Here is a 54,780-nt window from a genome sequence, read left to right as displayed (position 1 = left end):
AGATCGCGCGGGTCGCGATGCATCCGGGCTCGGTGCAGGGCTTCGGCCGACTCGGCCGCGACGAGGTGCCGACGTTCCTGTTGCCGGCCAATCCGGTGAGCGCGCTCGTCACCTTCGAGGTCATGGTGCGGCCGTTGATCCGGATCGCGCTGGGCAAGCGGCAGCCGATGCGACGGGTGATCACCGCACGGACGATCGGGCCGATCGTGTCCGTCGCGGGTCGCAAGGGATATCTGCGTGGCCAGTTGATGCGCGACGAGAAGTCGGGGGAGTACCTGGTGCAGGTGCTCGGGGCGTCGCCGACCGGATCGTCGCATCTGCTGGCAGAGCTCGCCGACGCGAACTGCCTGATCATCGTCGAGCCCGACGTCGAGGAGTTGGGCACGGGCGACGAGGTCGAGGTCGCCTTCCTCGCTCAGCGCGGATGAGTGCGTTCGGGGTGCGTCGATTCTGTGTGATTGGCGCGTGTGCGCGAGCCGGTCACACCACGACGTTCACCGAATAGACTCACTGGCGTGTTCAGATGGTTGAGCGGTGTTCCGGCCAGTCCCGGGTGGCCGGCGACGTTGGGACCATTGCTTTCTCGTGGTGGAGCGGTGACCGTGCGTCCGGTGCGGGTTCGTGATGCCAAGAGTTGGAGCGACCTTCGCATCCGCAACCAGAACTCGCTGCTGCCGTGGGAGCCGACCGGCGTCGGCAGTTGGGCCGACCGGCATCAGCCGGCGTCGTGGCCGCCGCTGTACGCGATTCTCAAGTCCGAGGCCAAGCGCGGAACCATCCTGCCGTTCGTCATCGAACTCGACGGCGCATACGTCGGCCAGCTCACCGTCGGGAACATCCAACGTGGGGCCGTGCGGACCGCGTGGATCGGGTACTGGATCGACCAGGCGCACTTCGGTCAGGGAATCGCCACTGCCGCAGTCGCTTTGGGCGTCGACCATTGCTTCGGTCCGGTGGGGTTACATCGCCTCGAGGCTACGGTTCAGCCGTCGAACGGCGCGTCGCAGGCGGTGCTGACCAAACTCGGATTCCGGCATGAAGGTCTCCTCGAACGCTATATGGACGTCAACAAGCGTTGGCGCGACCACAACCTGTTCGCCCTGACTGCCGAGGAGGTTCCCGAAGGCGCGGTCGAGCGACTGGTGCGGTCGGGCCGGGCGAACTTCTTGCAGGGCTAGTTCTGGTTGTTTGTCTGGGCGACCTGTCCTTCTGCGTAGGGTTGCGGCATGGCTGAGTCATCGCATAGCGCATCGGAGTTGCTCGAGATCGTGGTGCGCGGACACGCGCGCGACAGTTACCCGCCCGAGCGCGCGCTGCTCTCGCTCAGCATCGACTTCTCGGGCTCGAACCGCGAGGCGGTGTACACCGACGCGGTCGGGGTGCAGGGGCGGATCGTCGAGTCGCTGAACTCGCTCGAGGAACGGAATGCGGTGTCGACGTGGCACAGCGAGTCGGTGCACGTGTGGTCGTATCGACCGGTCGATGCCAAGGGCAAGCCACGAGAACTGCTGTACGTCACGAAGATTCGCGTGACGACCGAGTTCGTCGACTTCGACGAGCTCAATGCGTTCATCGACGCGTGGGCGACGGTCGAGGGGGTCGACGTCGGCGGCGTGCGCTGGGATGTCACCCGCGAGGGGCGAGCCGAGCATGAGAGGGAACTTCGACGTCGCGCGGTCGACGACGCGGTGGCGAAGGCGCAGGCCTACGCCGACGCGGTGGGTCGGGGCGAGGTGCGGGCTGTTCAGCTCGCCGACCCGGACATGCTGTCGAGTGGATCCGAACGGATGGCTCGGGTGACATTCGCGGGCGCGCCCGCTGACGCACCGACGTTGGAGTTGCGGCCCGAGGACATCGATATCGACGTCTCGGTGGACGCGCGCTTCGTCGCGAGCTAGTGGCCGTTTGCGAACCCGGGCACCGCGCGAAGTCGCTGAGAAAGCCATATGAATCACTCCAATCTCGCGGGGGCTCGGCGCGTCTGCGCAGTTCGCGCAATGGTCGCACCTAGATTATTGGGTGGTCCGGTGTAACCAGAGTGATTGAAGGGAGAGGTCGAATGCCGAACTCCGTGCTGTGGGTCTGCCTCGTCGTGGTGTGGCTCTTCGTCCTCGTTCCCATGGTCATCAAGGGCCGACCTCAGATGCGCAAGTCGACCGAAGCCGCGCGCATGACGCGCCTCCTTCATCGCGGCGGCACCAAGACCCCCACGTCGACTGCTCGACGCTCGGCGGGCGCGCATCCGCACGACCCGTCGTGGACGTCGCGGCGGTCGTCGCGTTCCACAAGCAGCTCTGCGACAGCGGTTCTCGACAAGACCGAGTCCGACGAAGAGGTGTCGACCGAATCCGACGCCGACGACGCTCCGCCGTCACAGAAGAAGACCAGCACCAAGCGCGCAACGGGAGCGAAGGTGCAGGCGCCCAAAGCGGATTCGGACGTCGAGGCGGATCTCGACGCTGATGATCTCGACGCCGACGCCGACGACGTTGAGTCGGGTGACGACAACGTCACGCTCACAGGCGAACTCGTCGATGCTGACGAGACTGAGGCTGACGAGGTCGACGACTCCGCGGACGCTTCGGATGTTGTCGACGCCGAGGTCGAGGATGCTGAGGCTGAGAGCGCTGAGACCGAAGATGCTGAGCTCGAGGATGATTCGGACGTCGAGGACGTCGAGGACGAAGCCGAATACGACGACGATCTCGAATACGACGACGACCTCGACGATGAGTACGAGGACGACGAGTACGAGGACGATTACGACGTAGAAGACGACGGCTCGGACGACGACTACTACGTTGAAGACGAGTACGAGGACGACGAGTACGACGTCGAGGATGAGTACGAAGCAGACGACGTAGACGCTGAGGACGACTACCTCGACGAGGTCGACGGCTACGAGAACCCTGTGCCGCGCGACAAGCGTTCCGCCGCAGCACAAGCCGAGCCCACGACCGTCGTCGACCGCGGACGCACCCGCGATGCACGACGTTCGGGTACGTCATTTGACGAGCGGGACAGGAAGATTCGCTACCGCGAGCGTCAGCGTGTGGCCATCGCGCTGCTGACGTTCGTGGTCATTTCGATCGCGCTCGGAGCGTTCCTGGGGCTCATCGGTTGGATCGCTACCGGGATCACCGCCGTGATGCTCTTTGCTTACCTGGCATACCTGCGTAGCGCGGTCCGCAACGAGCAGCGGCTACGCGCGCAGCGGGCGGCCCGTGTGGCGCGGCAGCGTCGCCAGGACGAGGAGCGTCGACGTCGCGAGATGGCTGCGCCGCAGTTCGTCCCGGTGGTCGAGCCCGCGCCTCAGATGCGCAGGCCCGGCGGAGCTGTCGTCGTCGAAATCGACGACGAGGACCCGATTTTCGATCACATCCCGCCGTTCCAGCGGCGTCGTGTCATGCGTGAGGACGAGGACTTCCGTCGGGCTGCTGCCGGCTGACGGTGATCGCCTCCGGGTGGTTTTTGATCCACTTGCTTGCGTCCGTGGCAGCGTGGCAAAGCGCAACGCGCTCACCGACATACGTCACCGGAGCACCGACAACCGGTATGTAGCCGAGCATTCCGAGAAGCTTGGGCGGGCCGGGGCGACGATCGAGTTCGTCGTTGACCTTGCGCAGGATCTGAGCCACCTCCCAGAGCCCACCGATCACCGACCATCCGCGACGCTTCTTTCCTGACGACGTGTCGTCGAAAGGATCGGTGTTCGACGCGGCGTCGGAACTCAGTTCTCGATCGCTGAGTACCGAAGCAAGCAGTCGCACTTGATCATTGCGATCGGTGACCCCGTACTCACGTGCGATGGCGACGAGCACGATGGCCTGATTGGCGTAGCCGAGCGCGCTGGTGAGCGGCAGAGCTTTGGCCCATGCGCCGAAGACGCCGGGGTAGGAGACGGCAATGGTGTTGAGGGCGCCGATTCGGTTGACCCACCACTTGGCGCGATCCTTGAGCGACAGCTCCGACCAGCCATGCGTGCCCGGCCAATCGGCTACGTCGAACCCGTGGGCGACGATGTGTCGGAGCTTGTCGAGGCGAGAACGATCCTCGGAGTCGTCGTCGAACGTGCTTGCCTTGATTCCCAGCGGATCCGACGACGCGAGTGCGTCGAGGATCGGGTTGATGATGGCGACCGCGCGGTCGAGGGCGGTTGCGAGCTCTTTATCGGACATTGTGGCCACGTGCCGAGCGTATCGGAGCGGCGTCGACGTCCGGCTTGTCGCCACGACGACGAGGCGTTTGTGATCACGCGCGAGATGGCTGCTAGAGTGACCTACGGCTGATCACGCAGTGGTCACCCGGGGCTATGGCGCAGTTGGTAGCGCGACTCGTTCGCATCGAGTAGGTCGGGAGTTCGATTCTCCCTAGCTCCACTACCACGAGACCCCCTCTCGCCTGCGATGGAGCAGGAGCGAGGGGGTTTCGTCGTATCGGCGTCAGGAGCCGGAAGGCACAGCGAGGGCACATGCTTCCAGCGCCTGTGCCCGCTGGCGGTCCAGCGCGTCGGCGACGACTGGTCGTCCGGGAACAGATCGGCGTAGGTGTCCAGGGTCATCGCGGCCGACGCGTGCCCGAGCATGGTCTGCACCGCCTTCACGTTCGCACCCGCCGAAATCGCTAGTGACGCGGCCCTGTGCCGCAGATCGTGCGGCGAGACCTGCGGGAAACTCGTCGTCGCTCGACCCTCCTTGTCGAGCTTGCATAGGCGCTCGATTGCCTTCTCGCAGCGCGGCACGACTGCGTGGCCGGGTGCAGTCTGGTCGGACCTGGTGCTCGAACGGACCGGTCTGTCGATGGACGCCACCGGCAAATCGCTCGGCGCGACCGTCATGGTGGACAAGCACAAGGACGCCGAGATTCCGGGGCCGAAGTCGTTCGACATGGTGCCGGTCGAAATCCCGGCCGACTGGATGCCGAACGTGAGTGACCCGCGCCAGCTGCGGACACTCGTCGCGGTGCCCACCGACAGCCCGCACACGTCGGTCGCACCGATGGAAGACCGCGCCACTGCCCGCCAACAGCACGCCGACACCGTGGCGACGTGGCCGCACCAGCAGCACACCGAGACCGGCAGAGTCCCGGACGCGAGACCGCGCGCAAGTGGGCGAAGGAGAACGGGGTCTCGCTGGGCAACGACGTGCTCGCCGATCTCGTTCGCACAGTCAAGAAGGAGATCGAGGAACCGTGACGAACTGTCCAGACTGTCCGGACAGCTGTCCCGGACAGCGGACAGCCCCACTCCCGGCAGACTGTCCGTCCTGTCCGCACCCCTTGGGGCGGACGGACAGGACAGTCGGACAGGGCCGGTCAGGAAGCAGAGGACACCAGAAGAGGAAGACAACCTGACCAAGGAAGACGAACGAATCGAACGGGCCGTGACAGCGGGGCGACGGGAGCTGCTGCGAACCAGCGTGATGAAGCGGCAGGAGCTGCGGCGCGCGCTGAACAAGCGTGCCGACGTCGCCGACGTGCTTGTCGAGGCAGGGATCGCGAACGAGGAACCGGCGATGCACGGGTCCTGGCGGCTAGTGCTGACCGGGACCGCCCAGAAGCCCGACGAGAAGGTGGGGCTGGTGGCGACCCGGTAGCGGGGATCTACCACGCGTACGGGGACACCATAGGGGTGTGCTGTACCGGCTCACCGACGAACTGCTGCACGCCCGTTCAGGCGACGACGCGGTGGACTATGACCGAGCCTTCACCCCACACCCGCGCAGCGCTTGCTCGACTCATGGAGCTGCAGCAGCGCGACCGTTACGCCGTGGCGACGGCAACCCTGCCGCGGCCGCAGAAGGTTCGCGGGGCAACCGCGTGAGTGCGGATGGCCTCCCGCTGCCCGCCAGGGTCTGTCAGTTTGACGGAAGCCAAGCGAGACGGTCGGACGGGTACTCCGGAACGGGGGAGGTCAGCGCTGTGACAGTCATTGAGTCGAGAACCCATCCGCAAGGTACGGGGTCCCTCCCTCCGGCTCAGACGGGGGCGGAAGTTTGACCAGACGCTATCCAGATGAACCACGCTGCTTCGTTTGCGGCGCGAACCCACTGTGCTGCGATATTCCGGTTTACGAACGATTTCGCTAGAAGATCGACCACTTCCGAGGTATCTGGTATGAACAGCAGCACATACCGAGCCTCAGTGGGATCGTAAGAGCTGCTGGATGGATCGAGTCGTTCCGCAGCGGAGCTGATCTTACTCCCAAGGTAATCGTTCAGGTATCCATTCAGGTGATTTAGGTCCTCAATCGCTCCTTGATAATTCGCCAGGATTCGTAGCGAAGTTCGAAGGTGATTGCTTGCGGAGTTAAGGTCGGAGTAAGTCATGGGAACTTCTTTCCCTTTCGGATAACTTCATTCTGCGGACTTTTTAAAGACAATCGGCGTCTCGCGGTGTGCCTGGATCAACGCTGCGGCCAAGGCGACGACTGATCGCGCTTCTTCCGCGCTCGGTGGGCGCGGGTTTGGCTCGCCGTGTCGATCGGGGTTTGGCCACAACAGTTCCAGCGCACCGACGACAGGTGTGACCGGGTGATCCTTATCTTTGCCGGGAAGACTCCCGCGCCACTTATTGCCGTTGTTGCCACGCAACGTGCCGAGAACATCGCCGAGCGTCGGTTTCGCCTTATTTGGCACTACGGCCGGACACAACAGCGCCTCAACGGCTTTGATCGCGTGGTCCCAAGCGTCGGACGGGTCACCGCTACGCCCATAAGCGTTCGACCACGCCTCACGCAGTTGGTTGCTTGCCTCGTCACTCGGAGACGTCGCGGCCTGGACAGTCTCACTCAGCTCCTCGCTCGCGCGCCGCTCAAGCCCTGTGCTGTCTTCGTTCACCTTCCACACCGAGCCCCCTGACGTCAGAGCCTCCTGCAGTATGAAAGATCGTGTGTAACCGCCAAGATGCAACCTACAGTCGACAAGATCCAAGAATTTGTCGCGATCCTTCTTAACGACATATAGCAAGTGGGTCGACACGTCCCCGTTATGCCAGCTTTCACTAACGGCGACGCGCAGCAAGTTCGCCATCTTATTCTGCAGTCCGTTGACCCATCGCCCGTCGCGGTCTTTGCTTGCGTCCACGTACCACCTTGCGAGCGGAGCGACCAAATGGTTGGGAACTCCCTCGTAAGGGCCGTCCGGCTGAAGCCCTTCCGTTCGCTGGGACAGAGGTTGCCACGTCGTCATGTGATGGATAGTAGCCGCGGCGTCAGACACTCCGGTGCCGTCACCCGAACGCAGTAATCTTCCGGTGTCTCCCCGCGACCTGGTTTCCTGGGGGTGTAGCGCCCCACGCAGCGGTCACGCCAGCGCCCAAGTTTCGGCCCGTCGTGTGGTTCCGTGCACCGGAGTTGAATGCGACACCGGCCTTCGTGGTCCGTGACCTTTCACGACGCCCGTTGAACCGCCTGCTCTGCGGGCATCTCATCGCGCGGTGTCCCCGCGCATTCAACGAAGGAATCTCTCATGGACAAGTGGCTGAACCAACGCGCAGAGCTGCTGCGCTCGGCCAAGAGTCTGATCGACGCCCGTAAGTCGGCCGACCAGGCACTCAGCGCCGACGACCGCGCACACCTCAAGTCGGTCGAGGACCAGATCGGCGAACTGGATCGCAAGATCGACGCCGCCCGCAAGGACGCACAGCTTGCGGCGAAGTTCGCCGAGGTCCGCCCCAGTGGCGGGATCGAAATGACGGACGGCTCGCAGGGCGACGATTCCGCGCTCGGCGATCAGTCCGACTTCTTCTCGCGTCGCGCCGCCAAGTCGATGGCCAACCGGCTCGCGAAGAAGGCGGTCAAGGACGGCGGAGTCGACGGCGAGAAGGCGGTTATCGCGCACCTGTCGGACCCGGTGGACAAGTACCTGTTGCAGGACGTCTTGACCGTTTCGCGGTTCCTCGCGAACGAGTTGACCTAAGGCCTGTACCAGGAACTCGAAAACGAGGTCCTGAATGGTGACAGAACCGCCGACGCACACCTGCACGGCATCCTGTCGACTTCGGGCGTGCTCACCGAGGCGAGGCGAGGCGTTCGCAACCGACATTCTGACCACGGGTTCGCAACGGCATCACCAAGCTCGAACTGCGGGGACACGTCCCGAACGCGGTGGTGTTGCGACCCGAGGACTGGGCGAAGGTCGAACTCGCGCAGACCAACGGCTCCGGCGAGTTCCCTACTCGCTGCCAGCCCGGTTGACCTTGCGGCACAGCGGCTTTGGGGTGTGCAGGTCGTGCTGTCGACCACCAAAAGGGTCGAGGCAACAGTGGGTTTTGAATCTCAAGGCTCGCACCCGATATGGCGCGAAGCACGTGGTTGCGATACCGCGGGCAAGTATCCTCCGAGGTCATGAAACGCCTGCCAGCCGTCCTCTCCGCCGCGACCCTCATGTTTGCGGTCGCCGCGTGCGCCACCCCGGCGGAGGATAAGACCGTCACATCGTCGTCATCGTCGACGCCGAGCATCTCCGCGGCCCCGAGTACGCCTGTTGCGACCACGACCACGACCACCACCGACGTAGCGCCGCCACCCGACACTGCCGCCCCCGAAATCGTCCCGGAGACCATCGTCCCGGAGACCGAAGCACCAGCCGCAACTGGGAACGATCTCCCTCCTGAATGGGATAAGGACGGCGACGGACTGATCGACACCGACGCGCCTGTCGGGGACACCGACGAAGCGATGTGTAACGACCCCAACCTCGCCGAATGGGCTGCGACCAGCCCGACATGCCAGTGACGCGGTGAAGCTTGACGTAAGTACTTGGAGCGGATGCCATCTCGGCATTCAGGAGTGCTTAGCCTGCGCCCCTGCGCTCACCGCCCCTAGCGCCGTCATCGCGGTGTCGGCGATGTTCAAGAGGTCTTGCGTCGAGCCGCCGTCGCGCGCGCATCCCGACATTCCGCGAAGAACGGCGACGAGGAACTCCGCGAACTGATTGCTGTTGACCGTGTCCGCGAGGTCTCCGTCGCGCATGCCCTGGTCGAGTCGGGCCTGTAGACGCGCCCGCAAGGCTTCCCGCTGTGCACCCAGGCGCGGTTCGGTGAGCATCAGGCAGCCGGGCGGTGTCGTGGGGCCGGTGTGCGCGTGCGCGGTGTCGTCGAGTACTCGGGCGATCGCCTGCTCGACGGTCGGCAGCGCGGTTGCGTCGTCGACCGCTGCGATTGCGCGGTCGAAGTAGAGCGCCGACGCCTCGTCGAACAGGTGCTGTTTGTCGCCGAAGGCCGCGTAGAGGCTCGGTGCCGTGATGCCCATGGCGGCGGTGAGCCGCGCGATCGAGGAGCCGTCGTACCCCGAACGCCAGAACTCCTCGACGGCCGCCAGCAGGGCGGCGTCGCGATCGAAACTTCGAGGTCGGCCAGCCACGGGCCAACAATAACATAGTGACCGTTACAGAATGTGTTACGGTGGCTGAGTCAATAAGCTAGCGATCGATACAGAATGGAATCATCATGAACATCGAGGGTGCGGTTGTGCTCGTCACCGGCGCAAACAGGGGAATCGGAGCGGCGTTCGTCGAACAACTCAAGCACCGCGGGGCGTCGAAGATCTACGCGGCGGCTCGCGACGCCGGCACCATCCACGCGGACGGCGTCGAGGCGATCTCGCTCGATGTCACCAATCCCGACGACATCGCCGCTGCTGCCGCGACGGCGACCGACGTCGATCTGCTGATCAACAATGCGGGTATCTCCACGGGAACCCCGCTGGTGTCCGGGGACGAGGCGGCGATCCGTCGCGAGATGGACACCAACTTCTACGGGCCGCTGCTTCTGACCCGTGCTTTCGCGCCGATCCTCGAGTCGAATGGTGGGGGAGCAATCCTCAACGTCGTGTCTGCGTTGTCGTGGTTTACCGCACCCGGCGCCGGCGCGTACGCCGCGTCGAAAGCAGCGGCGTGGATGCTCACCGACAGCACCCGACTCGAGTTGGCCGCGCAGGGTACGCAGGTCACGGCCGTCCACATGGGTTTGGTCGACACCGACATGTCGCAGGGCATGGACGCACCCAAGCTTTCACCCGCCGAACTGGCGAATGCCGGGCTCGACGCCATCGAGTCGGGGGAGCAGGAAGTATTGGCGGATGACTGGGCGAAGCTTGTGAAGTCCGGCCTCACGCTCGAGCCGAAGCAACGCTACGAGCAACTCTTCGGCGCAACGGGTGCGTAATTGGCAGACGAAGCTCCCGAGCGGGTAAGACGGAATCGTCCGCTCCGAGAGGTGATCGTCATGAGCCATGACATCCTGTCCGACGCCGAGATCGCAGCACTGACTACGCAGCAGCGTCGGGATCTGATTGCCCGTCTGTCCCGGCCGCTCGACGGGATAGCGCCGAGTCCGGTTGTGCGCAGCAGGATTCGGCGTGTGCGCATCGGCGTGATGGCGATCGGCGCGACTGCGCTCATCCCGTGGATCGTCTTTCTCGGGCTAACCCTGCCGGTCGACTACGTCGCCCACAACTGGTCGGTCACCTGGATTGGCTTCGACGTTCTGCTCGTCACCATGATGACCGCGACGGCGGTGCTGGCGTTCCTGCGTCGCCAACTGCTGGTCCTCGCGGGATTCACCACCGGAATCCTGCTCATCTGCGACGCCTGGTTCGACATCATGACCGCGGCCCCGGGCGACCGGTGGGTCTCGCTACTCACCGCGTTCCTCGCCGAACTGCCCCTCGCTGCGCTGCTGATTCTGGGCACCACGCGGATCATCCGCCTCAACGCCGTACGCCAGTGGCAGATGGAACCCCATGCGCCGCTGTGGGATCTACGGATGGCGCTCGGCTGAGCGGTGCTCCTACCGGTCTGGGTCGACGACGAGCTCCACCTCGACCTCGTCGCCCGCGCCTCGTCCCGTCTTCTTCCGCGTTTCGGCATTGAACGACACGAGATAGCGCCCACCCATCACGCCGATGGTGGTGCGGTAGGTGTAATCACCGTCGATGGTGACGATGACGGGCACGCGCTTCCCACGACCGAAGGCGAGCACGACGTCCTCGTCGACGACGATCCCGACGTTCTTGCCGCCCGTGGCTTCGAGCACGGTACGGAAGGTGGTCATGGCGCTCCTCGGGGTCGCTGGGTGAACCCGATGATAGGTTGGATGGAACTAGACTGTCCAGTACTCCGACGATTGGCTGACGCACGATGAGCGAGGAACTCGACGAGCCGACGCCGGGACGGACCGAGCGCAAACGCCAGGCGATTCTCGACGCCGCGACGGAACTCTTCCTGCGGAACGGTTTTCGCGGAACGAGCATGGACGAGGTGGCGACGCGGGCGGGTGTGTCGAAGCAAACCGTCTACAAGCAGTTCACCGACAAGGAGCGTCTGTTCCGGGACATCGTGGAAGGTGTGGCGTCGAACTCCGAGGCGGTGATATCCACGCTCACATCGGCATTCGGCGATTCGGCCGCGACATCGTCGAGAGCGCTCGAGATGCGGCTCCGCAAGGTCGCGCTCGTCTATCTCGACGCGGTGCTGAACCCGCGGGTGCTATCTCTGCGTCGACTGATCATCGCCGAAGCGGACGCCTTTCCCGACCTCGCCCGCAGCTACTACGACTACGGGCCGGGGCAGGGCGTTGAAGTCGTGGCGCAATGTCTGCAGCCGTATATCGACGCAGGGCTGCTCGTCGTCAACGAGAGTCGTCTTGCTGCAGCGCATTTCGCCTATCTGGCGCTTGGGCCCGCGCTGGATCGAGCCCAGTTCATGCCCGACGACCTGCCCGATAGCGCTGAGCGTCAACGACTTTCCGCCGCGGCGGCAGCAGCATTCGTCGCCGCCTATGGCGCCTGAGCTTACGCGCGGCATGCCTCGTGACAACACGCTTGCGTCGTTCTATACTACTTAGAGGTTGTACAACTAATAAGTGGTGAAGATGAAAAGTGAGTGGTGATGACAGCTCAACTGGGCGACACTTTTGCTGCCCTCGCCGACCCGACTCGGCTGGCCATCGTCGAAACGTTGACCAGGGGCGACGCGACGATCAACGAGCTCACCGATCAGTCGACGCTCACGCAGCAGTCGATCTCCAAGCACGTCAAGGTGCTCGAAGACGCCGGCCTCGTGACACGGACGCGAATCGGCACGTCACGTCCGTGCCATCTGGAAGTCCATCGACTCGACGCCGCCCAGCAATGGCTCGCAGGCCGTCGCGACGAGTGGATCGCCCGACACGACAGGCTCTCCGAGCACTTGTCGTCCATCGTCGAACAGGGAAAAGGTCATGGCTGACGACACTTTCACAGTGCGGCGCATCTACCGTGCCCCAAGGGAACTCGTCTTCGCGTGCATGACCGAGCCCGAACACCTCACTCACTTCTGGGGTCCGACGGGGACGTCGACGCCGCTGGAGGGAATCGTCGTCGAACTGCGCCCAGGTGGTGCTTTCGAAACGACGATGGTCAACGACACCGACGGCTCGGAGTACCGGATGCGCGCTGAGTACACCGACGTGGAGGCACCGCGGTTCTTGGCTTGGCGTGAAGTGGACTCAGGGGTGCTCACGTCGGTGACGTTCGTCGACCTCGGCGACGGCACAACAGAAGTCGTCACCCATCAGCGAGGTTTGCCACCGGAATATCGCACATCAGAAGCGAGGGCCGGTTGGCAGACGGCGCTCGAACGTGGCGTCATCTACGTCGAAGACCTTGCCCGACAACCGAAGGAACCCTCATGAACATCTCGACCACAGACCTTCAGGCGCTTGTCGGCCCGCAACTGTCCGCGTTGGCTGATCTCCTCGACGATGGCGCGCAGTCGCTGGGCGGCGGCGCCGCTCTTGCCGACGCCGAAACACTGTGCGCGGGATGGAGTGTGCGGCACGTCGTGGCACATATGACGATGGCGGCACGCTACGACGGTCCCGCCTTCATGGCGGAGCTGTCGGCGGTGGATGGCGACTTCGACAGGCTGTCGCAGACAATCGCGCACCGTGACGCGCGCCGACCGTTCAGTGAACTACTCGACGACCTGCGTAGCGACACCCTGGCCGAGTGGGCGCCACCCGGAGGTGGAGCCGCAGGCGCGCTGACTCACGCGGTGATCCACTCTGCCGACATCACCGTTCCGAATACGTTGCCGCGCAGCTCGTCTGACGAAGCGACGTTGATAGTCCTCAACGCGCTCGCGGCCGGAATCGCTAGTCAACAGTTCGGGGTAGACGTCGGTGATCGCACGCTTCGTGCCACCGATCTTGCATGGTCGGTCGGTGACGGCAGCGAGGTGGTGTCGCGTCCCGCGAGCGAATTTGTGGCACTACTCGCCGGACGCTCGGTGGGTGGTCTCGACCTCAGGAGCTGATGAAGCGTTGCGTATGCGGCTCAGCCGATTCTGGTCACGGCCAGGTGTCGAGGTAGGCGCGATAGGTGCCGACCGGAAGGGTTGCGTCGTAGGTCATTTCGCCCGAGGGTGAGAACTCCGAGATGTGCGGGGCGGTACCCCAGCTCCCGAAGGTATATCCGTCGGCCAATGCTTGTGCATTGCCGGTGGCGGCTGTGGCCAGGCCTGCGGGATGTGCCTGGCGCCGAACGAGAGTCGCGGTGCGTCGCGTGGGATCGAGTCGAATCCACTTGATGCTGGAGTCGCCGAGTTGGGTGGCAACGTTGATGTTGTTGTCGAACAGTCGAATTGTGTGGGGATCGGCGTACTCGACGTCGTGTTGGCCGAAGAAGTCTGTTCCGGGCCCCATGCGCAAGCTCGAGTGCTTTCCGCCGACGCTCCAGAGGATCTGACCGGTACGAGCGTCGATGTTGTAGGCGGCGTTCAGGTTTCGGAAAGAGATGAGCAGGTTTCCGGCCGGGTCGAGCACTATCGAGTTCATGTGGAACGGATCGAAGGTGGCTGCGCCGCCGAGCCCGGTATATCGGGCTGCCGACGCCGTGAGCGGAATATGTTGTAGTGCAGACCATTCGGTCAGTGTCCGGCCACTGGCGACGTCGACAATCGAGGCGACGCAATCGAGGAGCGTCCCGTGCTTGGGGCCACCGACGGACGTGAGGTCGGCGCTGACCTGGTGGTATGACGTGATCAGTGCGCGACCGTCAGGTGTGAGCCGGAATTCGTGGACATCGGAGCCGAGTCCCGCTGGGGTGATCTTCTTGATGATGTGGCCACGGGTGTCGGCGATGACGTCGACTCCCGCACCGTGACCACCTTGGCCGGAGCCTTCCCACCACGTGAGCACCTTGCGTCCCTGATAGGTCTGCGTGCGGAAGTTCGAGATACTGCCGCCCTGGGCGACGGTGTATCGCCACACGACCCGACCCGTCTTGTCCACGATCACGGCGGATTGGTCGGTGTTGCCGAGTCCGCGTGGAACGACTGGTAGCGGTACCGCTGCGGCCCACCCCGTTGTGTAGAAGATGTATCCCGAAGGTCCGCCGGGCTTGTTGACGTTCACCGTGTAGGTCGGGGTGCCGATCGGGTTGGTCGGAAGGCGAGGAGCCGCTTGCGCAGTTGCGGCACACGTGACGGCCGAACCCAGTCCAAGAATGGCTGCGGTGAGTATGGCCAAAAGACGCGGCGTCGAGCGCTTACGCATGTGAGGGTCCCTCGGTAGATCGATGCGAACTCAACGATCTTCGGGCGTTCGTGTGCCGATGACAAGCTCTCACGCGGGGTGATTTGAAACTGTGGTCCCGTCGTGTCCGGTTCGCGGAGAAGGGATTTGGGTCAAGCGCGCATAACGTACATGCCGCGTACCCCGTGTAGGAGCAAACTCACCCGACGCCGGCTGCACGGAGGCCAGCGGCAACACCTGCCGCCAGCAAGATCACCACGATCAGCGGTGCCTTGAGCAGTGCGGCCACCACCCCGGCGGCAACTCCCGCCGGCCGCGCCCATCCCGACAGGTCTTGCCCGGCGTAGAGGGCGCCTGTCGCGGCGACCGCAACAAGGAGAACCAGCGCGGCACGGTCGATCAGCGCGCGCACCCTGTCCGACACTGTGATTCGTGAGCGGAGCAGGGGGCCGGCCAACCGCAGGGCATAGGTACCCGCGGCCAGTACTGCGACGCCGATGAACAGTTGCGTCCCGTGCGTCACGACGCACGCTCAGCGGTATGGAGTGCACTCTCGGCGTAACGAGGCGCACTGTCGGCACGAGGAAGCGCACTGTCGGCGGGATGGAGCGCACGCTCGGCAGTATCCAGCGCGCGGTCGGCGCCGCGGCGGGGGAGCGGTACACCAGCCAGGAGTCCGGCGAGGGCGAGTAGGACCGGGACGCCCGCGGGGACGTAAGGCGTTGTGGCAACGGCGATCACGGCGCCCAGAGCCAGCGACGCGCCGAGCGTGCCGCGCTCGGAACGTTGTGCGCGCAGTGCCGAAATCGCCAGTGCGGCCAAGAGTGCGGGGAACGCGGCGTCGAGTCCAAGTGTCTCGGGGCTCGAGATGATCTGCCCCGCAGCGGAACCCACGGCTGATCCCGCCGGCCACGAGACGAGTACACCGATGCCGCACCACAGAAAGGCTGCACGCGCACGCTCAGCGTCGGGTGCGGCGGCGGTCAGCGCAGCCGTCTCGTCGTTCACCATGTGAGCTCCGACAAGTCGGCGCATGCCCGAGCCGAGGTACGGCCCGACGGACAAGCCGTAGCCGAGGTTGCGGGTATTGACGAGCAGGCCGGCCAGAGCGCCGACGATGGGCAGTCCGCCGGTGGCGATGATGCCGACGAAGACGAACTCGCTCGAACCGGCCATCACCACGCAGGCGATGGTCAGGATCTGCCACCAACTCAACCCTGCGCTGTGACCCGCGACGCCGTACGAGCATCCGATGACGAACACCGACATCGCCATCACTGCGACGCTGCGCAGCGTGTCGTAGCCGAGTGTTTCCCATGACGAACGCATGACCACTATGATGAACATATGGGTACTGTTCGTCAAGATGAACACCCGGACGATTCGTCGAACGATCACCTCGGTGGCGCCGCTGGTCGGCCCGAGGCTGTGTCGACGGCGTCGGGTCCCACCGCGGTGATCGCGGCGGCGCTCAAGCGGGAGCGGGCTCGCGTCGGCCTGTCGATCGGCGAACTCGCACGGCGTGCGGGCATCGGGAAATCGACGTTGTCGCAGCTAGAGCAAGGTCTTGGCAACCCGAGCATCGAGACCGTCTGGGCGCTGAGTGAGGCGCTCGGCCTGACCTTCTCCGACCTCGTCGACACCCCGCCGCGCCGGGTGGAGGTGATCAGGTTCGGTGACGGACCGGCGATTCCGTCAGCGACAGCCGAGTACATCTCGACGCTATTGTCCGCGGCCTCGCCGTCGTCGCGACGCGACATATTCTTGCTGCGCGCCGAGCCGGGGGAGCCGAAGGTGTCTCGCCCGCACGCGCGCGGCGTCGTCGAACATGTCGTTCTGTGCGCGGGGAAGGCGCTGGTCGGTCCTCTCGATGATCCGGTGGAACTGCTGCCCGGCGACTTCATCTCCTATCCCGGCGATGCCGACCACGTCTTCGACGCGCTCGAGTCCGGCACATTCGCGGTGCTGGTCAGCGAAGCTTTCTGACATTTCCGCCGCAACCACTTCGGAGCGCAAACGTGACCGCGCTCACCATGATTCGCTCACTCGGACGACCTCGCGTACGGTGTACATATTGGCGTGCACAGACATAGCCAACGCGTCGTAGATCGCAATTCTCGCGGCGGGTCCCCCACATAGCCCGGGGTCGACCACCGCTCTTTGACTTCATACGGCGAAACGACTTCGCGCACCCGCGATTTCGCCACCACAGCACAGGCCACCGTGGTCCGCAGTGCTGATGAGCACGTAGAGAGACCTTTTACATGACTACATTTGCCGAGCTCGGCGTACCTGCCGAGATCGTGAAAGTCCTTGCCGCGGATGGAAAATCCGAGGCTTTCCCCATCCAGACCGACACCCTTCCCGCCACGCTCGACGGCGGCGACGTCCTCGGGCGCGGCCGTACGGGTTCCGGTAAGACACTTGCGTTTTCGATTCCGCTGGTCGCCGGACTAGCCGAGCTCGACGTCGACCGCGTCCCCGGCGCACCCACCGGCCTCATCCTCGCGCCGACGCGTGAGCTGGCCACACAGATCGCCACCGCGGTCGAGCCGCTGGCGAAGGCCGTCGGCCTGACCGTGACCACGATCTTCGGTGGCGTCAAGCAGGCTCGTCAGGAGCAGGCGCTCGGACGCGGCGTCGACATCGTCGTCGCATGCCCCGGACGACTCGAAGATCTGATGCAACAGCGCATCGTTCGTCTCGACAACGTCGAGATCACCGTCATCGACGAGGCCGACCACATGGCCGACCTGGGCTTCCTTCCCGGAGTGACCCGAATCCTGGCCGCGACACCTGCCGACGGACAGCGGATGCTCTTCTCGGCCACCCTCGACCGCGGTGTCGACAAGCTGGCCAAGCGCTTCCTCGACAATCCGACGATGCACTCGGTCGACGAGGCCACATCGCCCGTCGAGGCCATGACGCACCACGTCTTCGAGATCGAGCACGCCGACAAGAACGCCATGGTCGCCGAGCTCGCATCGGGAACGGGACGTCGAATCCTCTTCACACGCACCAAGCATCAGGCGCGCAAGCTCGCCAAGAAGCTCACCTCCGATGGCATCCCCGCCGTCGACCTGCACGGCAATCTGTCTCAGCCGCAACGTGATCGGAACCTGAAGGCGTTCGGCGAGGGCGGTGTGCGCGTGCTCGTGGCCACCGACGTCGCCGCGCGCGGTGTGCACGTCGATGCCATCGAGCTCGTCGTCCATGTCGACCCGCCCGCCGAGCACAAGGCGTACCTCCACCGCTCCGGCCGCACCGCACGTGCGGGCAACGCGGGCGACGTCGTCACGCTGTGCCTGCCGGACCAGCGTCGCGACGTTGCCGGCCTGCTCGGCAAGGCTGCGATCAAGGTCAAGCCGGTTCGGGTGCGCCCGAGCTCGGCGGAGGTCGACGCTCTCGTCGGCGCACGCGCCGAGCGAGTCGAGCCGACACCGGAGCCCGCCCGCCCGGCCGGACAGTCCCGTCAGGGAGCCGGCGGTGGACGTGGTCGCGGAGGGGCCAACGGTGCACGACGCCGCAGCGGCGGACCTCGTGACGGACGCGGTGCGCAGAGCTCGCGCGGCTCCGGCCAGCGTGGCTCCGCGCAGGGCGGTTCGGGTCAGCGCAGTTCCGGACAGCGCAGTTCCGGACAGGGCGGCTCGAGCCAGCGCGGCTCAGGCCAGGCGCGCGGCGGACAGTCGCGCGGTCAGCAGAACGCGCAGAGTCGTGGACAGCAGCGCGGCGGCGGTCGCGTCAGGCATCAAGCGGCGCGAACCGCTTGACAAGATGGGTAGCGAGCCATGGACTGGGACCCCAGGCCATGGCTCGTCCTGTCAGTAGCGCACGTATCGGCGACATGCGGCCGTAGCCGATCAGCACGCCCGCAGCCGGTTTGACGCTCACATAGAGATCAGGGTCGACATGCTCGTCGGGGTTGATCTCGAGATGTCCGTCGGTGAACTGGTAGACAAAGCGTTCGTCGGTTCCGCGGAACCGGATTTCGAATGTGGCGTCGGGTGGCGATGATTCTCCGAGGTGATCGATCCAGCACGGCAACAGCTGGTGCCTGCCCCGTGCGACCAGCGGTGCGACGCCCGGGTCGAGTTCCCAGTGGGCGCCGATCGCCCGTGCGATGTCGTGGCCGTGGACGGTCATCTTGCCGATCAGAATGCCCAGTGCGGAGTCGGCACGGACCCCACGACAGTCACCCTCGACGGCCATGACGGGCACCCGCGCACCGAAGTGGCCGACAAGGTCGAGTAGTTCGTCGAGTTCGTCGACGAGTCTCTGTGCGAGCTTGTGTACGTCCCTGGTGGGCAGATTCGCGATCTGTTTCGCGTAGATGTCCTTGAGATCAGACGGGCGGCTCGGCCACGCCGTGGCGCCACATGCCAGTTCGAGGTAGCGGGAGGGCTCGCTGGCGACGTGTCCGACGCACTCCGCGATGGTCCACTTCGACCGCCTGCCCAGCGACACGTCTGGATTGTCGATGTTGCACACGAGGTCGACGAAATTCTGAGCTGTCGCTCGTGCGGCGTCGATATAGGCAAAGCGTGAAAGCGTGTTGTTCATCCCCAGGCCACCCCCGTCGCGGGATGACGATACTCGCGAGCGCATGTCTATGCGATGCTCAGGCGGTGTCATTCGAACGTAGGAAACCGAATTGTGACATTGCGTCGATTCAGATACCGGCGGCACTCAAAATTGCGGAGCGTACAGCGGCAAAACAGTCGTCGGCTTCCGACTCTGGCCCGAGCCCGATGTGACAGGTGTTGCCCAGCGGCCCGGCGTCGCCGAAGCCGGACACCGTGAACCCGCGTTCGGCAGGATCGGTCGACAACGCGTCCGTCGGCGATAGCGTGGCCTGCGCAAATGGCACTGACGTCACGACGACCCCCTTACTCGACCCGACCACCTCGACGATCAGATGCGCGGGCGTCAGCACGACGAGAGTCCCGAAATCGGTGTCCTCGGTGTCAGGCTCGAAGCTCTGTGGCGCCAGCGGACCCGGCTTCACCGACTGCGAACTGCGCGTCACCCACGCGGGGGACTGATCGTCAAGTTCTAGTCCCTCGTCCTTGACGTACTCGCGGAGTCCGAGGCGCATTTCCGTCGCGAGCAGTGGCAGGTTGGCCTCGGTCGTCGTGCGGTTGTATTCGGCGTGTTGAGTCGGCTTCGAAGGGCTCATGCCCGCAAATCTACCGATCAGCGCCCGGCCCGGACGAGCGTTGCGCGCGACCCCCGCGTCGGTCTGCGCTTCGATCCCCGGGTCGGTCTCGGCAACAGGCCGGCTTCGAGGTCGGCCAACAACGAGGCGACGGTCTCGCCGGAGTCGGTCTTGTTGGTACCGATGAAGCCCGACGGCCCGCGCTTGATCCAGCCGGTCACGTACATGCCCGGCACGCGACGACCTTCGTCGACGACGCGTCCTTCGTCGTGCGGGATCACTGCGCGCGCGGCGTCGAAGGGAAGTCCCGGGACGGGCTGACCGCGGTACCCGACCGAGGTGAGAATCAGTCCGGCGGGAAGCGTCTTCGTTGTGGAAAGGCCCGTTCGTTGCGAGTTTGCGACGACGAGCCCATCGGCGGCCCCCGACCCGTCGACCGACACCGCCTGCGGTGTGTGGTTGAACGCGAGTCGGATGTGGCGACCGGAGACGGGCTCGTCGGTCGCCAGTTCTGCCAGGAGTTCGAGCTTGGCCCGTGCCACCGGGTCGAGGTCGTCGTAGGAGACGTCCGCGAAGTCGGAGACATCGGTGACCACTCGCACACCGTTGTCGACGAGGCCGACGAGTTCGGGCATTGTGAAGGCGGCATGCTCCGGACCTCGACGCCCGAGCACGGTGACCTGCTCGATCGACGACGACGCAAGCGCGGCAAGTGCACGAGGCGCGATCGACGTCTCGGCCAGGCGGCCCGCACCTCCGACGAGGATGCGCGCGACGTCGAGCGCGACGTTGCCATTTCCGACCACGACCGCACCGCGGTGCGACAGGTCGGGATCGAGCGAGACGAAGTCGGGATGGCCGTTGTACCAACCGACGAACGACGTGGCCGATCCGACGCCGGGAGCGTCGATCTTCTCGATCTCGAGGCGACGATCCGTCGGCGCACCTCCCGCCCAGATCACGGCGTGATGCCGTGCGCGCAGGTCGTCGAGCGTGATGTCGCGGCCGACCTCGGTGTCGAGAAGGATCTCGACTCGGGGATTGCGGGCGACGTCGTCGAACAGGTCGATGACCTGTCGGGTTCGGGTGTGATCCGGGGCGACGCCGAAGCGCGCGAGGCCGAAGGGGCGTCGGAGGCGTTCGTAGATCGTCACCGACACCGAGCGGTGGCGGAGCAGATCGTCGGCCGCATACATCGCCGACGGCCCCGATCCGACGATGCCCACGGACACGGGCTCTTCGATGCCGAGTGCCCGCGGGTGCTCGATCGGTGCGAGTGGAAGTCGCTGCACGGGGTCGACGGGGAACCGTGCGTCGGTGAGACCGAGCTGTCCGTCGGCGGCGTAGGCGAGCGCGTTGATGTCGGTAAAACGCCCCTGCCCCAACGGGATTCGATGAGAAGGAACGATCGCCCCGACCGGGCACGCACTGACACATGCCCCGCAGTCGACGCAGGTCGTCGGATCGATGTAGAGCATCTCCGACGTCGCGAAGTCCGGCTCGTCCGGTGTCGGGTGGATGCAGTTGACGGGGCACGCGTAGACGCACGAGGCGTCGCCGCAGCACGACTGGGTCACGACATGTGGCATGTGTTGGGCCCGTTACTCTTTCGGTGGCAGAAGCGAAGTGATCGGGTTCAGGCCGCGGTGTAGGTCGGCTCGCTGCGGAACCGCGACGAGCGGCCCGAGATGCCGAGGGCTCGCCACATCGCGCGCGAGGCCGGATTCATCAGGCCGCACTGCTCGGCGAGCATCCGTACATCGCCGAACACGTTGCGGCGCACTCGCTTCGACGACTCGGCGCGCCAGAAGATGTCGCGCATCACCTCGCGCGGGACGTCGAATTCATTCCTGAATCCGCGCGGCGGAACCATGATCGCACCGAGCAGGATGCGCATGGCCAGGGGGAACATCAGCGACAGCCCGAAACGCTGGAAACGGCCCTTACGGGCGACGTTCTCGCGGAGGTGATGGTGCGCGAACGAGATGTGCCGTGCTTCTTCGGCGACGTGTAGTTGCATGACGGCCGCCATCGCGGGGTGGAGGTCGGAACGCGTGCGCAGGAAGTCTTTTTGGAGGTGATCGATGGGTTCCTCGCCGCCGAGGATGCCGAAGAAGAAGATGGTGGGGAACGTCGTGGATACCAGCGGCACCACGGGAGAGATCAGTCGGTAGCCGAGTTTGGCGCCCGGAACGTCCATGCCGATACGGTTGACCAGTTCCTGGAACATCAGTGTGTGGTTGCACTCCTCTTTCGATTCGTGCGTGGTGTAGCGAAATTCCTTGGCGCCGTTGGGCAATTTGAAGCTGTACTGCATCAGGCCGCGGATCAGGATCGACTCGAACTGCAACCCGACCTTCGCGACGTTCGCCTGTCGCCACATGCCGATGCGGATCTGCTTGTCGAGCGGCTGTTCCTGATACCAGGGGTGGCGGCCGATCGGATCGACCTCGTAGTTGAGCACCCATCGCGGATCATCGGGCACGACGGCCATGTCGGGAGCGTCCCAATCGATGTCGAGGTACGGGTCGAAGTTTCGATGAACCGACGCCGACGAGAGGTCGTCGAGGACCTGCTCGTACTCAGCGCGCGGGAGGCCGTGCTGGGCGTCGATCGACACCGTCTCGTCGGGGTCGTACCTCAGTGCCTTCGTCATGAGAACTGCCTTCCGCGAGATGCATTCGGTGCTTGAGCGCAACCGACAGTGTGGGGTGTCACACCGTAGGCTTTCGACGGTAAGTGGCACCGAAATTGTTGTCAACAGCCAATGGCACAGTTTTCGGTGGAAGTGTTCTTCGGTGGCCGGCGACAGACCCTGGAAGGGGCGGACGCGATGGAAAAAGTGCTGATCGTCGTTGCAGCGGTTCTCTTCATCGCGCTGGTGACCGACATCGCTCCTCGCCTGCGGATTCCGGCGCCCCTGGTCCTGGTTTTCGTCGGCGCGGTCATCGGCATCATGCCGTTCGTACCCGCGTTCCACGTCGATCCCGAGTGGATTCTGGTCGGAGTGCTTCCCCCGCTGCTGTATTCGGCGGCCATCGGCATGCCGACGATGGACTTCCGTAGGGACTTCACCGCGATCAGCACACTGTCGGTGGTGCTGGTGATCCTCAGTGCCGTGGTCGTCGGGTGGTTCTTGACGCTTGTGGTGCCGGGTATCTCGCTGGCAACGGGTGTCGCGCTGGGTGCGATCGTGAGTCCCACCGACGCGGTGGCGACGTCGATCGCCAAGCGAATGGGCGTACCGTCGCGCGTCGTCGCCGTGCTCGAGGGCGAGAGCATGCTCAACGACGCGTCGGCGCTGGTGCTCCTGCGGGCCGCGGTAGCGGCGACCGCGGCCACGATCTCGTTCTGGGGCGTGGCGTTGAACTTCGTCTTCGCGGTGGCGGGCGCGGTGGCCATCGGCGCAGCGGTGGGCGTCGCCAACCTGTGGGTGCGATCGCGGATGCGCGACGCCACCGCCAACACGGCGATCTCGTTCACTGTTCCCTACATCGCGTACGTGCCCGCGGAGGCGATCGGAGCGTCGGGTCTCGTCGCCGCGGTGACCGCGGGTCTGATCACCGGCGCAGGCGCGGTCAAATATCTCACGCCGCAGCACCGCATCTCGGACATGCAGAACTGGCACGTCGTCGAGCTGATCGCCGAGGGCGCGGTGTTCCTGCTGATGGGTCTGGAGCTCTTCACCCTCATGTCCGACGTCCACAACGACCACGAGGGCGTGCCGAACGCGGTGTGGATCGGGCTGTCGGTGTTGGGCGTCGCGCTGCTCGTGCGGGCGCTGTACGTCGTGCCGCTGGCATGGTGGCTCGACAGGAAGCGACGACGCGGCGATCAGATCCGCCCGATGCTCGCGGATTTCTCGGTGACGCCGAGCGCCGACATCGACCGCGATCAGGAACGTCGGAGTCGGCAGTGGTGGCGCAGGGCGTTTCGACGCCGCCGCCACCGCGACACCACTCGACTCGCGGCAGGCGACATGCCGCCCGTCTCCACGGACACCGCGGCCCGCATCAATTCGCGGATCACGCGCACACTCGCCGACATCGACTACTACACCGAAGCGCCGCTGGGGCCGAAGGAGTCGGCGATCGTGGTGTGGGCCGGAATGCGCGGCGTGGTGACTGTGGCCGCGGCACAGACGCTGCCGGACGATACCCCGAGTAGGCCGCTGCTGGTACTCGTCGCGTTCGTGGTTGCGGCGGCGTCGTTGCTGATCCAGGGCGGCACGCTTCCGTGGTTGATCCGCAAGCTCAAGATCGGCGACGACACCGAATCGATGCTCGCCGAACGTCGACGGCTTCGGGCAGAACTGGACGCGACCGCCCAGAAAGTGATGGCTGAGTCCGAGACGGTCAGACAGATCCCGTGGTTGCGACCACGACTCGAACAGGTCAGCCGCGAGGCCGATGAGGACGCCGACGCCGTTTCGGATGCCGGTGATTCCGACGATCCGCAGAGCGGTGTGGTGCCCGCGGGCGCCAGTACGCCGTACGGCCTCAACTTTGAAGAACGCGTGCAGATCCGCCGGACCCGCCGCGAGATCATCGCCGCGCAGCGCAAGAAGTTGCTCACGCTGCGTAGCCAGGGAACGTACAGCTCGTCGGCGCTGAGCCGCGCGCTCGGGCAACTCGACGCCGAGGAGATCAGCCTCGACATGCAGCGTGGGTCGTGACTCGCTGAATGTGCCGGTTGCCCAGACGCGCGGATACCGCGACTGTGGGCAACCGGAACTGAACGCTCAGGAGTGGCGAAGGGTCAGCGCTGAGAAACGAAGGGCAACAACGCCATCTCACGCGCGTTGCGGATGGCGGTGGCCACCTGGCGCTGTTGCTGCGGGGTCAGTCCCGTGACGCGTCGGCTGCGGATCTTGCCGCGGTCGGACAGGAACTTGCGCAGCAGGTTCACGTCTTTGTAGTCGACGTCGGTGATGTCGAGCGCGTTGAGCTGATTGCGGGTCTGCTTGGGCTTGGTGTCGGCGCCTGGCCGTGGCCGACGCGGTGCTCGCTTCGCCATGGGTGAAGTCCTCTGTAGTGGGTGATGGGTGGTTGGCCGCAGGGTGCGGACGCTGTGAGCGCCCACACCCGACGGTACTCACCAACTCGACTTGTGTATGCCCGGTAGTTCGCCGCGGTGGGCGAGTTCGCGGAAGCGGACGCGCGACACGCCTGCCTTGCCGACGTAGCCGCGCGGGCGGCCGTCGACGACGTCGCGGTTGCGGACGCGCGTCGGGCTCGCGTTGCGGGGCAGTGCCTGCAGGTCGCGTTGGGCCTGTGCACGCTCTTCGGGTGTTGCGGCGGCGTCGACGATGGTGCGCTTCAGTGCCGAACGTCGTTCGGCGAAGCGGGCCACGGTCTCACGACGCTGCTCGTTGCGGATGATCTTGGATTTCTTGGCCATCAGCGATCCTCGCGGAACTCGGTGTGACGCTTGGCGATCGGGTCGTACTTGCGGATCACCATGCGGTCGGGGTCGTTGCGGCGGTTCTTGCGGGTGACATAGGTGTAGCCGGTTCCGGCGGTTGACCGGAGTTTGACTATGGGTCGGATCTCGTTGCGAGCCATCAGACTTTCTCTCCTCGTGCGCGTATCTGTGCGACCACGGCCTCGATGCCCTTGTGGTCGATGGTCTTGATGCCCTTGGCGCTCACGTCGAGCGTCACGAAACGTCGTTCGCTGGGCAGGTAGTAGCGGCGTCGTTGGATGTTGGGGTTCCAGCGACGTGAGGTCCTTCGGTGCGAGTGCGACACCTGATTGCCGAACCCCGGCGTTCCCCCGGTGACCTGACATCGTGCTGCCACGGCACAACCTCCTTGTTGGAAACGATTGGCGTTAGTGCGGTATTCCACGCTAACGTGGCGGCACACTAAATGGAAATCGTTGCCAATAATTTAGAGTGAAGGGGCGATGCTGTGCAGGCCGATCCAACTGATGCTCGACGCCGGCCGTCGAGGCCGCGCACTCCGATGACGCTGGTCACCGGGCTCGACAGGGGAGCGGTGGCGCGGACCGTGGACGCGCTCGCGATGGCAGGGACCACGCTGGTCCACCACGACCTCTCGTCGCTGCCCAGTGGTCGGGTGCTGCGCACGACCCGCTCGATCGACCTCGACGGCGTCGAGCGCACCGACATTCGCGAGATCTCGCTCGAGCACGGGTGCGTGTCGTGCACGCTACGGATCGACCTGCTCCCGCTGCTGCGTCGACTGCACCAGCGATCAACGGTGGAACGTATTGTGCTGCAACTCGATCCACTCATCGAACCCGAGTCGTTGTGCTGGTCGATCGAGCATGTCGTCTGCTCTGACATGCCTGGATTCGTCGACGCTCCCGCGGGATACGACGTCGTCGTCGACGCGACGATCGCGTGCGTGTCGGAGATGGAGTGGCTCGACGCCGCGAGTGGTGACATCACCCTCGGCGAAGCTGGGCTTGTCGAGTGGTCTGCTAAGTGGGATTCGGCTGTGGCCGAGGACGATCGCACCCTTGCGCAGGTGGCGGTCGGTCAGGTCGCCTTCGCCGACGCGCTGGTACTCGCGGGCGCCGACCCGGCGTTTCGCGACGCGTGGTCGTCGGCGAGGCTGATGGAGGTCTTGCGTCGCCTCGCGCCCGGCGCTCCGATCGTGATGGAGCTGCCTCAACGACCCATCCGGCCGGGCACCCTGATCCAGTTGCTGCGCGCGATCGGCCCGACCGCCCGACGCGGCGCAGTCTTCGGTCCGCATGACCCGCTGCTGCGCGGGACTCCACCGCTGACCACCGAATGTGGCGTGTCGATGGCCGTATTCGAGAGCGACCGCCCCTTCCATCCGACGCGACTGCACGACGCCCTCGACCACCTGCTCGACGGTGTCATCTGCTCCCGCGGCCGAATCTGGCTGGCAACGCGATTCGACGACGTGTTCTGGCTGGAGGCCGCCGGCGGGGCGCTACGGGTCGAGGAGGCCGGACAGTGGGTCGCGGCGATGTCGGCCGACGAGCGCGCCGACGTCGAGGAGACGCGCCTCGCGATGGCGGCGCTTCGGTGGGACGAGGTATTCGGTGACCGTCACAACGCGCTGACGATCTTGACGCACCGCGCGGACGTCACCGAGATTGTCGAGGCATTGAACGCCGCCACGCTCACCGACGTCGAAATGGCGGAGGGGCCGGATGCCTGGCGCGAGTACGACGACCCGTTCGGCACCCGGCACGGGGACCCCTGCGCCGACAGCACGCCTCCCGGGTCCGGATTGCTCTCCATCACTGACGGCCTCGACACCGATCAACAGCACAACGATTCCGAGAAAGGGGATCTCCCATGAAATCTGGCATCCATCCCAACTACCACCCGGTCGTCTTCCGCGACGCCGCGACCGGCACGCAGTTCCTCACCCGGTCGACCTCGACGTCGACGCAGACCGTGGAATGGCATGACGGACAACACTATCCGCTGATCATCGTCGACATCACGAGCGCGTCGCATCCGCTGTGGACGGGCACCGCACGCGTCGTCGACACGGAGGGGCGCGTCGAACGTTTCCGGCGGAAGTATGCAGCGAAGGGCGCATCGGGCAGGGGTTCATCGGGAAGGGGAGGGGTTCGGTAGAAGAGCGGCTGCGCGCGCTCGGGATTGTCCGTTACGACGAGTCTCCACAGATTCGATCTTGTGTTCGAGAATTCCTCGACGCTGTCGGTATTGTCGGGTAATGTAGAACGCATATTCGATATGACGTGGGGCGGGGGTGGCGGCACGTGAACAGCAACAGCAATGGCGTTCAGGGCGGTGGCGCGCCTTCGGCTTTGGCCGCTGCTGCGGTGGGGTCGGCGGATGCGGTGGTGGCGGAGAAACTGTCACGGCTTGCCGCGGTGTTGGATGAGTTAGCTGCCGTCGATGTGTCGCTGGTGTCCGATGCGGCGCTGGTGGAAGCCACTGCTGAGGCCGAACGGTTGGCGTTGCGGACTGCGGGCGCGGTGACGGATCGCTTGATTGTGGAGGCCTCCGACCGGGATCTGCCCCGCGCTCTGGGTTTCCGCGATATTCGCAATTTCATGGGGCATGGCCTGCATATCGGTGATCCGGCTGCGCGGCATCGGGTGATCGCCGCGACTGGGTCGTTCACCACGATCTGCGGCGACCGCCTACCACCGTCGTGTCCCACGTTGGCCGGCTATGTGGTGGAAGGTCGGGTCGCCGGCGCACATGTCCGGGCGGTACTCGAGGTGTTGGAGGCGATCCCCGGTGAGGTGTCGGCCGAGACGAAATCTGCTGCCGAAGCGCAGATGGCTGGGTATGCGGTCCAGTTCACGCCTGCCGAAATCACCAACCTCGGTTCACGGCTACTTGCCCATCTGGATCCGGATGGGACGCTGACCACCTCGAAGGACCGTAAGCGTCGACGCCGGTTGTGGGTGAACCGGCAGAACGCGCAACTCATGTCGCGGTTGACCGCCGATCTCGATCCGATCGCCCGCGCACGCCTCGACACCGTGCTCGACGCGTGGGCCAAACCCGGCATGAATAACCCCGACGACCCCGACTCGCCGGTCGGGCCGATCACCACCGCGAATGCAGAACAGGTCGCAGCGGCCGCCCTGCGTGATGAACGCTCACCCGCGCAACGCAACCACGACGCCTTCTCCGCCCTACTCGGCCAGGTGTTGGAATCCGGCATGCTCGGCAACACCCACCGCGGATTACCGATCCAGGTCATCGTCACCACCAGCCTGCAGGAACTCGAAGAGCAGGCGGGGATCGCACAGACCACGTCCGGAACACTGCTGCCCATACAAGACCTCATCTCGATGGCCGCAGCGAGTGGCGCGAGCCAGTATTTGGCGGTGTTCGGTGAACACACCGGCGTGCCGCTCTACCTGGGGCGGTCGAAGCGGATCGCGTCACTCGGACAACGACTCGCCTCGTTCGCCTCACCCGGCGGAAAGATGTGTTCGGCACCGGGCTGTAACCAGCCCGCTTCACGGGTGCAGATGCATCACGCTGCGAAAGACTGGGCCGACGGCGGACTCACCGATATCGACCAGTTGGTTCCCGCCTGCGATGTACACAACCGGAGAGTTGGCACGAAACCAGGGCAGTTCACGACACGCATGATCACCGACGGCCCCGACACCGGGCGGGTTGCCTGGCGGCTCAACGCCAAGCCCGGCATGCCGGAGAATCCCGAACGCATCAACCGCATCGCGGACGTCAAAGCCGACTTCCGCGACTACCTCGCCGCCGAACACGCCAGCACCGACGCTGCAGCGGCTGCACGCGCCACCGGGTCAGGTACAGACGCGACGGTTACCGAGATCGGCGCGCGAGCAACAGGCAGAGGCGACGCCGAGATCGAGGCGGACACAGCCAGGACAGCGGGCGCCGCTGCGGACACGGCCGGCGCCGAGATCGTCGCGGACGCAGTGCATGGCTGGATGGTGTCGCCGTCCTCGGTGCCAGACTCGCCGAGCAGGCAGGTGGCACGTCAGACGCTCACCGGCGTCGAACTCGCGCTGGCGGATGGGATGCCTTCCGCTGATACTCGGCCTCTCGGCAGGCGGGTCGACATCCGATGGAACCTAACCAGGCCACTCGAACTCGACCCCGAGCCGCCCACAGACCCCAACCCGCCCACAATCCCGGGCACGCCGACAGGTCCAGCTCCACCGGGCGACCCCCTCACACCCCACGGCGTCGGCCCACCGTTGGCCGACGCCGCCTGACCACCGCGGCGACCAGTACCACGCGCCAACCTGGCTGGCCTGCCCGCCCAACGAATCGGGCGCAACGTCGAATCTGGTTGTGTCGCAACCCATCTGCACCCCGCCACCACTCCGGTGGCGGGGTAGGGGTCGTGCCGAACTGGTGGGTGGGTGTCAATCCACCAGCAGCAGTGGTGCCGTGCTGAACAGCACGATGACGAAGAAGGCGAACTCGAACCACATTGCGCCCTGCCAGATCTGCCAGCGGCCGCCTGCGCGCCAGACCCGGTACGTGCGTATCGCTGTCGTGAGCGCTGCGATCAGTACGACGATCGGGGCGACGATGAGCAGGAGCGTCTGCAGGCCACCAGATGACGCGGCCGCGACCAGCACGATGGCGACCGTGAAGAACACCGTGATCACGACCGACGTCATCGCGCGACGGAACTCACTCGGCTCAGACGGTGACGGGCTGCCGGTTGCTTCGCCATCGGTGCGACCGGTGTGATCGCTGTGCGAATTATCTTGCGGCCCAGTCATTTTTGGGTCACCACCAATCGGTTCGGGTGAAGGGTGCGGCTGTTCGGGATGTAGGCGGCGGTTCATTCACCGTACATCTGTCGGTCATTGCAGCAGTGCTGCCTGCACCTTCGGGACCTTGTTCCATTGCCCTCGCAACCGTCGGCGGGCACGATGGATGGTGAGGGTTACTGAGCAGACAGTTGTGAGGAGTTGGAAAACAGATGAATGCGATTCTCGTCGGCGTCGACGGTTCTGAAGCGGCAACGGCAGCAGTCCGTTGGGCAGCCAAGGAAGCAGAACTCGAGCACCTCGACCTCAAGCTGGTCGGGGTCTACGACGCGAGCACGAGCGACTACGCGCCTGGGCTCATCATCCCGCAGGACGTGATCGATGCGATCCGGCAGGACGCCACCGATGCGGTGCAGAGCGCTGCGGCCGCAGCCAAGGAAGTTGCGCCCGACATCACCATCCATACGTCGATCGTCGACGGTGACGCTGCGCGTGTGCTGCTCGAGCTCGGCAAGGACGCTGCACTGATCGTCGTCGGAACACGCAAGCTCGGCAGCGTGAAGGGACTCTTCCTCGGTTCCGTGAGCATCACCGTTGCCGCACACCACCACGGCCGCGTCGTCGTGATCGACGGCGAGGGCAACACCGACGGACCTGTCGTCGTCGGCATCGACGACTCGCCCGTGAGCGAGGCCGCCATCAAGGAGGCATTTCGGCAGGCGTCACTGCGCAATGTGTCGCTCGTCGCGGTGCACACCTGGACCCCGCTCGACGTCGACGCCCTGCACGGCTACGGAATCGATCCCGACGAGGTCACCCGTATGTCGCAGGATGCCGTCGAGGCCCTCGCCGAGCGGCTGGCAGGCTTCGCCTCCGACTTCCCCGACGTCACGATCGAGCGGAAGGTGATCCCCGAGGACCCGGCCAAGGCCGTGCTCGACGCCGCAGGCGACAAGGCGTCGCTGATCGTGGTCGGCAGCCGTGGTCGCGGAGGCTTCACCGGCCTGCTCCTGGGATCGACGAGCCAGAAGGTGCTGCGGGAAGCCAACGCTCCCGTGATGGTCGTCCGGAGCTGACCGGGCTGGGCCACCGGAGAGCCGCGCCCTAAATGTGTGTCCAATCGAAGGAGTTGGGTGCTGCAGCACCCACATCTATCGATAGGACACACATTTAGGTAGGTCCGGCGGGTGGGCGGGCTCGGGTGTGTGATCTCGACAAGCTCGATCAGCGGGCAAGGCGACTTCAAGTTCACTTGAAGTCGCCTATTGTCGTTTTATGGGCCTGAAGAAGATCGAATTGTCCGTCGGTGAGCTGGCGCAGCGCGCGGGCATCGCGCCGTCGGCCGTGCGGTTCTACGAAGACCAGGGGCTGATCTTCTCGCGGCGCACGTCGGGCAACCAGCGGCGCTACCACCGCGCGATGCTGCGGCGGGTCGCGTTCATCCGCGCCTCCCAGGCTGCGGGGATACCGCTTGCGGTGATCGGGGAGGTGTTCACCGAGCTCGGCGATCACGAGTCGCCGTCGCGCGCGATGTGGGAGGCGGCGTCGCAGCGGTGGATCGCCGACATCAATCACCGCATCGACCTACTCGAGACGATGCGCGACATGATCGGTTCGTGCGTCGGATGCGGTTGCTTGTCGTTGGGTGCGTGCCACCTGCTCAACCCTGGCGATGAGTTGAACCGGCAGGGTCCGGGTCCGAGGCGGCTTCCGATCGACTGACGCGTGCGGCGTCGGACGTCATCGTTAGGCTGAGCATCATGGCCCGACCGTCTCGCGTGGCCCTCGCTCTGGGTAGCGGGGGAGCTCGCGGTTACGCACACATCGGCGTCGTCACCGAACTCGACGCACGCGGGTACGAGATCGTCAGCGTCGCCGGATCATCGATGGGTGCACTGGTCGGCGGGCTCTACTGTGCCGGGCGTCTCGACGACTACGTCGACTGGATCAGCGGTTTGTCGCAGCTCGACGTGATGCGTTTGCTCGACGTCTCGCTGTCCAAGCCGGGCGGGATGATCGGCGCCGAGCGCATCCTGGCGCGGGTTCGCGAGATCCTTGGCGACACCGTGATCGAAGACCTCGAAATCCCGTTCACCGCGGTCGCCACCGACCTCGCCGCGGGTCGACCGGTGTGGTTCCAGAAGGGCAGCCTCGTCGACGCCATCCGGGCGTCGATCGCGATCCCCGGTGTGATCCGGCCCCACGAGGTCGACGGTCGACTCCTCGCAGACGGCGGCATCCTCGACCCACTGCCCGTCGCGCCGACGTCGGCGGTCAGCAGCGACGTGACGATCGGGGTTGTCCTCGACGCCGACGAGGGCGCAGAACACGGCGCGAGTCGAGCGCCCAAGACCAAGGGCGTGATCCGCCGCAACATCACCCCGTTGTTGGAAAACGACTGGGTGCGCTCGGTGCGCGAACGGTTCGGCGTCGAGGCCGACGATTCCGGGAGCCACGACGCTCCCGAGGAGGACGCGCCCGCCGGGTCAGACGGATCCGACGACGTCGAGACGCTGTCAACGGCGAGCGAGGTCGACGACGGTGCCAAAGCGGCTCCGATGGGCAGGATCGAGATCCTGCTGCGCTCTCTCGACATCATGTCGATCGCGCTGACCCGCTACCAGATCGCGGGATACCCGCCGGACATTCTGATTCGAGTGCCACGTAAAGCCGTGCGCACGTTGGATTTTCACAAGGCCACGGAGATGATCGAGCTGGGTCGCGCACTGACCGCCGAAGCGCTCGACAAGCTTCCGGAGGAGCCGTGATCTGAGTGAAGCAGATTCCTCGCGGGATCTGGGTGCTGCTGGCTGCCAACGTGGTCATCGCTCTCGGCTTCGGTCTGATCGCGCCCGCGCTCCCGACCTTCGCGCGCAGTTTCGACGTCGGCTACACCGCGGTGTCTGCGGTGGTGTCGGCGTTCGCGGTGATGCGCCTTGTGTTCGCGCCCGCCACCGGACGCCTGGTGACGGTACTCGGCGAACGTCGCATCTATCTGACCGGTCTGCTGATCGTCGCGGCGAGCACATTGGCATGTGCGTTCGCGCAGAACTACATTCAGCTTCTCCTGTTCCGTGGTGCGGGCGGTATCGGTTCGACGATGTTCACGGTGTCGGCGATGGCGCTGCTGATCAGGTTGTCGCCCAACGAGATCCGCGGCAAGGTCTCGGGGTTCTTCTCCGCGGGCTTCCTGATCGGTAACATCACCGGCCCACTGATCGGCAGCGCGCTGGTCGGGTTCGGATTGCGCATGCCGTTCGTGGTGTACGCCGTCGCACTGTTGATCGCGTCGGCGGTCGTCGCAACGCAACTGCGCGACACCGCGGCGCCCGAGGTCTCCGACGTTCCGCAACGAGGTGCGATGTCGCTGCGAACCGCGTTGCACGACAGCGCCTACCGCGCGATCATCGCGTCGAACTTCACACAGGGCTGGGCGTCGATGGGAGTGCGCGTCGCGGTGGTGCCGCTCTTCATCACCGAGGGACTCGACGAGTCGGCCGCCATGACCGGTGTGGTCCTCGCCGTGTACGCGGCCGGTAACGTCGCCGCGATTCTGGTCGCGGGAAGGATGTCCGACAGGCTCGGTCGCCGACCGGTGATGCTTCCCGGCCTCGCCATCATGGCGATCTCGACAGCCCTGCTCGGGTTTTCGCCGAATATCGTCTTCGCGCTGGTGCTCTCGCTGTTCGCCGGTGTCGGATCGGGATTGTTCGCCCCGACTCATCAGGCCGCGCTCGCCGACGTTCTCGGCGCCAGACGTCAGGGTGGTTCGGCGCTCGCGGCCTACAGCATGTCGTCAGATCTCGGTGCGGTCACCGGTCCACTGATCGTCGGGTTCGTTGCTGGAAGTGTCGGATTCGGCCCGGCATTCGTGCTGACCGGAGCGGTGGCAGCCGTTGCGTTCGTCGCATGGCTGTTCGCCCGCGAGTCGGCTCCCGAGGTTGTCGGTGCCGTCCCGCGACTGCATCCGACGCAGCAGTCCGATCCCGACGCACCCTGACGCTCGGCGTCGAGCATGCGCGGCACTCGGCGACTAGATTTGATCCATGCCTGCGTCGACTGCCAGCGGTGACTACACACTCGGCTCCAACACGGAGGTCGGCCGACTATGCGCGGTGATGCTGCACCGCCCCGGCGACGAACTGCTGCGCCTCACCCCGCGCAACAGCGACCAACTGCTGTTCGACGGTTTGCCCTGGGTCGCACGCGCTCAAGAAGAGCACGACGAGTTCGCGGCCGCACTCACCGCGCGCGGCGTCGACGTCTTTCTCCTCGGCGATCTGCTCACCGAGACGCTCGATCACAGCGGCGCCGCGCGAATCCAGGGAATCGCAGCAGCAGTGAACTCCCGACTACTCGGACCGCACCTTGCCGAAGAACTGGCCGGGTATCTGCGCGGCCTGCCCGCACCACAACTCGCCGACGTGTTGACCGCCGGCATGACCTTCGACGAGTTGCCGTTGACCCCGGCGGCGGAGTCGGCGTCGCTGGTGCGCCGCATGCACGTCGGGCCGGAGTTCGCCATAGCGCCGCTGCCCAATCTGCTGTTCACCCGCGACAGTTCGTTCTGGATCGGGCCGCGCTTCGCGATCACCTCACTCGCGCTGCCCGCCCGCGTGCGAGAGACCTCACTAACCGACCTGATCTACGCGCACCACCCGCTGTTCACGGGTGCGCGACGCGCGTACGAATCGCAGGTCGCACCCGTCGAAGGAGGCGACGTGCTGCTGCTGGCGCCAGGAGTCGTCGCCGTGGGAGTCGGTGAACGCACCACCCCCGCCGGCGCAGAAGCCTTGGCGCGCAGCCTGTTCGCCGACGGACTGGCCCACACCGCGCTGGCGGTTCCGATCGAGCAGCAGCGCGCATTCATGCACCTCGACACGGTCTGCACCATGGTCGACGCCGATGCCGTCGTGATGTATCCGAACATCCGCGACAGCATGTCGGCATTCACGTTGCGCGACCTCGGCGACGGCGACGTCGACGTGAGCGGGCCGCGCCCGTTCGTGGAGGCGGCCGCGGACGCGATGGGCATCGGCAAACTCCGCGTCATCGACACCGGCCTCGACCCGGTCACCGCCGAGCGTGAGCAGTGGGACGACGGCAACAACACTCTCGCTGTCGAACCGGGTGTCGTCGTCTCCTACAACCGCAACGTCGAGACGAACCGCAGACTCGTCGACTCGGGTATCGAGGTGATCGAGATCGAGGGCCGCGAACTCGGCTCCGGCCGCGGCGGTCCACGGTGCATGTCGTGCCCGCTGTCGCGGGACCCGCTCTGAGGTCGACGATGGACCTCGCCACACGGCTCGCCATCGACCACGACTCCGATCGCGCACCCTTCGAACAGGTCCGCCTCGGCGTCATCGACCTCATCACACGGGGCCAACTGCTTGTCGGAGAACGGCTTCCGACGGTGCGCGCACTGGCCGCCGACCTCGACCTCGCCCCCAACACGGTCGCGAAAAGCTATCGCGAACTCGAGGCCGCCGGGATCATCGAGACCAGGGGCCGACGCGGAACATTCATCAAAGCCGGATCGAACACGACGCTCGACGACGCCCAGCGCGCCACCGTCGACCACGTCGCCGCGCTGCGTGCGATGGGAGTCGACGACGCCACGATCGTCGACCTGGTCACGCGGGCCGTCGGCGGCGACGAGCATCCCGCTGGCTGAGCGGCCCCCCGCTGGTTGAGCGCCCCGCCGCTGGTTGAGCCTGTCGAAACCACCCCCGCCCGCGCGTCAGCCCCAGCTAGGCAGCCAGATCTGTTGGTGCCATTCCTCGGGCGAGATGGGACTGGCGGTCAGGATCGGCCACAGCCAGGCGAAGTTCGCGACGACCAGCCCGATATAGATCGCGACGACGATGATGCCGAGAACCTGCCGTTCCGGCCGGGGTCTGGTCGGCGACGATCTGGTGGCTCGCAGTATGTCGCCACAACACAGGGCCAGGCCCATCACGAGGAACGGTGCCAGGACCGTCGCGTAGAAGAAGTACATCTGGCGGTCGAGTTCGGCGAACCACGGCAGAAAGCCCGCGCCGTATCCGACGATCACCGCGGCGTAGCGCCAGTCGCGTCGGATCAGGAAGGCCCACAACCCCCAGAGCAGCATCGGAAGCGCGAGCCACCACATTGCCGGTGACCCGATCAGCATCTGGGCGCGGACACATTGGCCGCCGCCACATTGGTCGGGTCCGTTCTCCAGCGCGTACAGCATGGGGCGCAGGCTCATGGGCCACGTCCACGGCTTGGACTCCCAGGGGTGGTGGTTACCGGCCGAGTTCGTCAGACCGGCGTGGAACTTGAGCACCCCGGCCTCGTAGTACAAGAGCGAACGCCACGCGCCGGGCACCCACGCGTACGGTCCGTCGGTTCCGATCGTGTTGCCGACCTGGTAGCGGTACACCGACGTCTCGCTCGTGAACCACGGGACGAAGCTCGCGAAGTAGATGGCGATCGGCATCACGACGAGGCTCGCGACGCCGGGCACGGCGTCGCGAACCAGCGCGCCCGCCCAGGGGCGTCGAACGTGATAGGCCTTGCGCGCCGCGACGTCGAATCCGATCACCAGCAGGCCGAAGAAGATGATGTAGTAGATGCCCGACCACTTCGTCGCACACGTCAGCCCGAGCATCACCCCCGCGGTGAAGCGGTACCACCGGAAGCCCAGGCGAGGTCCGAACTGTGAGTCGTTGATGCGGCCGTCGAGGTAGGCGTTGAACATCCGCTCGCGTACCTGGTCGCGGTCGCAGATCACCGCCGTGAATGCCGCGACCACGAACAGGCACTGGAAGATGTCGAGCATGCCCATGCGTGACTGCACGAACAGCACGCCGTCGCAGATCGCGAATACCGCGGCGATAGCTCCGATGAGTGTCGACCGTGCCATTCGACGCACGACCCGGTAGATCATCACCACGATCGCGACGCCCGCGACCGCGGACATGACCCGCCAACCGAGCGGACTGTATCCGAACATCCACTCGCCGACGGCCAACAGCCACTTGCCGGCCGGTGGATGTACGACGAGTCCGTAGGCCGGATTGTCCTCGATCCAGTTGCCGCCGGTCAGCACCTGCCAGCCCTGCGGAACGTAGTGCTTCTCATCGAAGACCGGTGTGCCCTGGTCTGTCGGGTGGTTCAGCCCCCAGAAACGGGTGGCGGTGGCCACCAGAGTGATGATCAGGCCGACGATCAGGCCACGCGTCCGGTCGGGTGCGCCGAAGAGTGGCACCTCGATTTCGGGGTCGGGTCGGACCCGCGTCGAACGCAGCGCGGCCACCTTGAGCAGGCGTCCGCGAGCGGGTGTCGGATCGACGGCGGGCGCAGCGATGGGTCCGTCGACGATGGTCACCCGGACCATCGTAATGTCCCGCTCGTACAGTGATTCGCATGATTCCCGCTCCGGACGCGTCCGACACCGACACGGGCAACGGTCGACTCGTCCTGGCCGCGACCCCGATGGGTCAGGTCGACGACGCGTCGTCGCGTCTGCGGCACGCGCTCGCGACCGCCGACATCGTGGCGGCCGAGGACACCCGACGCACTCGCGCTCTGGCCCAAGCGCTCGACGTGACGATCACCGGAAACGTCGTCAGCTACTACGACCAGGTCGAGGCGGCACGGACCCCGGCGCTCCTCGACGCGATCCGCGCCGGAAGCACAGTGCTACTGGTCACCGATGCCGGCATGCCATCGGTCAGCGATCCGGGCCACAGGATCGTCGCAGCATGTGCGGCGGCGGGTCTGCGGGTCACCGCGCTGCCCGGACCGTCGGCGGTGACCACTGCGCTCGCGGTCTCCGGCCTACCGTCGGACCGCTTCTGCTTCGAGGGTTTCGCGCCACGCAAACATCAGGCACGGCTCGACTGGCTGACCCAGTTCGTCGACGAACCGCGCACCGTGGTCTTCTTCGATTCACCCCACCGCCTCGCCGACACCCTCGTCGACGCCGTCGACGTTCTCGGACCCGATCGCGAGGCGGCGGTGTGTCGGGAACTGACGAAAACGTACGAGGAGATCCGTCGGGGCCCGCTCGCCGACCTCGCGCAGTGGGCGGCCGAGGGCGTCCGTGGCGAGATCACCGTCGTCTTGGCGCCGGGGGAACGTCGGGTACCGGCCGTCGACGACCTCGTCGAACAGGCCGAACAGCTCGTCGCGGGTGGTCTACGACTCAAGGAAGCCTGCGCGCAGGTCACAGAGGGTACGGGCGTGTCGCGGCGGGACATCTACGAGGCGGTACTGGCCGCACGCACCGAGACGGACTAGCGTCGCAGGTCACCGAGCTAACCGGGACTGCTGGACAATCAGCCGACCGTTAGTCGGGGACGACGGTCAGCGTCACGTCGGTGGCAAGCCGGTACGGCCGACTGGCCACGAGGGTGCCGACGGCCCGGCGCAGGCGCGACATCTCGGACCGCACCGACACCTCGTGGGTCGCGTCGCCGAACAGCATCTTGCTCAACTCCGCAGACGTGAGGCCCGCACGCCCGGCGTCGGAAAGCAGTAGCAGGATCTGCGCGTGACGTCGCGTGATGACGATGGTGATGTGGTCGGGACCGTCGGTGACATGAATCGACGGTTCGCCGCGGAGGTCGAGCTCGATGAGAATCGGACCCGGCGGTCCTGCCGGGCGTACCACCCAGCCGCCGACGATGCGCTCGGCGACGCACACACCGAGCCCCGTCACGAAGCGCAGCTCACCGTCGCTCGGTGGGGCGATCCTGGTCGGGGCGATCACTCCGCGGCTGTCTGCGACGAGACCGTCGTCGTCGACGAGTAGCGCAGCCTTGAAGGCGGACAACGTCTTTCCGCCGGTCTCACGCAACGTGCTCAGTCTGCGCTGGTGTTCGTCAGAGACGTCGCGGGCGCAGAACTCGGCGACAGACGCTGCAAGCATGAGCGTCGCGGGCTGGACGGCATTCATCTGCCCTCCGAAGGCAATCACCCCGGCGACGTCGCCGGTGACCCGATCGAGGACGGGAGCTCCCGTGCAGTACCAGTCGCCCAGTGCCTTCGCGTAGTGCTCGGCGGGGTAGACGCGCTGCGGTCTGGGGTCGGCGAGTACCTGCCCCACCACGGTCGTTGCGGCCGATTCTTCATCCCAGCGCGCACCCTCGGTGATGTGCAACCCGTGCGCCGCGTCGCGGAGTCGGGAATCGGCTTGTCCCCACAGCATCACGCCGTCGGCGTCGAACATCCCGAAGACTAGCTCGGACTCGTCGGCGCTTGCCTCGACGATCGCCCGGGCTGCCGTCGACGCGTGCCGAAGCGGACTCTGTTCACGGCGACGGTCGAGTTCGTCGGCATTGACCAGTTCGGGTTGATGAGTGTCGCGTCGGTGTCCGCGGGCGCGGGCGCGCAGCCACGATTCGAGAACTGATGTCGGGGGCGTGTAGTTGTCCGGATAGCGGTGCTGAGTCTGTGTGGAGCCCGCCGCGTCAGCGTCGAGTGATTCACTGATGATCGAGGCTCGGATATCGGCGAGGTCGGTGGTGATCTCGGCGGCCTGCTGGACGGTCGCGGCCCAATTCATATCGATAACGTTAGCCGAGCACACTCGGTCGCGCGTTGATCACACTTGCGGCTTTGTCGAGGCATTCCTGCCATTCACGATGCGGATCCGAATCGGCGGTGATGCCGCCACCGACGCCCAGCGCCATCGAGCAGTCGGGTGCGATCTCGACTGTCCGGATCGCGACGTTGAGATCGAGCAGGCCTGCTGGACCTGCCAATCCGACTGCCCCGCAGTACACCCCGCGTGGGTCGCGCTCCCAGTCGGCCAGCAGTTGCATTGCCCTGAGTTTTGGAGTTCCGGTGACCGAAGCCGGAGGGAAGGTGGCATCGAGTAACGCTACGTTGCCGATCTCCGGCGGCAGTTGTGCCCCGACCCGCGAGACGAGGTGCCACACGCCCGGCGCGCCGACGACCTCGAGCAGCCTCTCGACGCGCACAGACCCGGTGCATGCCACACGACCAAGGTCGTTGCGCACGAGGTCGACGATCATGATGTTCTCGGCGATGTCCTTCGACGACGCCGCCAGTACCGTCGGGTCGTCGCCCGCGGCGATCGTGCCCTTGATGGGTGCCGACCACACACGCTCGCCACGTCGGGACAGGAAGGTCTCGGGGGAGAAGCTCGCCACTGCGCCCCAATCACCCTGTAGGAAAGCAGATTTGGCGGGTCGGGTGTGCGACGCGAGATCTGCGAAGAACCCGCACGCAGATCCGGTGAGCGTTCCGGTGAATCGGGTACACAGGCATGCCTGATAGATCTCACCGGCGCTGATGGCCTCGAGACAGTGTTCGATCGCTGCCAGGTGTGGTCGAGGGTCTGGCGGTTCCCACCGGGTCGACCACCCTCGGGTCGAGTCGTCGACTTCCGTTGCGGCATCGGCCAATACCTCGCGCACCCAGTCGGGCAGCCCGGTGCCGGAGGCGCTGACGTGCTGCCAGCGCCCGTCCCTGAGTACCAGGAGGTGGTCGGTCTCACCACCGGCGATCGTCGGCAATGCAGATTCGACGCCGCGCACCGGAAAACCCAGGTATCCCAACCAGAATCGGTCGGGACGATCGGGCGGTGCATGACCTGGGCGCAACTCGATCGACGGCGCGATGACCGCGTCGGCGTCCCACCAGTCACCCACAAGGGCTGCGGGAGGCGGTGATCCGCGACGCGCGGTCGTTACCTGCAGCGTGCGCAGCAGGTCCGTCGCGGTCGGGGTCAACGCGTCACCGCACACCGGCTCACGCGTCGCGGCGCGGGAAAATCACTGTGGGCTTGGGCAATTGGGTTCCGGGCGTGAGACGGTCGTCGACGGTTGTGAACTGTCGATCGTCGCCGACAGCCAGTAGGTCGAGCAGCGCGTTGCACGACGTCGGCATGACCGGCTGCGCCAGCAGTGCGACGACGCGAACCACCTCTGCGCACACGTAGAGCACGGTGCCCGTCCGCTCGAGGTCGGTCTTCGCGAGCTTCCACGGTTCCTGTGCCGAGATGTACCGATTGGTCTGCGCCAGCACCGACCACAGTGCCTCCAGTCCCAGATGGATCGCCTGCACGTCGAAGTTGTCGCGCACGCGCGGCAGCAGTTCGGTTGTGGCGTCGAGGATCTCGGAGTCGGCGTCGGTGTAGGCGCCGGGGGTCGGGACCGCACCGTCGAAGTACTTGCCGATCATCGACAGCGTGCGCTGCGCGAGGTTGCCGAACTCGTTGGCGAGGTCGGCGTTGACGCGTGCGGTCATGCTCTCGGCGGAGTACGAGCCGTCCTGGCCGTAGGGCACCTCGCGCAGCAGGAAGTAGCGGAGTTGGTCGAGGCCGAACTCGTCGAGGAGGCTCTCCGGATCGACGACGTTGCCGAGCGACTTGCTCATCTTCTCGCCCTTGTTGAACAAGAAGCCGTGCGCGAAGACCCGCTTGGGCAGTTCGATTCCTGCGCTCATCAGAAACGCCGGCCAGTAGACGCAGTGGAAGCGGATGATGTCTTTGCCGATCACGTGCAGATCGGCGGGCCAGTACCGCTCGAACGTCGCGGCGTCGTCGGGGAAGCCGACGCCGGTGAGGTAGTTGGTCAGCGCGTCGACCCACACGTACATGACGTGATCGGGATGCCCGGGCACCGGGACACCCCAGTCGAACGTGGTGCGCGAGACCGACAGGTCGGTGAGGCCGCCCTTGACGAAGCTGACCACCTCGTTGCGTCGGACATCCGGTCCGATGAACTCCGGGTGCGATTCGTACAGTTCGAGCAGTCGATCCTGATACGCCGAGAGTCGGAAGAAGTAGGTCTGCTCCTCGGTCCAGGTCAGGACATGCCCGTTGTCGGAGGCCACGCGCTCGCCCGCGTCGTTGACCGTGGTGTCAGTCTCGGCGTAGAAGGTCTCGTCACGGACGTCGTACCAGCCCGAATAGGTGTCGAGGTAGATGTCGCCCGTGTCGGCCATGCGCTTCCAGATGACTTCCGACGCGCGCTTGTGGTCGTCGTCGGAGGTTCGGATGAAGCGCTCGTAGCTGGAGCCGAGGCGGTCCTGGAGAGCCTGGAAGCGATCGGAGTTGCGCTTGGCCAGCTCCGCCGTCGGGATGCCCTCTTTCTCCGCGGTCTGCTGCATCTTCTGCCCGTGCACGTCGGTTCCGGTGAGGAATCGGACGTCGAATCCGTCGAGACGCTTGAACCGGGCGAGTGCGTCGGCCGAGATGTACTCATAGGCGTGCCCGATGTGCGGTGCGCCGTTGGGGTAGGCGATGGCCGTCGTGATGTAGTACGGACGCCCGGCGCCGTGTGATGTACGCGTGTCGGTGCTGGTCAGATCAGTGGGCATAGTGCCTGCCAGGATACTTGGTCGCCCGACGCCCGAGCGCCCCGCGTCGACCGCGCGCTCGGGGACGGCCGACTGGGCGCTCGAGGCGGCCGACTGGGCGCTCCTGAACGCCGACTGGGTGCTCGAGACAGCCGACTGTGCGCCAGATCGTGCCGACTGGGCGCTCGAGACAGCCGACCGTGCGTTCATCGAGGCCGATCGAAGTGACACGTCCCGTATTCTGACCGCATGGTGATGGCTGATCGACCCGAGGTGGAGACCGCATCCAAGCCCGTCGCGGCGTTGACGATGGTTGGCCTCGGCGAGAGTCTGCTGAACGGTCTCGCGCGAGTGCCCTTCTCAAAACCGTGGAAGGGGCCTGCCGGCTTCCTCGACAACGTCGGCCAGTCCGTCACCAGGAACACCATTCGCGCGTTCATGGGGTACTCGATGGGATTGCCCATCGAGGAGTTCCGTTCGATGGAGAAAGCGCTCGACGACATCTGCAACGTCGTCCTGCCGCCGGTCATCGAACTCGCGGGCAAGGTCGACATCTCCGAAGACGAGATCAACGGCGTGTCGGGAATCTGGTGCCGTGCCAAGGCCAGCAGCGACGAATTCGTCGACGACGACGAAACCAAGGAATCCATCGGGGCAACTGTTCTGTACCTGCACGGTGGTGGATACATCGGTACGACGCCGATCATGTACTCGGCATTCGCCGCAGCGCTGGTTCGGATCACCGGTTTCGAGATCTTCATCCCGGACTACCGAATGGCACCCGAGTTCCCCTTTCCCGCAGGAGTTCTCGACGCCGCCGACGTCTACCAGGGCCTACTCGACCGGGGAATCGACGCCGATCACCTAATGGTGGCGGGAGATTCCGGCGGTGGTGGTCTCGCGACGTCGTTGATCAGCTATCTGCACAACCAGGGCATGCCTCGGCCGGCGGCGCTCGCGCTGTTCTCGCCCGAGATCGACCTCGACCTCGACAACGCCTCGGTGACCGAGAACGCCAAGTACGACATCCTGCCGTGGAGCATCCCGGTCACTCCCTACCTGCACGGCGTGCAGCCCAACGACGTCAGGGTGTCGATCGTCTACGCCGAACCGAGTCCCGACTGGTTTCCCCCGACGTTCGTCTGCTGGGGCGAGTACGAGATGTTCCGCGACGGCATCCGCGACTTCGTCGGGAAACTCGAGGCCAACGGTGTCGGCGTGTACGGATACGAGGGTCGCGGAATGTTCCACGTCTTCCCGATCCTGATGCCGTGGGCGGAGGCGTCGAAAGACGTTCTGAGAGAACTGCGGACGCGCATCGCGCGCAACATCAAGGCTGACCCGGAGGCCAAGCCGACGCACTGAGGCGTCGGGCTCGGCCACCCGGGAGTCAGTCTCGGTGATACGGCTCGCAGCCCACCGGCGCCTTCGGTGGCTCGCGATGTTCGATCTCCGCGATGTCGCGCGTCACCGGGTGCTCCGCGGTGAGCGTGAACTTCTCACCGTGGTGCGCGAGGTCGATCTTCGGACCGGAGAGCAAGCGGTACGTCGCGGTCTTCTTGTCGACGGCGACGACGATCTTCGAATCCCGCACCGTCATACGGAAGGACATGTAGGTCAGTCGCGGTGGGAGCCGGGGCGCAAACGTGATGTGGCCACCGAAGTCGCGCATGCCGCCGAATCCCGCGACGCAGTCCATCCACGCACCCGCGAGCGCGGCGATGTGCAGACCACTGCTGACGTTGCTGTGCAGGTCGTGAAGATCGGTGAAGACCGATTCGGCGAGGAGGTCGTAACTGAGGTCAAGGTAGCCCACCTCGGCAGCCGTGACGGCCTCACAGCACGCCGACAGCGAGGAGTCGCGAACGGTGAGCGGATAGTAGTAGTCGAAGTTGCGGAGCTTCTGTTCCTCGGTGAACGCCCGGCCGAACATGTACATCGCGAACACGAGGTCGGCTTGCTTGACCACCTGTTTGCGGTACAGGTCGTAGTACGGGTAGTTCAGCAGCAGTGGGTATTTGCCGACCGACGCCGCGAAATCCCACGCGCCGAGCAGAGTGAACGCCTCGCACTGCTGGTGGACTCCCAGTGCGTCGTCGTACGGGATCGTCATGTCGTCGGCGCACGATTCCCAGTGCGCCGCTTCAGCATTCGTCACGCCGTACTTCTGCGCGAGATCGGGGCGGCGATGGACCCAGGCCACGCCGTCGCGAAGTGCCAGTTGCGCAGCGAGATTGGTGAACACGTTGTTGTTGACGACGGCGGTGTACTCGTCGGGTCCGGTCACACCGTCGAGCCGGAAGTGTCCGTTGACGTCGTGATGCCCGAGGCCGGCGAAGAGACGGGCGATCTCGACGAGAAGCTCGACGCCGCACTCGGTTTCGAACTGTTCGTCCTCGGTGGCGCGCATGTAGCGTGCGGTCGCGTTGGCGATGTCGGCGCTGACGTGCACACCCGCGGTACCAGCAGGCCAGTAGCCCGAACACTCGTCACCATTGATCGAGCGCCACGGGAACATGGCGCCGCGCTGTCCGAGTTCTGCTGCGCGTGACTTCGCCTTGTCCATCGTCGAATGGCGCCAACGCAATTCCTCACCTGCTGCCGCCGGCACGGTGTAGGTCAGCATGGGCAGGATGAAACTCTCGGTGTCCCAGAAGGTGTGGCCGTCGTATCCCGGTCCGGTGAGTCCCTTCGCCGGGATCGCGCGTGACTGTCCGCGCGCACCGGCCTGCAGCACGTGGAAGAGCGCGAAGCGCACCGCCTGCTGAACCTCGGGATCGCCGTCGAGTTCGATGTCGGCGTCGCGCCAGAAGTCGTCCATGTAGGCGGTCTGCATCGCCTTCAACGATTCCCAGCCGGTCTCCATTGCCATGGCGAGTGCGGCGTCGACCTGCGCACGAAGCGCGGGAACCGACCGTCGCGCCGACCACCCGTATCCGATGTACTTGGTCATCTTCAACGACGTTCCTTCCGGAACGTTCGCCGCGATGGTCAGCCGGGCCAGATCGTCGTCGGCACGGATGAAACTGTCTGCCGCGCCGGGGAAGTCGATCTGATGATCCATGCCTGCCGCCATGTGCAACCCGGACTGTTTGGTGTGGTGCACCAGGATGCCCCAGTAGTTGCGACACGTTGCGAGGTCGGAGACCAGTGGCGACTCAAGTGCTGCGGCGAGTCGGGGATCGTTGCCCGGCACCGGAACCGGCTCGTTGGCGAGCAGATCGGACTGCAGCACGATCTTCATGTCTTCGCCGACGGGCTCCACTTCGTAGTGGATCGCGGCGATGGTGCGTTTGGTGAACGACACAAGCCGCTCGGACTTGATACGCACCGTGCGGCCGGTCGGCGAGGTCCAGAGAGTGTTGCGACGCAGCGTTCCGGTACGGAAATCGAGTGTCTGCGAGTGTTCTTCGGTGCGGCCGTATCGCAGATCCATCGGCTCGTCCTCGACGAGGAGGCGAATGATCTTGCCGTCGGTCACATTGACGACGGTCTGGCCGGATTCGGGGTAGCCGTAGCCGCTTTCGGCGTACGGCAGATCCCGCAGTTCATAGAAGCCGTTGAGGTAGGTGCCGGGATGGTCGACCGGCTCACCCTCTTCGAAGCTCCCACGTAGTCCGATGTGGCCGTTGGACAGGGCGAACAGCGTCTCGTTTCGCCCGAGCTTCTCGAGATCGACTCCGCGCCAGTGCAACTGCCACGGATCGATGTCGAATCCGGTGGTCTGTTCTGTGGTGCGGCTCATGCGGGGATCAGCTCGTCGAGATCGTTGACGACGATGTCGGCGCCCGTGGTGCGCATCGCCTCAGCCTGGGTGCCGCCGACTCGGTCGATACCGACGACGTAGCCGAAGTGGCCTGCCACGCCTGCCTGTACACCTGAGATCGCGTCCTCGAAGACGGCTGCTGCCGTCGGTTCGACGCCCATCAATTCTGCCCCCAAGAGAAATGAGTCGGGCGCGGGTTTCCCGCGCAGTCCACGTGCGGCCGTTTCCTGTCCGTCGACACGCACTTCCACGTACTTCGACAGTCCTGCAGCGTCGAGTACGGCCTCTCCGTTCTTCGACGATGTCACCACTGCGATGCGTAGCCCGGCTTCCTGGGCGGCCTGCAGATAACGCACCGACCCGGGATAGGGATTCACGCCGTCACTGGAGAGTTTGTCCAGGAACATCGCGTTCTTCTCCGAGCCGATTCGCTCGGTCGTCGCCTCATCGACATCGTCGATGCCGCGTGACGACAAGAACGCGCGCACACCGTCCTCGCGTGGACGACCGTCGACGTAGTCGAGGTAGTCCTGTTCGGTGAACGGCACGAAGTCGTCGCCGTCGCGGTCACGTAGGAAGTCGTCGAAGGCGGCTTTCCACGCAACGCGATGTAGGACGGCGGTACTCGTGAGAACACCGTCGAGGTCGAATAGGGCGACCGAGATCTGTTCTGGCAAACCCAACACGTCCGACACGCTACCCGCCTGGGGAGTTCACGGCGCGGTATGCGCACAGACCACACGTCGAGCCAGGCGCGTCGCGCCAGTGCCCGGCGGCGCGAGATCCGTCGTCGCAAATCGCTGGACAACCCTCGGTCGCGGCGGCGAGCATGGGTTCATGTCTTCAGTGCAGCAGTCCCGACGTTTCGCCCAGGTCGACGTGTTCAGTTCGAAACCGTTGCGCGGCAACCCCGTTGCCGTCGTGGTCGATGGAGACGGGATCTCCGACGATGAGATGGCGGCATTTGCTCGCTGGACTAATCTTTCCGAGACGACGTTCATCCAGTCTCCGACCGACCCCGCCGCCGACTATCGACTGCGCATCTTCACTCCCGGTGGCGAACTTCCTTTCGCGGGACACCCGACGCTCGGGTCGGCGCACGCGTGGCTCGCCGTGGGCGGATCGCCGCGCGGCGCGAACGTCGTTCAGGAGTGCGGCGTCGGACTGGTCACGATTCGTCGTGACGGCGATCGGCTCGCCTTCGCGGCGCCCCCGCTGCGCCGATCGGGTCCGGTCGACGACGCACTCGTCGACGAGGTCCTTCCGTCCCTCGGACTCTCACGTGAGCACGTCCGCGCCGCGGAATGGATCGACAACGGCCCGCCGTGGTTCGTGCTCGAACTCGACTCCGCGGAACGGGTGCTCTCGGCGACACCCGATCTCGCTGCACTGGGGGCGCACGACGTCGGCCTCCTCGGACGCTACGAGTCCGGACACCCCGACGACCCGGACGTCGAGTTCGAGGTGCGCGGCCTCGCGGGCGGCGAGGCCGTCGGCGAAGACCCCGTCACCGGCAGTCTCAACGCGGGGATCGCGGTGTGGCTGCGTTCGAACGGCCGCGTGAGTGCGAGCTATGTGGCATCGCAGGGCACCGCCGTGCAGCGTTCGGGACGAGTCCACATCGACGACGACGGTGAGCACATCTGGGTCGGCGGGCAGTCGACGACGGTCATCAGCGGGACCGTCGATCTCTGATGGCTGCTTTCTGCTCTCTAGCTCTCCGGCGGGGTCGCGTCCGCCACCTTCTAGAGTCGAGTCCATGACGGAGGGTGCAGACACTTCGGCCGGCACGCAGCCGGTTGGAGAATCGACGACCGAGAGCGCCAAGGCCGCAAAGAAGCGTCGACGCCGCGAGCCGCCGCCGGACCCGACGCCGCTCTACGGGCTGATCGACGCGCACACGCATCTCGCCGCGTGCGGCGGGCGTTCGCCGGAGACCGTTCGTGCGATCGTCGACCATGCCGAAAGTGTCGGCGTAGAGACGATTGTCACAGTTGCCGACGACATGGTCGACGCTCGGTGGGCCGTATCGGCGGCGGACTGGGATGGCCGGGTCTACGCGGCAGTCGCGCTGCACCCGATGCACGCGGGCGACCTCGACGACGCGACCTCGCGTGAGCTGGAGCAGATGGCGCAGCATCCGAGGGTGGTGGCGGTCGGCGAGACCGGTCTCGATTACTATTGGCCCGCCCGGTCCGACGACTGTGCGAAGCCCGAGATCCAGCACGAAGCCTTCCGCTGGCACATCAGGCTCGCGAAGAGCATCGGTAAGCCGTTGATGATCCACAACCGCGAGGCCGACCGCGATGTGCTGGACATCTTGGTTGATGAGGGCGCTCCCGACACCGTGATCATGCATTGCTTCTCCGGTGACCAAAACGTTGCACGCGAGTGCGTCGAACGAGGCTACTTCCTCAGTTTCGCGGGCACTGTGAGCTTCGCCAATGCCGCGTCGCTGCGAGATGCCGCACGCGTCGTGCCGGATGAGTTGCTGCTCGTCGAAACCGACGCTCCGTTCCTGACGCCGGATCCCTATCGGGGACAACCCAATCAGTCGTATTGTCTGCCGTACACGGCAAGGTCGTTGGCGTCGACGCGTGGAGTCGACGCCGAATCGTTGGCCAGGACGCTCGGCGAGAACGCGCGACGCGCCTACCAGCTACCTTTGCGGTAATCGCCCCGTCTCGTTATCGTATTGTGATCCCGCGTGATGGTGGGCGTCGATTGATCGGATGATTCGGTCTTTCTTCGGGAGTGATCTCGGGGCCACAGTGCCCCTGCTACTCGCTCCTGCGACGCCCGACGTGGGTTGACTCTGTCGCCGATCAGGATGCTTGGACCTTGTCTGTACTTGCGAGAATTCACAACTCAGAATCGATGCGCGCTCGCGTGGCCGTTGGTGCCGTGCTCGCCACCCTCGCCGCCGGTGGCGTCGCGGGCGTTGCGATGCACAAGAACGTGACGCTCGACGTCGACGGTCACACCATGAAGGTCTCGACCATGGCGATGTCTGTTGATTCGGTGCTCCGCTCGCAGGGGTACACCCCGGCCGAAGGCGACCAGGTCAGCCCAGGAGCAGATTCCGGCTTCGGCGACGGCTCGACGATCACCATGAAGCGACTCAAGACCGTCGTCCTCGATGTCGAGGGTCAAAAGCAGCAGGTGAAGACCACCGCGGTCAAGGTCGACGAGCTTCTCGCCGAGAAGGGACTCGCTCACGGCGAAGACCAGACCAACTTCTCTGCCGGCGGAGCCATCCCGGTCAGCGGTGCCGTCGTCGACGTCACCCTGCCCAAGGCCGTCACTGTTGTCGACGGCGGAGTGCGGTTCAACACCACCGTGCCCGCTGCGACCGTCGCCGACGTTCTCACCGCGACCGGCAAGCCGCTGTCCGACGAGGACAAGGTCACTCCGGCTGCGGACACCAAGGTCGCGCCGAACATGGTCATCGACGTCACCCGTATCCGGACCGAGCGGGACACCGTGCTCGAAGACGTCGCCCCGCCGGAGATCAAGCAGGACGATCCGACCCTCATCCGCGACAAGAAGGTCGTCGTGAAGGCGGGCAAGCCGGGACGCGCAAACGTCACCTACAACGTCACGATCGTCAACGGCAAGGTCGTCAAGCGCGACAAGCTCTCCGCAGACCAGCTCGCTGCTCCGATCGCCGCAACCGTCAAGATCGGCACCAAGGAAGGCGCGCCCGACGTGCCGTCGGGTTCGGTCTGGGACCGTCTCGCGCAGTGTGAGTCGACCGGAAACTGGGCCATCAACAACGGCAACGGCTTCTTTGGCGGCATCCAGTTCGACCAGAACACCTGGGATCGCTGGGGCGGCCAGGAGTACGCGCCGCGCGCCGACCTCGCCACGCGTGAGGAACAGATCGCGGTTGCCTCGAAGACCCAGGCAGCGCAGGGGTGGGGCGCTTGGCCCGCCTGCTCGTCGAGTCTGGGCCTGCGCTGACAGACGACGCCGAATCGCCCGCTCCGCGGCTGCTCGGCCCGGCACAGATCCGACGCCTCGCCGCGGAGCTCGACGTTCGTCCGACCAAAACACTCGGACAGAACTTCGTCCATGACGCCAACACGGTTCGACGCATCGTCGCAGCGTCGGGTGTCGGACCTGACGACACCGTCCTCGAGGTCGGACCAGGCCTCGGCTCACTGACGCTCGCGCTGCTGGGCACCGCGGGACGGGTCGTCGCCGTCGAGATCGACCCGAAACTCGCTCAACGGCTCCCGCACACCGTCGACGAGTTCGCTCCCCAGCGTGCCGACTCACTCGACGTCGTCACCGCCGACGCACTGGCCGTGACCGCCGACGATCTGCCGGTGACCCCCACCGCGCTCGTCGCGAACCTGCCGTACAACGTTGCGGTGCCCGTGCTGCTGCACCTGATGACCCAATTCCCTTCGATCGCAACGGCTCTCGTCATGGTGCAGGCCGAGGTTGCCGACCGCCTCGCGGCAGGCCCCGGCTCCCGCGTCTACGGTGTGCCGAGCGTCAAAGCACGATATTTCGGAGACGTGGCCCGCGCAGGTGCCGTGGGACGTAACGTCTTCTGGCCGGAGCCCAAGGTCGAGTCGGGTCTCGTCCGCATCACCCGTACGGACCCGTACGTCGATGAATCAGCCACCCGCGCACAGGTTTTCGCCGTCATCGACGCCGCCTTCGCGCAGCGCCGCAAGACGATGCGGTCGGCGTTGGCCACCTGGGCGGGATCGCCCGCCGAAGCCGAACGACGACTCCGCGCGGCGGGCATCGACCCACAGATCCGCGGCGAGAAGCTCGACGTCGGCGACTTCGTGCGCCTCGCGGGCGTCGAGCCCGCCTGAACTGCCGACTGGGCGCTGTATACCGTCGACTGGGCGCCCTATACCGTCGACTGTGCGCTCGAGACTGTCGACTGGGCGCTCGAGACTGTCGACTGGGCGCTCGAGACTGTCGACTGTGCGCCCTATACCGCCGACTGTGCGCTCGAGACTGTCGACTGGGCGCTCTATACCGTCGACCGGGCGCTCACCCCGCAGCTGACCGCAGCTTCGCGAGCAGTGGCTCGGCGGCTTCGTCGAAGAATGCCTGCTGCGAGTCGGCGCCGATCTGGATGAGCGCGACGTCGGTGAAGCCCGCTTTCCAGTAAGCGCTCACAGCCTCGACTATCGCGTCGAGGTCGGGTCCACACGGAATAGACGCCGCGACGTCGTCGGGTGTGACGTACTTCGTTGCCGCGGCGAATCCTGCAGTGGTGCGCAGGTCGGCGTTGACGTCCCAGCCGCCGCTGAACCACCGAAACTGTTCGTGGGCGCGCTTTTTCGCGACGCCTGCGTCGGGATCCCAACAGATCGGGATCTGGCCGATCGCGCGTGCGTCCGTGCCGATCGTCGGAGCGTCGTCGACCTCGTTCCACAGCGAGATCAGCGACGCCTCCGGCTGTACTGCGATGAGATGATCGGCGATCGGCGCGAACTGTCCGATGCCGCGCTCACCTGCGACTGCGACACCGATCGGCACGCCGTCCTCGGGGACGTCCCACAGCTTCGCGGAATCGACCTGAAAGAACTCGCCGCGATAGTCGAGCAGTCCGCCGTCGAGGAGTGCTCCGATGATCTCGATGCCCTCCACGAGCATCTCCTGCCGGTCACCGACCGACGGCCACCCCTTTCCGACAGCGTGCTCGTTGAGGTTCTCGCCGCTGCCGAGGCCGAGCGTGAACCGTCCTTCGGCGAGAATCTGCAGCGTCGCGGCCTTCTGCGCGACGACGGCCGGGTGGTAGCGCATCGTCGGACATGTCACGTAGGTCATCAGCCCGACGCGCTCGGTCGCGTGCGCGATGGCACCGAGCACTGTCCACGCGTAAGGCGCGTGTCCCTGCGCCGACAGCCAGGGAGAGTAGTGGTCGCTGGATACCTCGAAGTCGAAGCCCGCGGCTTCGGCACTGACCGCGTCCCGGACGAGTTGTCGGGGCCCGGCCTGCTCGGTCATCAAGGTGTAGCCGAATCGAATTGCCATGTCGTGAACTCCATCGGTCGCGAACGTCGAGACTCTGGCAGGAGAGATGGCCGCTTGCTGGACCCGGAGGAAGGCGATGAGACCGACGCATGTGGCGCAGGACCGGATCGCACCCGCCTCGACAACACATCCGCCTCGACATCGACGCTACGCTCATCGATTCGTCACACCGGCTGTCGAGCCGTCAGCACCTCTCCCGGCTCCTCGCCCAGACCCTCACTCGGACCGCAGTCCATTACGCTGGAACATTGTGTCTCCTACGTCGTTGTCGGTCGTGTCCGACGCCGTGCGTGTGCGGGTGCCCGCGAAGGTCAACCTGCACCTCGGCGTCGGACCGTTGCGTGCCGACGGCTATCACGATCTCGTGACCGTGTTCCAGGCGCTCTCGATCTACGACGACGTCTCCGTTGCCCCGGCGACAACGCTGAGTGTGTCCGTGACCAGGGACAGCGGCAGGGGTTCCGGCTCGCGCGATGTCTCCGACATTCCAATCGACAACACCAACCTTGCTGCACGCGCGGCCATCGCTCTCGGTGAGTACGTCGGCAGGGAGCCCGCGGTCTCGATCGACATCGTCAAACGCATCCCGGTAGCGGGTGGCATGGCGGGTGGCAGCGCCGACGCCGCGGCAACTCTCGTCGCGTTGGCAGCGCTCTGGAAGCTCGACATCGACCGCGCGGAACTCGTCGAGCTCGCCGCGGGCCTCGGCAGCGACGTCCCGTTCTCGTTGCGCGGCGGCACGGCACTCGGTACCGGCCGCGGCGAGCGACTCGTGCCCGTCCTTGCCCGCGGAGATCTGCACTGGGTGTTGGCCCTCGCACGCGACGGACTGTCGACACCAGCGGTCTATCACGAGCTGGATAGATTGCGGGACAACGGTTCTCACGATGTCCCCGAGGGCGACGTCGACCCGGAGACCGCGCACCCCGACGCCCTGATCTCGGCGTTGGCATCCGGCGACGCCAACGCTGTCGCCTCCCACCTGCACAACGATCTGCAGCGCGCCGCACTGAGTCTGCAGCCGACGCTGCGTCGAACCCTGCGGGCGGGGGTCGACGCCGGGGCGCTCGCCGGAATCGTCTCGGGCTCTGGACCCACATGCGCGTTCCTGTGCGCCGACGACGTGTCGGCGGTCAACGTCGCAGCCGAACTGTCGGGCGCAGGTGTCGCCCGCGCGGTTCGCACCGCGAGCGGACCTGTCCCCGGCGCACGCGTGACCGATGAGTGACGTGTCGATGAGCGACGCCCAGCCAAGCGATCGTCGACGCCACTCCGCTGTGCGAATGCGATACGGGCGGCGCGGTCTGGCGCGTGGTGTCGGTGTACTGCTCGCCGCGGTCGTGTCGGCCTCGGCGAGCGTGATGCTGGCACCGCAGGCCGCCGCCGAGGATCTCGTGCCCGGCGGGACCGTCATCACGCGCGAGCGGGTGCCCGCCGAACAACTCCCGCCGGGCGCCGCAGCGGCCGAGCGCGTCGAATACGTCACACGCGACCAGACCGGACGCAGCGCGCCGTCGTCGGGAATCTATTGGATTCCGCAAGGCACGCCGCCTCCCGGCGGGTGGAAGATCGTCTCGTGGGCTCACGGCACCACCGGAATCGGCGACTCCTGCGCGCCGTCGAAGACCAAGACGGGGTCGGGAGTCGACGCCGCCGTCATCGCCGCGCTGAAGGCGGGATATGCGGTCACCGCCACCGACTACGCGGGCCTCGGCACGGCGGAGCAGACGGAGTACCTCGGTGGTCGTGCCGCCGCGCACTCCGTTCTCGACATGCTGCGTGCGGCGCGGTGGGAAGAATCCCGGTTGAGCAACGACTGGGTGTCGATGGGCCATTCGCAGGGCGGACATGCCGCACTCTGGGCCGGCCACATGGCTGCTTCGTATGCCCCTGAACTGCGGTTACATGAGGTTGTCGCCGCTGCGCCCGCGTCGGGGATCGAGTCGGTGTTCAGTGCGTTCACACCCAACGTGCCGAGCCTCGGCAAGGGAAATATCGTCGGCGGGCTGCTGTTGTTCATCCTCGCGGGCCTCGACCACGCCCGCCCCGATCTGAACGTGCGCGATCATCTGACCGATACGGGGGAGAAGTACCTGGAACTCGCGCACCAGAAGTGCTCCGGCGACTTCTCCGATGCGCTGCGCTCGGTGTCGCCGGGGTCGCTCGTGGCGCGCGCGTTCACCGACAAGGCATTCACCGACGCGCTCGCGGACTACACATCGGTTCCGTCCAACGACTGGCACGTGCCGATCCGGATCGACCACGGCCTGTTCGATCCTGTTGTGCCATACGTACTCTCGGCCTCACTGGTGCGTCGCTTGCGCTCGGCGGGCGCCGACGTCTCGTTCGTCACACACCCGCGTGCAGATCACACGAGCGTCGTCGAACAGTCCCTCGACGACGAAATGCGCACTATCGGGCAGGCGTTCGGACGCGATTAGGCCTGCCGGCAGGGCACGGGGCCACAGACGGCCACGCCGACCTGCGCCGCGCGCATTGGTAGCCTCGACCGGTGTCACCTGCCAATCCAACCGCGCTGATCAACGCCGACCGCATCAGTAAGAGCTACGGGATCAAACCGCTGCTCGACGAGGTGAGCCTCGGCGTGCACGAGGGTCAGCGCATCGGTGTCGTCGGACTCAACGGCGGCGGCAAGACCACGCTCCTCGAGATCCTCGGCGGCGTCACCGAACCCGACGCCGGGCGTATCTCGCAGACCGGCGGCATCCACGTCGCAGTCGTCACGCAGCGCGGTGAACTACCCGCAGGCGCAACAGTTTCCGACGTCGTCGTCGGCGACGATGTGGAAGTCCACGAGTGGGCAGGCG

59 protein-coding genes, 1 tRNA gene and 1 pseudogene (2 of these 61 only partly in view) are annotated in these 54,780 nt (G+C 65.6%); 37 read left to right on the top strand and 24 right to left on the bottom strand.

The annotated features are described in order from the left end of the window. The 4 genes from glp to sepX form a co-directional block, all read left to right on the top strand. Positions 1 to 428 carry the 3' end of a molybdotransferase-like divisome protein Glp gene (glp, locus tag ACRVY7_RS02335; protein WP_049697926.1) on the top strand. 886 nt of this gene lie to the left of the window's left edge, so the window shows 428 of its 1,314 coding nt (coding positions 887-1,314); the start codon falls outside the window, past its left edge; the stop codon is at positions 426 to 428. 87 nt (positions 429 to 515) lie between these two features. Then, entirely contained in the window at positions 516 to 1,178 is a 663-nt protein-coding gene (locus ACRVY7_RS02330; protein WP_049697927.1) for a GNAT family N-acetyltransferase, read from the top strand. 48 nt (positions 1,179 to 1,226) lie between these two features. Then, positions 1,227 to 1,898 carry an SIMPL domain-containing protein gene (locus ACRVY7_RS02325; RefSeq protein ID WP_431815844.1) on the top strand — a complete coding sequence of 224 codons (672 nt, stop codon included), beginning with the start codon at positions 1,227 to 1,229 and terminating at the stop codon, positions 1,896 to 1,898. A gap of 161 nt (positions 1,899 to 2,059) precedes the next feature. Beyond that, positions 2,060 to 3,448, top strand: a complete 1,389-nt coding sequence (gene sepX, locus ACRVY7_RS02320) for a divisome protein SepX/GlpR (RefSeq protein ID WP_431815843.1) — start codon at positions 2,060 to 2,062, stop codon at positions 3,446 to 3,448. Here the strand turns inward: sepX and ACRVY7_RS02315 are convergent. Then, a complete protein-coding gene (locus ACRVY7_RS02315) occupies positions 3,405 to 4,187 on the bottom strand; it encodes a polysaccharide deacetylase family protein (RefSeq protein WP_431815842.1) in 783 nt (260 codons plus the stop codon). The two genes, sepX and ACRVY7_RS02315, sit on opposite strands and share 44 nt — an antisense overlap. Before the next feature lie 119 nt (positions 4,188 to 4,306). Between ACRVY7_RS02315 and ACRVY7_RS02310 the strand changes: the two genes are divergently transcribed. After that, a tRNA-Ala gene (locus tag ACRVY7_RS02310) sits at positions 4,307 to 4,379 on the top strand. A gap of 63 nt (positions 4,380 to 4,442) precedes the next feature. On the opposite strand, the pseudogene ACRVY7_RS02305 reads toward ACRVY7_RS02310, so the two are convergent. After that, a pseudogene (locus ACRVY7_RS02305) lies at positions 4,443 to 4,669 on the bottom strand (tyrosine-type recombinase/integrase); the annotation flags it as partial. Between the two features lie 106 nt (positions 4,670 to 4,775). Between ACRVY7_RS02305 and ACRVY7_RS02300 the strand changes: the two are divergent. Next, complete coding sequence (locus ACRVY7_RS02300; RefSeq protein ID WP_431816410.1) at positions 4,776 to 5,594, top strand: hypothetical protein; 819 nt, start codon at positions 4,776 to 4,778, stop codon at positions 5,592 to 5,594. 98 nt (positions 5,595 to 5,692) lie between these two features. Beyond that, positions 5,693 to 5,821, top strand: a complete 129-nt coding sequence (locus ACRVY7_RS02295; RefSeq protein ID WP_269447019.1) for a hypothetical protein — start codon at positions 5,693 to 5,695, stop codon at positions 5,819 to 5,821. Between the two features lie 532 nt (positions 5,822 to 6,353). Here ACRVY7_RS02295 and ACRVY7_RS02290 read toward each other — a convergent pair. Further along, positions 6,354 to 7,082 (bottom strand): hypothetical protein, encoded by a 729-nt coding sequence (locus ACRVY7_RS02290; RefSeq protein WP_431815841.1) that lies wholly within the window; start codon positions 7,080 to 7,082, stop codon positions 6,354 to 6,356. 384 nt (positions 7,083 to 7,466) lie between these two features. On the opposite strand from ACRVY7_RS02290, the gene ACRVY7_RS02285 reads away from it, so the two are divergent. Together ACRVY7_RS02285 and ACRVY7_RS02280 are read left to right on the top strand one after the other, a co-directional pair. Next, positions 7,467 to 7,916, top strand: coding sequence for a hypothetical protein (locus ACRVY7_RS02285; RefSeq protein ID WP_064864734.1), 450 nt, complete (start codon positions 7,467 to 7,469; stop codon positions 7,914 to 7,916). Positions 7,917 to 8,344: 428 nt separating this feature from the next. After that, positions 8,345 to 8,734, top strand: coding sequence for a hypothetical protein (locus ACRVY7_RS02280; RefSeq protein WP_064864736.1), 390 nt, complete (start codon positions 8,345 to 8,347; stop codon positions 8,732 to 8,734). Between the two features lie 48 nt (positions 8,735 to 8,782). On the opposite strand, the gene ACRVY7_RS02275 is transcribed toward ACRVY7_RS02280, so the two are convergent. Then, on the bottom strand, positions 8,783 to 9,361 hold the full coding sequence (locus tag ACRVY7_RS02275) for a TetR/AcrR family transcriptional regulator (protein WP_431815840.1): 579 nt from the start codon (positions 9,359 to 9,361) through the stop codon (positions 8,783 to 8,785). An 86-nt stretch (positions 9,362 to 9,447) separates the two neighbouring features. On the opposite strand from ACRVY7_RS02275, the gene ACRVY7_RS02270 reads away from it, so the two are divergent. Further along, positions 9,448 to 10,164 (top strand): SDR family oxidoreductase, encoded by a 717-nt coding sequence (locus tag ACRVY7_RS02270; RefSeq protein ID WP_431815839.1) that lies wholly within the window; start codon positions 9,448 to 9,450, stop codon positions 10,162 to 10,164. 60 nt (positions 10,165 to 10,224) lie between these two features. Next, positions 10,225 to 10,779 (top strand): hypothetical protein, encoded by a 555-nt coding sequence (locus ACRVY7_RS02265; protein ID WP_431815838.1) that lies wholly within the window; start codon positions 10,225 to 10,227, stop codon positions 10,777 to 10,779. Positions 10,780 to 10,788: 9 nt separating this feature from the next. On the opposite strand, the gene ACRVY7_RS02260 is transcribed toward ACRVY7_RS02265, so the two are convergent. Then, entirely contained in the window at positions 10,789 to 11,052 is a 264-nt protein-coding gene (locus tag ACRVY7_RS02260) for a DUF1905 domain-containing protein (RefSeq protein ID WP_005202521.1), read from the bottom strand. 86 nt (positions 11,053 to 11,138) lie between these two features. On the opposite strand from ACRVY7_RS02260, the gene ACRVY7_RS02255 reads away from it, so the two are divergent. The 4 genes from ACRVY7_RS02255 to ACRVY7_RS02240 all read left to right on the top strand — a co-directional run bounded on the left by ACRVY7_RS02255 (position 11,139) and on the right by ACRVY7_RS02240 (position 13,295). Beyond that, on the top strand, positions 11,139 to 11,789 hold the full coding sequence (locus tag ACRVY7_RS02255) for a TetR/AcrR family transcriptional regulator (RefSeq protein WP_431815837.1): 651 nt from the start codon (positions 11,139 to 11,141) through the stop codon (positions 11,787 to 11,789). 99 nt (positions 11,790 to 11,888) lie between these two features. Beyond that, a complete protein-coding gene (locus ACRVY7_RS02250) occupies positions 11,889 to 12,227 on the top strand; it encodes an ArsR/SmtB family transcription factor (protein ID WP_431815836.1) in 339 nt (112 codons plus the stop codon). After that, positions 12,220 to 12,672, top strand: a complete 453-nt coding sequence (locus tag ACRVY7_RS02245; protein WP_431815835.1) for an SRPBCC family protein — start codon at positions 12,220 to 12,222, stop codon at positions 12,670 to 12,672. Before ACRVY7_RS02250 ends, ACRVY7_RS02245 begins: the two co-directional genes overlap by 8 nt. Continuing rightward, positions 12,669 to 13,295: a maleylpyruvate isomerase family mycothiol-dependent enzyme gene (locus tag ACRVY7_RS02240; protein WP_431815834.1), complete on the top strand. Its 627-nt coding sequence runs from the start codon at positions 12,669 to 12,671 to the stop codon at positions 13,293 to 13,295. The genes ACRVY7_RS02245 and ACRVY7_RS02240 overlap by 4 nt, the downstream gene beginning before the upstream one ends. A gap of 34 nt (positions 13,296 to 13,329) precedes the next feature. Here ACRVY7_RS02240 and ACRVY7_RS02235 read toward each other — a convergent pair whose 3' ends face one another. The 3 genes from ACRVY7_RS02235 to ACRVY7_RS02225 all read right to left on the bottom strand — a co-directional run bounded on the left by ACRVY7_RS02235 (position 13,330) and on the right by ACRVY7_RS02225 (position 15,843). Then, complete coding sequence (locus tag ACRVY7_RS02235) at positions 13,330 to 14,535, bottom strand: arylsulfotransferase family protein (protein ID WP_431815833.1); 1,206 nt, start codon at positions 14,533 to 14,535, stop codon at positions 13,330 to 13,332. Between the two features lie 178 nt (positions 14,536 to 14,713). Next, positions 14,714 to 15,037, bottom strand: a complete 324-nt coding sequence (locus tag ACRVY7_RS02230) for an AzlD domain-containing protein (RefSeq protein WP_431815832.1) — start codon at positions 15,035 to 15,037, stop codon at positions 14,714 to 14,716. Further along, entirely contained in the window at positions 15,034 to 15,843 is an 810-nt protein-coding gene (locus ACRVY7_RS02225; protein ID WP_431815831.1) for an AzlC family ABC transporter permease, read from the bottom strand. Before ACRVY7_RS02225 ends, ACRVY7_RS02230 begins: the two co-directional genes overlap by 4 nt. 18 nt (positions 15,844 to 15,861) lie before the next feature. Here ACRVY7_RS02225 and ACRVY7_RS02220 point away from each other — a divergent pair, with 18 nt between their 5' ends. Both ACRVY7_RS02220 and ACRVY7_RS02215 read left to right on the top strand, forming a co-directional pair. After that, on the top strand, positions 15,862 to 16,500 hold the full coding sequence (locus ACRVY7_RS02220) for a helix-turn-helix domain-containing protein (protein ID WP_431815830.1): 639 nt from the start codon (positions 15,862 to 15,864) through the stop codon (positions 16,498 to 16,500). 278 nt (positions 16,501 to 16,778) lie between these two features. Beyond that, complete coding sequence (locus ACRVY7_RS02215; RefSeq protein ID WP_431815829.1) at positions 16,779 to 18,284, top strand: DEAD/DEAH box helicase; 1,506 nt, start codon at positions 16,779 to 16,781, stop codon at positions 18,282 to 18,284. Here ACRVY7_RS02215 and ACRVY7_RS02210 read toward each other — a convergent pair. The 4 genes from ACRVY7_RS02210 to ACRVY7_RS02195 form a co-directional block, all read right to left on the bottom strand. Continuing rightward, positions 18,256 to 19,074, bottom strand: a complete 819-nt coding sequence (locus ACRVY7_RS02210) for a hypothetical protein (RefSeq protein WP_431815828.1) — start codon at positions 19,072 to 19,074, stop codon at positions 18,256 to 18,258. The two genes, ACRVY7_RS02215 and ACRVY7_RS02210, sit on opposite strands and share 29 nt — an antisense overlap. Positions 19,075 to 19,183: 109 nt before the next feature. Continuing rightward, entirely contained in the window at positions 19,184 to 19,690 is a 507-nt protein-coding gene (locus ACRVY7_RS02205; RefSeq protein WP_064868054.1) for a hypothetical protein, read from the bottom strand. A gap of 17 nt (positions 19,691 to 19,707) precedes the next feature. Continuing rightward, positions 19,708 to 21,258: a 4Fe-4S binding protein gene (locus tag ACRVY7_RS02200; protein WP_431815827.1), complete on the bottom strand. Its 1,551-nt coding sequence runs from the start codon at positions 21,256 to 21,258 to the stop codon at positions 19,708 to 19,710. 47 nt (positions 21,259 to 21,305) lie between these two features. Next, positions 21,306 to 22,325 (bottom strand): AurF N-oxygenase family protein, encoded by a 1,020-nt coding sequence (locus tag ACRVY7_RS02195; RefSeq protein ID WP_431815826.1) that lies wholly within the window; start codon positions 22,323 to 22,325, stop codon positions 21,306 to 21,308. A 177-nt stretch (positions 22,326 to 22,502) separates the two neighbouring features. Between ACRVY7_RS02195 and ACRVY7_RS02190 the strand changes: the two genes are divergently transcribed. Next, positions 22,503 to 24,344, top strand: a complete 1,842-nt coding sequence (locus ACRVY7_RS02190; protein WP_331436649.1) for a cation:proton antiporter — start codon at positions 22,503 to 22,505, stop codon at positions 24,342 to 24,344. Positions 24,345 to 24,427: 83 nt separating this feature from the next. On the opposite strand, the gene rpsR is transcribed toward ACRVY7_RS02190, so the two are convergent. The 4 genes from rpsR to rpmB form a co-directional block, all read right to left on the bottom strand. Next, entirely contained in the window at positions 24,428 to 24,685 is a 258-nt protein-coding gene (rpsR, locus tag ACRVY7_RS02185) for a 30S ribosomal protein S18 (RefSeq protein WP_431815825.1), read from the bottom strand. 78 nt (positions 24,686 to 24,763) lie between these two features. Continuing rightward, the gene (gene rpsN / locus ACRVY7_RS02180) at positions 24,764 to 25,069 is read right to left on the bottom strand and encodes a 30S ribosomal protein S14 (RefSeq protein WP_431815824.1); all 306 of its coding nucleotides are present in this window, start codon (positions 25,067 to 25,069) and stop codon (positions 24,764 to 24,766) included. Beyond that, a complete protein-coding gene (rpmG, locus tag ACRVY7_RS02175; protein ID WP_005179659.1) occupies positions 25,069 to 25,233 on the bottom strand; it encodes a 50S ribosomal protein L33 in 165 nt (54 codons plus the stop codon). The genes rpsN and rpmG overlap by 1 nt, the downstream gene beginning before the upstream one ends. Further along, the gene (rpmB, locus tag ACRVY7_RS02170) at positions 25,233 to 25,469 is read right to left on the bottom strand and encodes a 50S ribosomal protein L28 (RefSeq protein WP_431815823.1); all 237 of its coding nucleotides are present in this window, start codon (positions 25,467 to 25,469) and stop codon (positions 25,233 to 25,235) included. Before rpmB ends, rpmG begins: the two co-directional genes overlap by 1 nt. A 165-nt stretch (positions 25,470 to 25,634) precedes the next feature. Between rpmB and mrf the strand changes: the two genes are divergently transcribed. From mrf to ACRVY7_RS02155, 3 genes are all read left to right on the top strand, one after another. After that, complete coding sequence (gene mrf / locus ACRVY7_RS02165) at positions 25,635 to 26,972, top strand: ribosome hibernation factor-recruiting GTPase MRF (protein WP_431815822.1); 1,338 nt, start codon at positions 25,635 to 25,637, stop codon at positions 26,970 to 26,972. After that, complete coding sequence (locus ACRVY7_RS02160) at positions 26,969 to 27,256, top strand: type B 50S ribosomal protein L31 (protein ID WP_431815821.1); 288 nt, start codon at positions 26,969 to 26,971, stop codon at positions 27,254 to 27,256. Before mrf ends, ACRVY7_RS02160 begins: the two co-directional genes overlap by 4 nt. Before the next feature lie 146 nt (positions 27,257 to 27,402). Continuing rightward, complete coding sequence (locus ACRVY7_RS02155) at positions 27,403 to 29,367, top strand: HNH endonuclease signature motif containing protein (protein WP_431815820.1); 1,965 nt, start codon at positions 27,403 to 27,405, stop codon at positions 29,365 to 29,367. Between the two features lie 153 nt (positions 29,368 to 29,520). Here the strand turns inward: ACRVY7_RS02155 and ACRVY7_RS02150 are convergent, their stop codons facing one another. Next, on the bottom strand, positions 29,521 to 29,781 hold the full coding sequence (locus ACRVY7_RS02150) for a hypothetical protein (RefSeq protein WP_431815819.1): 261 nt from the start codon (positions 29,779 to 29,781) through the stop codon (positions 29,521 to 29,523). Positions 29,782 to 30,089: 308 nt separating this feature from the next. Between ACRVY7_RS02150 and ACRVY7_RS02145 the strand changes: the two genes are divergently transcribed. The 6 genes from ACRVY7_RS02145 (at position 30,090) to ACRVY7_RS02120 (ending at position 35,554) form a co-directional block, all read left to right on the top strand. Beyond that, positions 30,090 to 30,953 (top strand): universal stress protein, encoded by an 864-nt coding sequence (locus ACRVY7_RS02145; RefSeq protein ID WP_049697961.1) that lies wholly within the window; start codon positions 30,090 to 30,092, stop codon positions 30,951 to 30,953. Positions 30,954 to 31,152: 199 nt separating this feature from the next. Then, complete coding sequence (gene soxR, locus ACRVY7_RS02140) at positions 31,153 to 31,599, top strand: redox-sensitive transcriptional activator SoxR (protein ID WP_049697962.1); 447 nt, start codon at positions 31,153 to 31,155, stop codon at positions 31,597 to 31,599. 38 nt (positions 31,600 to 31,637) lie between these two features. Further along, on the top strand, positions 31,638 to 32,645 hold the full coding sequence (locus tag ACRVY7_RS02135) for a patatin-like phospholipase family protein (RefSeq protein ID WP_064869492.1): 1,008 nt from the start codon (positions 31,638 to 31,640) through the stop codon (positions 32,643 to 32,645). A gap of 5 nt (positions 32,646 to 32,650) precedes the next feature. Beyond that, positions 32,651 to 33,877, top strand: coding sequence for an MFS transporter (locus tag ACRVY7_RS02130; RefSeq protein WP_431815818.1), 1,227 nt, complete (start codon positions 32,651 to 32,653; stop codon positions 33,875 to 33,877). 46 nt (positions 33,878 to 33,923) lie between these two features. Then, positions 33,924 to 35,159 carry an arginine deiminase gene (locus tag ACRVY7_RS02125; protein WP_431815817.1) on the top strand — a complete coding sequence of 412 codons (1,236 nt, stop codon included), beginning with the start codon at positions 33,924 to 33,926 and terminating at the stop codon, positions 35,157 to 35,159. Between the two features lie 8 nt (positions 35,160 to 35,167). Further along, positions 35,168 to 35,554 carry a GntR family transcriptional regulator gene (locus ACRVY7_RS02120; RefSeq protein ID WP_431816376.1) on the top strand — a complete coding sequence of 129 codons (387 nt, stop codon included), beginning with the start codon at positions 35,168 to 35,170 and terminating at the stop codon, positions 35,552 to 35,554. Between the two features lie 66 nt (positions 35,555 to 35,620). On the opposite strand, the gene ACRVY7_RS02115 is transcribed toward ACRVY7_RS02120, so the two are convergent. Further along, entirely contained in the window at positions 35,621 to 37,243 is a 1,623-nt protein-coding gene (locus ACRVY7_RS02115; RefSeq protein WP_431815816.1) for a dolichyl-phosphate-mannose--protein mannosyltransferase, read from the bottom strand. Positions 37,244 to 37,272: 29 nt separating this feature from the next. On the opposite strand from ACRVY7_RS02115, the gene rsmI reads away from it, so the two are divergent. After that, positions 37,273 to 38,148, top strand: a complete 876-nt coding sequence (gene rsmI / locus ACRVY7_RS02110; RefSeq protein ID WP_431815815.1) for a 16S rRNA (cytidine(1402)-2'-O)-methyltransferase — start codon at positions 37,273 to 37,275, stop codon at positions 38,146 to 38,148. Positions 38,149 to 38,197: 49 nt separating this feature from the next. Here rsmI and ACRVY7_RS02105 read toward each other — a convergent pair whose 3' ends face one another. Genes ACRVY7_RS02105 through metG form a run of 3 tightly spaced genes read right to left on the bottom strand, consistent with a single transcriptional unit; the run spans position 38,198 to position 42,198 of the window. Next, positions 38,198 to 39,415: a GAF domain-containing protein gene (locus ACRVY7_RS02105; RefSeq protein ID WP_431815814.1), complete on the bottom strand. Its 1,218-nt coding sequence runs from the start codon at positions 39,413 to 39,415 to the stop codon at positions 38,198 to 38,200. Positions 39,416 to 39,425: 10 nt separating this feature from the next. Next, entirely contained in the window at positions 39,426 to 40,607 is a 1,182-nt protein-coding gene (locus tag ACRVY7_RS02100) for an aminodeoxychorismate synthase component I (RefSeq protein WP_431815813.1), read from the bottom strand. A gap of 19 nt (positions 40,608 to 40,626) precedes the next feature. Beyond that, positions 40,627 to 42,198 (bottom strand): methionine--tRNA ligase, encoded by a 1,572-nt coding sequence (gene metG, locus ACRVY7_RS02095; RefSeq protein ID WP_431815812.1) that lies wholly within the window; start codon positions 42,196 to 42,198, stop codon positions 40,627 to 40,629. Between the two features lies 1 nt (position 42,199). On the opposite strand from metG, the gene ACRVY7_RS02090 reads away from it, so the two are divergent. Both ACRVY7_RS02090 and ACRVY7_RS02085 read left to right on the top strand, forming a co-directional pair. Continuing rightward, positions 42,200 to 42,433, top strand: coding sequence for a hypothetical protein (locus ACRVY7_RS02090; protein ID WP_431815811.1), 234 nt, complete (start codon positions 42,200 to 42,202; stop codon positions 42,431 to 42,433). Next, positions 42,427 to 43,542 (top strand): alpha/beta hydrolase, encoded by a 1,116-nt coding sequence (locus ACRVY7_RS02085; RefSeq protein ID WP_049697971.1) that lies wholly within the window; start codon positions 42,427 to 42,429, stop codon positions 43,540 to 43,542. Before ACRVY7_RS02090 ends, ACRVY7_RS02085 begins: the two co-directional genes overlap by 7 nt. Positions 43,543 to 43,567: 25 nt before the next feature. Here ACRVY7_RS02085 and ACRVY7_RS02080 read toward each other — a convergent pair whose 3' ends face one another. Together ACRVY7_RS02080 and ACRVY7_RS02075 are read right to left on the bottom strand one after the other, a co-directional pair. Beyond that, entirely contained in the window at positions 43,568 to 45,922 is a 2,355-nt protein-coding gene (locus ACRVY7_RS02080; RefSeq protein ID WP_049697972.1) for a glycoside hydrolase family 65 protein, read from the bottom strand. Continuing rightward, positions 45,919 to 46,629 (bottom strand): HAD family hydrolase, encoded by a 711-nt coding sequence (locus ACRVY7_RS02075; protein WP_431815810.1) that lies wholly within the window; start codon positions 46,627 to 46,629, stop codon positions 45,919 to 45,921. The genes ACRVY7_RS02080 and ACRVY7_RS02075 overlap by 4 nt, the downstream gene beginning before the upstream one ends. A 151-nt stretch (positions 46,630 to 46,780) precedes the next feature. On the opposite strand from ACRVY7_RS02075, the gene ACRVY7_RS02070 reads away from it, so the two are divergent. The 4 genes from ACRVY7_RS02070 (at position 46,781) to rsmA (ending at position 50,778) form a co-directional block, all read left to right on the top strand. Beyond that, the gene (locus ACRVY7_RS02070) at positions 46,781 to 47,638 is read left to right on the top strand and encodes a PhzF family phenazine biosynthesis protein (RefSeq protein ID WP_431815809.1); all 858 of its coding nucleotides are present in this window, start codon (positions 46,781 to 46,783) and stop codon (positions 47,636 to 47,638) included. 64 nt (positions 47,639 to 47,702) lie between these two features. Then, positions 47,703 to 48,617 carry a TatD family hydrolase gene (locus tag ACRVY7_RS02065; RefSeq protein ID WP_431815808.1) on the top strand — a complete coding sequence of 305 codons (915 nt, stop codon included), beginning with the start codon at positions 47,703 to 47,705 and terminating at the stop codon, positions 48,615 to 48,617. A 203-nt stretch (positions 48,618 to 48,820) separates the two neighbouring features. Further along, a complete protein-coding gene (locus ACRVY7_RS02060) occupies positions 48,821 to 49,906 on the top strand; it encodes a resuscitation-promoting factor (RefSeq protein WP_064869476.1) in 1,086 nt (361 codons plus the stop codon). Continuing rightward, the gene (gene rsmA / locus ACRVY7_RS02055) at positions 49,870 to 50,778 is read left to right on the top strand and encodes a 16S rRNA (adenine(1518)-N(6)/adenine(1519)-N(6))-dimethyltransferase RsmA (protein WP_431815807.1); all 909 of its coding nucleotides are present in this window, start codon (positions 49,870 to 49,872) and stop codon (positions 50,776 to 50,778) included. The genes ACRVY7_RS02060 and rsmA overlap by 37 nt, the downstream gene beginning before the upstream one ends. A 184-nt stretch (positions 50,779 to 50,962) precedes the next feature. On the opposite strand, the gene ACRVY7_RS02050 is transcribed toward rsmA, so the two are convergent. Beyond that, positions 50,963 to 51,952, bottom strand: coding sequence for a TIGR03557 family F420-dependent LLM class oxidoreductase (locus ACRVY7_RS02050; RefSeq protein ID WP_431815806.1), 990 nt, complete (start codon positions 51,950 to 51,952; stop codon positions 50,963 to 50,965). Positions 51,953 to 52,202: 250 nt separating this feature from the next. On the opposite strand from ACRVY7_RS02050, the gene ACRVY7_RS02045 reads away from it, so the two are divergent. From ACRVY7_RS02045 to ACRVY7_RS02035, 3 genes are all read left to right on the top strand, one after another. Next, complete coding sequence (locus ACRVY7_RS02045; RefSeq protein ID WP_431815805.1) at positions 52,203 to 53,180, top strand: 4-(cytidine 5'-diphospho)-2-C-methyl-D-erythritol kinase; 978 nt, start codon at positions 52,203 to 52,205, stop codon at positions 53,178 to 53,180. A 55-nt stretch (positions 53,181 to 53,235) separates the two neighbouring features. Continuing rightward, positions 53,236 to 54,393 (top strand): lipase family protein, encoded by a 1,158-nt coding sequence (locus ACRVY7_RS02040; RefSeq protein ID WP_431816375.1) that lies wholly within the window; start codon positions 53,236 to 53,238, stop codon positions 54,391 to 54,393. Between the two features lie 71 nt (positions 54,394 to 54,464). Then, positions 54,465 to 54,780, top strand: partial view of an ABC-F family ATP-binding cassette domain-containing protein gene (locus ACRVY7_RS02035; protein WP_431815804.1) — the start only. 1,556 nt of this gene lie beyond the right edge of the window; 316 of the gene's 1,872 nt are visible here — the first part of the coding sequence; it begins with the start codon at positions 54,465 to 54,467; its stop codon lies off the right edge, out of view.

This window comes from Gordonia jacobaea (assembly GCF_965344965.1).
Taxonomy (GTDB): domain Bacteria; phylum Actinomycetota; class Actinomycetes; order Mycobacteriales; family Mycobacteriaceae; genus Gordonia; species Gordonia jacobaea.
The sequence above is the reverse complement of the archived record's forward strand: the minus strand, read 5'-3'. Positions and strand labels throughout refer to the sequence as shown.

Excerpts from the sequence above, each read along its gene's own strand:
- soxR (WP_049697962.1), top strand. The coding sequence starts at position 31,153 with ATGGGCCTGAAGAAGATCGAATTGTCCGTCGGTGAGCTGGCGCAGCGC.
- rpsR (WP_431815825.1), bottom strand. The coding sequence starts at position 24,685 with ATGGCGAAGCGAGCACCGCGTCGGCCACGGCCAGGCGCCGACACCAAG.
- ACRVY7_RS02265 (WP_431815838.1), top strand. The coding sequence starts at position 10,225 with ATGAGCCATGACATCCTGTCCGACGCCGAGATCGCAGCACTGACTACG.
- ACRVY7_RS02250 (WP_431815836.1), top strand. The coding sequence starts at position 11,889 with ATGACAGCTCAACTGGGCGACACTTTTGCTGCCCTCGCCGACCCGACT.
- ACRVY7_RS02215 (WP_431815829.1), top strand. The coding sequence starts at position 16,779 with ATGACTACATTTGCCGAGCTCGGCGTACCTGCCGAGATCGTGAAAGTC.
- ACRVY7_RS02040 (WP_431816375.1), top strand. The coding sequence starts at position 53,236 with ATGCGATACGGGCGGCGCGGTCTGGCGCGTGGTGTCGGTGTACTGCTC.
- ACRVY7_RS02205 (WP_064868054.1), bottom strand. The coding sequence starts at position 19,690 with ATGAGCCCTTCGAAGCCGACTCAACACGCCGAATACAACCGCACGACG.
- ACRVY7_RS02160 (WP_431815821.1), top strand. The coding sequence starts at position 26,969 with ATGAAATCTGGCATCCATCCCAACTACCACCCGGTCGTCTTCCGCGAC.
- ACRVY7_RS02280 (WP_064864736.1), top strand. The coding sequence starts at position 8,345 with ATGAAACGCCTGCCAGCCGTCCTCTCCGCCGCGACCCTCATGTTTGCG.
- ACRVY7_RS02195 (WP_431815826.1), bottom strand. The coding sequence starts at position 22,325 with ATGACGAAGGCACTGAGGTACGACCCCGACGAGACGGTGTCGATCGAC.
- metG (WP_431815812.1), bottom strand. The coding sequence starts at position 42,198 with ATGCCCACTGATCTGACCAGCACCGACACGCGTACATCACACGGCGCC.
- ACRVY7_RS02065 (WP_431815808.1), top strand. The coding sequence starts at position 47,703 with ATGACGGAGGGTGCAGACACTTCGGCCGGCACGCAGCCGGTTGGAGAA.
- rpmG (WP_005179659.1), bottom strand. The coding sequence starts at position 25,233 with ATGGCTCGCAACGAGATCCGACCCATAGTCAAACTCCGGTCAACCGCC.
- ACRVY7_RS02080 (WP_049697972.1), bottom strand. The coding sequence starts at position 45,922 with ATGAGCCGCACCACAGAACAGACCACCGGATTCGACATCGATCCGTGG.
- ACRVY7_RS02050 (WP_431815806.1), bottom strand. The coding sequence starts at position 51,952 with ATGGCAATTCGATTCGGCTACACCTTGATGACCGAGCAGGCCGGGCCC.
- ACRVY7_RS02220 (WP_431815830.1), top strand. The coding sequence starts at position 15,862 with ATGGGTACTGTTCGTCAAGATGAACACCCGGACGATTCGTCGAACGAT.
- ACRVY7_RS02060 (WP_064869476.1), top strand. The coding sequence starts at position 48,821 with ATGCGCGCTCGCGTGGCCGTTGGTGCCGTGCTCGCCACCCTCGCCGCC.
- sepX (WP_431815843.1), top strand. The coding sequence starts at position 2,060 with ATGCCGAACTCCGTGCTGTGGGTCTGCCTCGTCGTGGTGTGGCTCTTC.
- ACRVY7_RS02270 (WP_431815839.1), top strand. The coding sequence starts at position 9,448 with ATGAACATCGAGGGTGCGGTTGTGCTCGTCACCGGCGCAAACAGGGGA.
- rpsN (WP_431815824.1), bottom strand. The coding sequence starts at position 25,069 with ATGGCCAAGAAATCCAAGATCATCCGCAACGAGCAGCGTCGTGAGACC.
- ACRVY7_RS02105 (WP_431815814.1), bottom strand. The coding sequence starts at position 39,415 with ATGAATTGGGCCGCGACCGTCCAGCAGGCCGCCGAGATCACCACCGAC.
- ACRVY7_RS02120 (WP_431816376.1), top strand. The coding sequence starts at position 35,168 with ATGGACCTCGCCACACGGCTCGCCATCGACCACGACTCCGATCGCGCA.
- ACRVY7_RS02325 (WP_431815844.1), top strand. The coding sequence starts at position 1,227 with ATGGCTGAGTCATCGCATAGCGCATCGGAGTTGCTCGAGATCGTGGTG.
- ACRVY7_RS02145 (WP_049697961.1), top strand. The coding sequence starts at position 30,090 with ATGAATGCGATTCTCGTCGGCGTCGACGGTTCTGAAGCGGCAACGGCA.
- ACRVY7_RS02240 (WP_431815834.1), top strand. The coding sequence starts at position 12,669 with ATGAACATCTCGACCACAGACCTTCAGGCGCTTGTCGGCCCGCAACTG.
- ACRVY7_RS02285 (WP_064864734.1), top strand. The coding sequence starts at position 7,467 with ATGGACAAGTGGCTGAACCAACGCGCAGAGCTGCTGCGCTCGGCCAAG.
- ACRVY7_RS02235 (WP_431815833.1), bottom strand. The coding sequence starts at position 14,535 with ATGCGTAAGCGCTCGACGCCGCGTCTTTTGGCCATACTCACCGCAGCC.
- ACRVY7_RS02135 (WP_064869492.1), top strand. The coding sequence starts at position 31,638 with ATGGCCCGACCGTCTCGCGTGGCCCTCGCTCTGGGTAGCGGGGGAGCT.
- mrf (WP_431815822.1), top strand. The coding sequence starts at position 25,635 with ATGACGCTGGTCACCGGGCTCGACAGGGGAGCGGTGGCGCGGACCGTG.
- ACRVY7_RS02255 (WP_431815837.1), top strand. The coding sequence starts at position 11,139 with ATGAGCGAGGAACTCGACGAGCCGACGCCGGGACGGACCGAGCGCAAA.
- ACRVY7_RS02085 (WP_049697971.1), top strand. The coding sequence starts at position 42,427 with ATGGTGATGGCTGATCGACCCGAGGTGGAGACCGCATCCAAGCCCGTC.
- rsmI (WP_431815815.1), top strand. The coding sequence starts at position 37,273 with ATGATTCCCGCTCCGGACGCGTCCGACACCGACACGGGCAACGGTCGA.
- ACRVY7_RS02200 (WP_431815827.1), bottom strand. The coding sequence starts at position 21,258 with ATGCCACATGTCGTGACCCAGTCGTGCTGCGGCGACGCCTCGTGCGTC.
- ACRVY7_RS02115 (WP_431815816.1), bottom strand. The coding sequence starts at position 37,243 with ATGGTCCGGGTGACCATCGTCGACGGACCCATCGCTGCGCCCGCCGTC.
- ACRVY7_RS02190 (WP_331436649.1), top strand. The coding sequence starts at position 22,503 with ATGGAAAAAGTGCTGATCGTCGTTGCAGCGGTTCTCTTCATCGCGCTG.
- ACRVY7_RS02125 (WP_431815817.1), top strand. The coding sequence starts at position 33,924 with ATGCCTGCGTCGACTGCCAGCGGTGACTACACACTCGGCTCCAACACG.
- ACRVY7_RS02225 (WP_431815831.1), bottom strand. The coding sequence starts at position 15,843 with ATGCGTTCGTCATGGGAAACACTCGGCTACGACACGCTGCGCAGCGTC.
- ACRVY7_RS02245 (WP_431815835.1), top strand. The coding sequence starts at position 12,220 with ATGGCTGACGACACTTTCACAGTGCGGCGCATCTACCGTGCCCCAAGG.
- ACRVY7_RS02150 (WP_431815819.1), bottom strand. The coding sequence starts at position 29,781 with ATGACGTCGGTCGTGATCACGGTGTTCTTCACGGTCGCCATCGTGCTG.
- ACRVY7_RS02295 (WP_269447019.1), top strand. The coding sequence starts at position 5,693 with ATGACCGAGCCTTCACCCCACACCCGCGCAGCGCTTGCTCGACTCATG.
- ACRVY7_RS02210 (WP_431815828.1), bottom strand. The coding sequence starts at position 19,074 with ATGAACAACACGCTTTCACGCTTTGCCTATATCGACGCCGCACGAGCG.
- ACRVY7_RS02260 (WP_005202521.1), bottom strand. The coding sequence starts at position 11,052 with ATGACCACCTTCCGTACCGTGCTCGAAGCCACGGGCGGCAAGAACGTC.
- ACRVY7_RS02070 (WP_431815809.1), top strand. The coding sequence starts at position 46,781 with ATGTCTTCAGTGCAGCAGTCCCGACGTTTCGCCCAGGTCGACGTGTTC.